The 55,249-nt window shown below is 69.1% G+C and carries 60 protein-coding genes and 1 pseudogene (1 of these 61 cut by a window edge); 38 read left to right on the plus strand and 23 right to left on the minus strand.

Annotated features, from left to right (window positions below; genetic code table 11):
- Positions 1–38: 38 nt before the first annotated feature.
- Positions 39–728: a hypothetical protein gene (locus LCL61_RS14565; RefSeq protein ID WP_340687316.1), complete on the minus strand. Its 690-nt coding sequence runs from the start codon at positions 726–728 to the stop codon at positions 39–41.
- Between the two features lie 102 nt (positions 729–830).
- On the minus strand, positions 831–1,382 hold the full coding sequence (locus tag LCL61_RS14570; protein WP_340688583.1) for a TetR/AcrR family transcriptional regulator: 552 nt from the start codon (positions 1,380–1,382) through the stop codon (positions 831–833).
- A 181-nt stretch (positions 1,383–1,563) separates the two neighbouring features.
- On the opposite strand from LCL61_RS14570, the gene LCL61_RS14575 reads away from it, so the two are divergent.
- On the plus strand, positions 1,564–3,087 hold the full coding sequence (locus LCL61_RS14575) for an alpha/beta hydrolase (RefSeq protein WP_340687317.1): 1,524 nt from the start codon (positions 1,564–1,566) through the stop codon (positions 3,085–3,087).
- On the opposite strand, the gene pucL is transcribed toward LCL61_RS14575, so the two are convergent.
- The 4 genes from pucL to LCL61_RS14595 are packed head-to-tail and all read right to left on the minus strand — an operon-like array spanning position 3,084 to position 5,309.
- Positions 3,084–3,962 carry a factor-independent urate hydroxylase gene (gene pucL / locus LCL61_RS14580; protein ID WP_340687318.1) on the minus strand — a complete coding sequence of 293 codons (879 nt, stop codon included), beginning with the start codon at positions 3,960–3,962 and terminating at the stop codon, positions 3,084–3,086. The genes LCL61_RS14575 and pucL overlap by 4 nt on opposite strands.
- Before the next feature lie 6 nt (positions 3,963–3,968).
- A complete protein-coding gene (uraH, locus tag LCL61_RS14585) occupies positions 3,969–4,286 on the minus strand; it encodes a hydroxyisourate hydrolase (RefSeq protein WP_340687319.1) in 318 nt (105 codons plus the stop codon).
- Complete coding sequence (gene uraD / locus LCL61_RS14590) at positions 4,283–4,774, minus strand: 2-oxo-4-hydroxy-4-carboxy-5-ureidoimidazoline decarboxylase (protein WP_340687320.1); 492 nt, start codon at positions 4,772–4,774, stop codon at positions 4,283–4,285. The genes uraH and uraD overlap by 4 nt, the downstream gene beginning before the upstream one ends.
- Positions 4,775–4,832: 58 nt before the next feature.
- The gene (locus tag LCL61_RS14595; protein ID WP_340687321.1) at positions 4,833–5,309 is read right to left on the minus strand and encodes a helix-turn-helix domain-containing protein; all 477 of its coding nucleotides are present in this window, start codon (positions 5,307–5,309) and stop codon (positions 4,833–4,835) included.
- A 105-nt stretch (positions 5,310–5,414) separates the two neighbouring features.
- Between LCL61_RS14595 and allB the strand changes: the two genes are divergently transcribed.
- Together allB and alc are read left to right on the plus strand one after the other, a co-directional pair.
- Positions 5,415–6,743: an allantoinase AllB gene (gene allB / locus LCL61_RS14600; RefSeq protein WP_340687322.1), complete on the plus strand. Its 1,329-nt coding sequence runs from the start codon at positions 5,415–5,417 to the stop codon at positions 6,741–6,743.
- Position 6,744: 1 nt separating this feature from the next.
- The gene (alc, locus tag LCL61_RS14605) at positions 6,745–7,761 is read left to right on the plus strand and encodes an allantoicase (protein WP_340687323.1); all 1,017 of its coding nucleotides are present in this window, start codon (positions 6,745–6,747) and stop codon (positions 7,759–7,761) included.
- Here the strand turns inward: alc and LCL61_RS14610 are convergent.
- From LCL61_RS14610 to LCL61_RS14645, 8 genes are read right to left on the minus strand one after another with little or no spacing between them, the layout of a single operon-like run.
- On the minus strand, positions 7,752–7,928 hold the full coding sequence (locus tag LCL61_RS14610) for a hypothetical protein (protein WP_340687324.1): 177 nt from the start codon (positions 7,926–7,928) through the stop codon (positions 7,752–7,754). The genes alc and LCL61_RS14610 overlap by 10 nt on opposite strands.
- A gap of 34 nt (positions 7,929–7,962) precedes the next feature.
- Entirely contained in the window at positions 7,963–8,439 is a 477-nt protein-coding gene (locus tag LCL61_RS14615; protein ID WP_340687325.1) for a CoA-binding protein, read from the minus strand.
- On the minus strand, positions 8,436–9,725 hold the full coding sequence (locus LCL61_RS14620) for an O-acetylhomoserine aminocarboxypropyltransferase/cysteine synthase family protein (RefSeq protein ID WP_340687326.1): 1,290 nt from the start codon (positions 9,723–9,725) through the stop codon (positions 8,436–8,438). Before LCL61_RS14620 ends, LCL61_RS14615 begins: the two co-directional genes overlap by 4 nt.
- 54 nt (positions 9,726–9,779) lie before the next feature.
- Positions 9,780–10,961, minus strand: coding sequence for a hypothetical protein (locus LCL61_RS14625; protein ID WP_340687327.1), 1,182 nt, complete (start codon positions 10,959–10,961; stop codon positions 9,780–9,782).
- Positions 10,962–10,985: 24 nt separating this feature from the next.
- Complete coding sequence (locus tag LCL61_RS14630; protein WP_340687328.1) at positions 10,986–12,356, minus strand: hypothetical protein; 1,371 nt, start codon at positions 12,354–12,356, stop codon at positions 10,986–10,988.
- Positions 12,353–12,817: a hypothetical protein gene (locus tag LCL61_RS14635; protein WP_340687329.1), complete on the minus strand. Its 465-nt coding sequence runs from the start codon at positions 12,815–12,817 to the stop codon at positions 12,353–12,355. Before LCL61_RS14635 ends, LCL61_RS14630 begins: the two co-directional genes overlap by 4 nt.
- Complete coding sequence (locus LCL61_RS14640) at positions 12,814–14,157, minus strand: hypothetical protein (RefSeq protein WP_340687330.1); 1,344 nt, start codon at positions 14,155–14,157, stop codon at positions 12,814–12,816. The genes LCL61_RS14635 and LCL61_RS14640 overlap by 4 nt, the downstream gene beginning before the upstream one ends.
- Positions 14,141–14,950, minus strand: coding sequence for a hypothetical protein (locus LCL61_RS14645; RefSeq protein WP_340687331.1), 810 nt, complete (start codon positions 14,948–14,950; stop codon positions 14,141–14,143). Before LCL61_RS14645 ends, LCL61_RS14640 begins: the two co-directional genes overlap by 17 nt.
- Before the next feature lie 347 nt (positions 14,951–15,297).
- Here LCL61_RS14645 and LCL61_RS14650 point away from each other — a divergent pair, with 347 nt between their 5' ends.
- Positions 15,298–15,597, plus strand: coding sequence for a helix-turn-helix transcriptional regulator (locus tag LCL61_RS14650; protein ID WP_340687332.1), 300 nt, complete (start codon positions 15,298–15,300; stop codon positions 15,595–15,597).
- 69 nt (positions 15,598–15,666) lie between these two features.
- Here the strand turns inward: LCL61_RS14650 and LCL61_RS14655 are convergent, their stop codons facing one another.
- A complete protein-coding gene (locus LCL61_RS14655) occupies positions 15,667–16,281 on the minus strand; it encodes a (2Fe-2S)-binding protein (protein ID WP_340687333.1) in 615 nt (204 codons plus the stop codon).
- Positions 16,281–17,141, minus strand: coding sequence for a putative RNA methyltransferase (locus LCL61_RS14660; RefSeq protein WP_340687334.1), 861 nt, complete (start codon positions 17,139–17,141; stop codon positions 16,281–16,283). Before LCL61_RS14660 ends, LCL61_RS14655 begins: the two co-directional genes overlap by 1 nt.
- A gap of 175 nt (positions 17,142–17,316) precedes the next feature.
- Here LCL61_RS14660 and LCL61_RS14665 point away from each other — a divergent pair, with 175 nt between their 5' ends.
- From LCL61_RS14665 to LCL61_RS14780, 24 genes are all read left to right on the plus strand, one after another.
- The gene (locus LCL61_RS14665) at positions 17,317–18,711 is read left to right on the plus strand and encodes an ammonium transporter (RefSeq protein ID WP_340687335.1); all 1,395 of its coding nucleotides are present in this window, start codon (positions 17,317–17,319) and stop codon (positions 18,709–18,711) included.
- A complete protein-coding gene (locus tag LCL61_RS14670) occupies positions 18,708–19,046 on the plus strand; it encodes a P-II family nitrogen regulator (protein ID WP_020630602.1) in 339 nt (112 codons plus the stop codon). The genes LCL61_RS14665 and LCL61_RS14670 overlap by 4 nt, the downstream gene beginning before the upstream one ends.
- 9 nt (positions 19,047–19,055) lie before the next feature.
- A complete protein-coding gene (locus LCL61_RS14675; RefSeq protein WP_340687336.1) occupies positions 19,056–21,371 on the plus strand; it encodes a [protein-PII] uridylyltransferase in 2,316 nt (771 codons plus the stop codon).
- A 51-nt stretch (positions 21,372–21,422) separates the two neighbouring features.
- Positions 21,423–22,265, plus strand: a complete 843-nt coding sequence (locus LCL61_RS14680; protein ID WP_340687337.1) for a DMT family transporter — start codon at positions 21,423–21,425, stop codon at positions 22,263–22,265.
- A 91-nt stretch (positions 22,266–22,356) separates the two neighbouring features.
- On the plus strand, positions 22,357–22,749 hold the full coding sequence (locus LCL61_RS14685; RefSeq protein ID WP_340687338.1) for a hypothetical protein: 393 nt from the start codon (positions 22,357–22,359) through the stop codon (positions 22,747–22,749).
- Between the two features lie 49 nt (positions 22,750–22,798).
- On the plus strand, positions 22,799–23,638 hold the full coding sequence (locus LCL61_RS14690; protein WP_340687339.1) for a Ku protein: 840 nt from the start codon (positions 22,799–22,801) through the stop codon (positions 23,636–23,638).
- A gap of 260 nt (positions 23,639–23,898) precedes the next feature.
- Positions 23,899–25,500, plus strand: coding sequence for a pentapeptide repeat-containing protein (locus LCL61_RS14695; protein WP_340687340.1), 1,602 nt, complete (start codon positions 23,899–23,901; stop codon positions 25,498–25,500).
- Between the two features lie 78 nt (positions 25,501–25,578).
- Complete coding sequence (gene ffh, locus LCL61_RS14700) at positions 25,579–27,114, plus strand: signal recognition particle protein (protein WP_007032900.1); 1,536 nt, start codon at positions 25,579–25,581, stop codon at positions 27,112–27,114.
- Positions 27,115–27,117: 3 nt separating this feature from the next.
- A complete protein-coding gene (locus tag LCL61_RS14705; RefSeq protein WP_340687341.1) occupies positions 27,118–28,191 on the plus strand; it encodes an amidohydrolase family protein in 1,074 nt (357 codons plus the stop codon).
- A 129-nt stretch (positions 28,192–28,320) separates the two neighbouring features.
- Complete coding sequence (locus LCL61_RS14710) at positions 28,321–29,070, plus strand: CPBP family intramembrane glutamic endopeptidase (protein WP_340688584.1); 750 nt, start codon at positions 28,321–28,323, stop codon at positions 29,068–29,070.
- A gap of 57 nt (positions 29,071–29,127) precedes the next feature.
- Entirely contained in the window at positions 29,128–29,931 is an 804-nt protein-coding gene (locus tag LCL61_RS14715; protein WP_340687342.1) for a type II CAAX endopeptidase family protein, read from the plus strand.
- Between the two features lie 157 nt (positions 29,932–30,088).
- Positions 30,089–30,535, plus strand: a complete 447-nt coding sequence (gene rpsP / locus LCL61_RS14720; protein ID WP_005154724.1) for a 30S ribosomal protein S16 — start codon at positions 30,089–30,091, stop codon at positions 30,533–30,535.
- The gene (locus tag LCL61_RS14725) at positions 30,532–30,771 is read left to right on the plus strand and encodes an RNA-binding protein (RefSeq protein WP_003103110.1); all 240 of its coding nucleotides are present in this window, start codon (positions 30,532–30,534) and stop codon (positions 30,769–30,771) included. The genes rpsP and LCL61_RS14725 overlap by 4 nt, the downstream gene beginning before the upstream one ends.
- Positions 30,772–30,787: 16 nt before the next feature.
- Positions 30,788–31,300 (plus strand): ribosome maturation factor RimM, encoded by a 513-nt coding sequence (rimM, locus tag LCL61_RS14730; protein WP_340687343.1) that lies wholly within the window; start codon positions 30,788–30,790, stop codon positions 31,298–31,300.
- On the plus strand, positions 31,300–32,064 hold the full coding sequence (gene trmD / locus LCL61_RS14735; RefSeq protein ID WP_340687344.1) for a tRNA (guanosine(37)-N1)-methyltransferase TrmD: 765 nt from the start codon (positions 31,300–31,302) through the stop codon (positions 32,062–32,064). The genes rimM and trmD overlap by 1 nt, the downstream gene beginning before the upstream one ends.
- A 183-nt stretch (positions 32,065–32,247) precedes the next feature.
- Positions 32,248–32,616: a 50S ribosomal protein L19 gene (gene rplS, locus LCL61_RS14740; RefSeq protein WP_005154717.1), complete on the plus strand. Its 369-nt coding sequence runs from the start codon at positions 32,248–32,250 to the stop codon at positions 32,614–32,616.
- A 31-nt stretch (positions 32,617–32,647) separates the two neighbouring features.
- Positions 32,648–33,580 carry a signal peptidase I gene (lepB, locus tag LCL61_RS14745; protein WP_340687345.1) on the plus strand — a complete coding sequence of 311 codons (933 nt, stop codon included), beginning with the start codon at positions 32,648–32,650 and terminating at the stop codon, positions 33,578–33,580.
- Positions 33,581–33,638: 58 nt separating this feature from the next.
- On the plus strand, positions 33,639–34,418 hold the full coding sequence (locus LCL61_RS14750) for a ribonuclease HII (protein ID WP_340688585.1): 780 nt from the start codon (positions 33,639–33,641) through the stop codon (positions 34,416–34,418).
- The gene (locus LCL61_RS14755) at positions 34,415–34,738 is read left to right on the plus strand and encodes a DUF2469 domain-containing protein (RefSeq protein ID WP_003096226.1); all 324 of its coding nucleotides are present in this window, start codon (positions 34,415–34,417) and stop codon (positions 34,736–34,738) included. The genes LCL61_RS14750 and LCL61_RS14755 overlap by 4 nt, the downstream gene beginning before the upstream one ends.
- Before the next feature lie 232 nt (positions 34,739–34,970).
- Positions 34,971–35,357: a YraN family protein gene (locus LCL61_RS14760; RefSeq protein WP_340687346.1), complete on the plus strand. Its 387-nt coding sequence runs from the start codon at positions 34,971–34,973 to the stop codon at positions 35,355–35,357.
- Positions 35,358–36,869 carry a YifB family Mg chelatase-like AAA ATPase gene (locus LCL61_RS14765; RefSeq protein WP_340687347.1) on the plus strand — a complete coding sequence of 504 codons (1,512 nt, stop codon included), beginning with the start codon at positions 35,358–35,360 and terminating at the stop codon, positions 36,867–36,869.
- Complete coding sequence (gene dprA / locus LCL61_RS14770) at positions 36,866–38,005, plus strand: DNA-processing protein DprA (protein ID WP_340687348.1); 1,140 nt, start codon at positions 36,866–36,868, stop codon at positions 38,003–38,005. Before LCL61_RS14765 ends, dprA begins: the two co-directional genes overlap by 4 nt.
- Before the next feature lie 105 nt (positions 38,006–38,110).
- Positions 38,111–39,106 (plus strand): tyrosine recombinase XerC, encoded by a 996-nt coding sequence (locus LCL61_RS14775; RefSeq protein WP_340687349.1) that lies wholly within the window; start codon positions 38,111–38,113, stop codon positions 39,104–39,106.
- Between the two features lie 107 nt (positions 39,107–39,213).
- Positions 39,214–40,062 (plus strand): FliA/WhiG family RNA polymerase sigma factor, encoded by an 849-nt coding sequence (locus LCL61_RS14780; protein WP_126733408.1) that lies wholly within the window; start codon positions 39,214–39,216, stop codon positions 40,060–40,062.
- 412 nt (positions 40,063–40,474) lie between these two features.
- Here the strand turns inward: LCL61_RS14780 and LCL61_RS14785 are convergent, their stop codons facing one another.
- Complete coding sequence (locus tag LCL61_RS14785) at positions 40,475–41,080, minus strand: M23 family metallopeptidase (protein WP_340687350.1); 606 nt, start codon at positions 41,078–41,080, stop codon at positions 40,475–40,477.
- A 381-nt stretch (positions 41,081–41,461) separates the two neighbouring features.
- Here LCL61_RS14785 and rpsB point away from each other — a divergent pair, with 381 nt between their 5' ends.
- From rpsB to LCL61_RS14815, 6 genes are all read left to right on the plus strand, one after another.
- Positions 41,462–42,334, plus strand: coding sequence for a 30S ribosomal protein S2 (rpsB, locus tag LCL61_RS14790; protein ID WP_034310929.1), 873 nt, complete (start codon positions 41,462–41,464; stop codon positions 42,332–42,334).
- A gap of 93 nt (positions 42,335–42,427) precedes the next feature.
- Positions 42,428–43,252 carry a translation elongation factor Ts gene (tsf, locus tag LCL61_RS14795; RefSeq protein ID WP_340687351.1) on the plus strand — a complete coding sequence of 275 codons (825 nt, stop codon included), beginning with the start codon at positions 42,428–42,430 and terminating at the stop codon, positions 43,250–43,252.
- A gap of 92 nt (positions 43,253–43,344) precedes the next feature.
- The gene (gene pyrH, locus LCL61_RS14800; RefSeq protein WP_005154669.1) at positions 43,345–44,088 is read left to right on the plus strand and encodes a UMP kinase; all 744 of its coding nucleotides are present in this window, start codon (positions 43,345–43,347) and stop codon (positions 44,086–44,088) included.
- A gap of 51 nt (positions 44,089–44,139) precedes the next feature.
- Positions 44,140–44,697 (plus strand): ribosome recycling factor, encoded by a 558-nt coding sequence (gene frr / locus LCL61_RS14805; protein ID WP_034310934.1) that lies wholly within the window; start codon positions 44,140–44,142, stop codon positions 44,695–44,697.
- A complete protein-coding gene (locus LCL61_RS14810) occupies positions 44,697–45,593 on the plus strand; it encodes a phosphatidate cytidylyltransferase (protein ID WP_340687352.1) in 897 nt (298 codons plus the stop codon). The genes frr and LCL61_RS14810 overlap by 1 nt, the downstream gene beginning before the upstream one ends.
- Positions 45,594–45,675: 82 nt before the next feature.
- Positions 45,676–47,187: a carboxylesterase/lipase family protein gene (locus LCL61_RS14815; RefSeq protein WP_425342043.1), complete on the plus strand. Its 1,512-nt coding sequence runs from the start codon at positions 45,676–45,678 to the stop codon at positions 47,185–47,187.
- Between the two features lie 32 nt (positions 47,188–47,219).
- Here LCL61_RS14815 and LCL61_RS14820 read toward each other — a convergent pair whose 3' ends face one another.
- Positions 47,220–48,065: a VOC family protein gene (locus tag LCL61_RS14820; protein WP_340687354.1), complete on the minus strand. Its 846-nt coding sequence runs from the start codon at positions 48,063–48,065 to the stop codon at positions 47,220–47,222.
- 115 nt (positions 48,066–48,180) lie between these two features.
- On the opposite strand from LCL61_RS14820, the gene LCL61_RS14825 reads away from it, so the two are divergent.
- Entirely contained in the window at positions 48,181–49,020 is an 840-nt protein-coding gene (locus LCL61_RS14825; RefSeq protein ID WP_340687355.1) for a class I SAM-dependent methyltransferase, read from the plus strand.
- Here the strand turns inward: LCL61_RS14825 and LCL61_RS14830 are convergent.
- The 4 genes from LCL61_RS14830 to LCL61_RS14845 all read right to left on the minus strand — a co-directional run bounded on the left by LCL61_RS14830 (position 48,966) and on the right by LCL61_RS14845 (position 52,621).
- Positions 48,966–49,574 (minus strand): PadR family transcriptional regulator, encoded by a 609-nt coding sequence (locus LCL61_RS14830; RefSeq protein ID WP_340687356.1) that lies wholly within the window; start codon positions 49,572–49,574, stop codon positions 48,966–48,968. The genes LCL61_RS14825 and LCL61_RS14830 overlap by 55 nt on opposite strands.
- A gap of 88 nt (positions 49,575–49,662) precedes the next feature.
- Positions 49,663–50,043 (minus strand): GNAT family N-acetyltransferase, encoded by a 381-nt coding sequence (locus LCL61_RS14835; protein WP_340687357.1) that lies wholly within the window; start codon positions 50,041–50,043, stop codon positions 49,663–49,665.
- A 77-nt stretch (positions 50,044–50,120) separates the two neighbouring features.
- Entirely contained in the window at positions 50,121–50,453 is a 333-nt protein-coding gene (locus LCL61_RS14840) for a hypothetical protein (RefSeq protein ID WP_340687358.1), read from the minus strand.
- Positions 50,453–52,621 carry a YcaO-like family protein gene (locus LCL61_RS14845; protein ID WP_340687359.1) on the minus strand — a complete coding sequence of 723 codons (2,169 nt, stop codon included), beginning with the start codon at positions 52,619–52,621 and terminating at the stop codon, positions 50,453–50,455. The genes LCL61_RS14840 and LCL61_RS14845 overlap by 1 nt, the downstream gene beginning before the upstream one ends.
- Positions 52,622–52,981: 360 nt before the next feature.
- Here LCL61_RS14845 and rlmN point away from each other — a divergent pair, with 360 nt between their 5' ends.
- Positions 52,982–54,088, plus strand: coding sequence for a 23S rRNA (adenine(2503)-C(2))-methyltransferase RlmN (rlmN, locus tag LCL61_RS14850; protein ID WP_340687360.1), 1,107 nt, complete (start codon positions 52,982–52,984; stop codon positions 54,086–54,088).
- 33 nt (positions 54,089–54,121) lie between these two features.
- Complete coding sequence (locus tag LCL61_RS14855; RefSeq protein ID WP_340687361.1) at positions 54,122–54,427, plus strand: hypothetical protein; 306 nt, start codon at positions 54,122–54,124, stop codon at positions 54,425–54,427.
- Positions 54,428–54,527: 100 nt separating this feature from the next.
- Here LCL61_RS14855 and LCL61_RS42600 read toward each other — a convergent pair.
- Positions 54,528–54,719: pseudogene (locus LCL61_RS42600) on the minus strand (hypothetical protein); the annotation flags it as partial.
- A gap of 180 nt (positions 54,720–54,899) precedes the next feature.
- Between LCL61_RS42600 and LCL61_RS14865 the strand changes: the two are divergent.
- Positions 54,900–55,249 carry the 5' portion of a hypothetical protein gene (locus LCL61_RS14865; protein WP_340687362.1) on the plus strand. The gene runs 73 nt beyond the window's last position, so 350 of the gene's 423 nt are visible here — the first part of the coding sequence; it begins with the start codon at positions 54,900–54,902; the stop codon falls past the right edge of the window.

Genomic DNA, 55,249 nt, shown 5'->3' on the forward strand with positions numbered 1-55,249 from the left:
CCTACCCTGAGAGTAGGGAAGGAGGCCTTCACGGAACGTCAGAGCACGAAGACGAGGTCGCTCGCCGCCGCGTGGAACATCTCGGGCGCGCCGGCGTAGAAGACCCGCCAGGCGCCGGGCTTACGGTGCTCGGCCGAAGCCGCGAAGGCCCAGGTGGTGCCGTTCCAGGTGGCGGTGACCGTCGCCGCCGTGGTCCAGCGGTAGGTGCTGAACGAGAAGTACTGGAGCTCGACCGGGATCGGGTTCGCGGTGTACCGGCCGGGGAACTCGATCGTGCCGGAGCCGGTCACCGCCCTGGCCGCGTCCCGGCCCGCCGCGAACGACGTGATCTTCGCCGGGTGGAGCACGACGATCTTCGCGGTGTCGGCGCCCGAGTTCGCGATCGACGGGTCGGTGGAGAAGAAGTCGGCGCGGTAGTTGCCGGTGCGGATCGGGGTCAGCGTCGCGCTGTACGCACCGGCGGCGTCGGTGACCGGCTTGGCCTGCGCTTCACCGCAGAAGCCGTTGAAGCAGAACGAGATGCCCACCTCGGCGCCCGCGATCGGGGTGGCGTCGGCCTTGGTGAGCTTCCCGGAGATCGTGACGGTCTGCCCGGCGTCGATCTTGGTGCTGCTGGTCGTCGTGGTGAGGGTGGACGGCTGGGCCTCGGCGGCGGTCGCGGGTACCGCGCCCGCGGTGAGCAGCGCGGCCGCGGCGATGGTGCCGATCACGAGCTTCCTGATGATCATGGGCTCCCCAAAAGGATTTCGGTGTTGGCGACCGCTAGGTCGGCCGGAAGCCGTTGTCCGTTGCGGGGAAATCCCGGTGTTCAGAAGCCTGCCGTCGGTGCTTCACGCAGCAGGGAGCAATGTGCGCGCGAAAGCCACCGACGAGGCCCCCGCGACCTCGAGCGCTTCGGTGTTACGCAGCGAACGGCTCAACACGAACGCTCCTTCGAGACTGTTCACCAAAGCGATCGTGAGACGCCGCGCGGCCTCGGGGGCGAGGCCGTACTTGCCCAGCTTCTCGGAGCCGGTCTCGATCCACGCCGTGAACACGTCGGCGGTCGCGATCCGCAGCTTCTCATTGGTGCTGGCGACCTCCAGCGCGACCGTGGCGATGGGGCACGCGTCGGCGTAGTCGGTCGCCTTCAGCGTCTCGGCGGCGCTGGCGAAGCACGCCTCGATACCGTGGAGCAGGTCCGGCTCGTCGGCGAAGAAGATCTCGAACAACGCGAGGTACATCATCCCCGAGGTGCGGATGACCTCCTCGCCGAGCTGTTCCTTGCCGCCGGGGAAGAAGTGGTACAGCGAGCCGAACGGCGCGTTCGCCGCCTCGACGATCTGCTTCACCCCGGTGCCGGTGTACCCGTTGCGCCGGAGCAGCTCGGCGCCGGCGTTCACGATGCGTTCCCGCGTTCCAGTCACTCCTCCATGATAGAGCGTTCTATCAAACGCGTCCGTGGATCTAGCCGCTCCTTGAACCTTGGTTCACCCTCCGGCGCTACCTGCGGTCGATGTCCGCGTGGTGTACCCGGCCCTAGCGTCGGCAGCCGTTGGGAAACCGAGGAAAAGGGGGCAGCAGATGAAGCGGCTACTGACCGCCGGGATCATCCCGGTGGTCCTGGGCGGGCTGCTCGCCGGAGCCGGGCAGGCTTCGGCGAGCACGCTGAACACCACGAACATCCCCGGCCACTACGCCGGTCAGACCCTGGATTGGCATCCTTGCGCGGCGGAGGAGCTGGTCACGTTGCCGCCGGGCACCGACATCAATGGCCTCGAATGCGCGACGTTCCGCACGCCTCGCGACTGGGACAGGGCGGGGGAGCGACAGGACCTGACCATCGCGATCAGCAGGCTGAAGTCCACCGGGACATCGACGGCCTCGCTGCTCACCAACCCGGGTGGGCCGGGCGGCCCCGGCCGCTGGTTCCCGGTGACGTTCCGCGGGCAGGAGAAGCTGCGCGAGCATCAGGACATCATCGGCATCGACGTGCGCGGGACCGGCAAGAGCACGAACGTCACCTGCCGGGGCACGGCCGACCTCATCCGGCAGCTGGATCCGCGCGACCGGGATCCGCGCAATCTGGACCAGATCCTGGCCAACGCCGAGCACGTGGCCAGGTCCTGCCAGAGCGCCGGCGGCGAACTCGGGCCGCTGATCACCACCCACCAGACGATCAGGGACTTCGACCTGCTCCGTGTCCTGCTCGGCCGGGAGAAGATCAACTGGGTCGGGTATTCGGGCGGCACGTGGCTGGGCGCGCATTACGCGCAGCAGTTCCCGCAGCGGACGGGACGGTTCGTGCTGGACTCCTCGACGGAATTCACCACGGACTGGCAGAAGACGTTCGACCGGCAGCCGGTCGGCTTCGAACGGCGCTGGCGGCAGGACTTCCTGCCGTGGATGGCGCGCTACGACGCGAAGTACCACTTCGGCACGAACGGTGAAGAGGTCCGGCAGACCTACGAGCGGGTCCGCTACGCCTTGTCCCGCAACCCGATGGACGGGAACGGGCCGATGGAGCTCGATACCGCCATCATCTACATGCTCTACAAGAAGGCGACCTTCCCGGCGCTGGCCGAACTGCTGGTCAAGGTCCGGGGCGCCATGGAGAATCCGGAGGCGAAGGCCGAGGCCAAGGCCGCCGTCGAGGCGGCGGGTGATCACTCCGACGCGGCGGATGCCACGTTCTGGAACACCGTCTGTGGCGAAGGGCGTTTCATCGGCACCCGCGAGTCGCTGATCCGCGCCTCACAGCGGAACCTGGACCGCGGTCTGCTCCTGGCGGGCGGCGGCACGCTGAACGCCTCGGTCTGCCTGTTCTGGGACAAGGAACCGCGCCCGCTGCCGAAGCTGGACGGCAAGGGCGTCCCGCCGGTGCTGATCGTCCACTCCGAGCACGACCCGGCCACGGCGATCGAGGGTGCCAGGCGGGCACACGCGGGGTTCGCGAACTCGCGCATGCTGACCGTGACCGGTGAGGGCGACCACGGGCTCTACGCGGACGGGAACCCCAAGGTGGACGAGATCGTGAACGCCTACCTGGTCGACGGGGTCGTTCCCGCCGACCAGAGCGTCCCGGGCATGCCGCTGCCTGTGCCCTAGAAGGCGGCGAGGGTGTGCCAGGCGAGACCGGCGTCCTCGGCGTCGTCTCGGAGGACGACACCCTCGAGCAGGCCGTACGGGCGGTCGGCGGCGTAGAAGACCTCGTTGTCGTTCTTCAGCCCGAACGGTGACAGGTCCACCAGGAAGTGGTGCTTGTTCGGCAGTGAGAGCCGGACTTCGGCGACCTCTTCGCGTTCGTTGAGCACAGCCTCTCCCATGGCGTACAGCGTCTGCTGCAGGGAGAGGCTGTGCTTGTCCGCGAAGGTCTCCAGCATGATCCGCCGGATCTCGGCGTGGCTCGCGGTCCAGTCGATCCCATCGCCCTGGTAGCGCCAGCGCGCGGTCACGGCGGTCGCGAGGATCCGGTCGTTCGTCTCGGCCAGTGTCGTGTACTTGTCGCGAGGGAAGCCGTGGAACTCCGAGCCGGTCGACTTGAGCACCACGAGATCGTCCAAACCGGACACCACCCAGGCCTGGTCGCCCTGCACGGTCACGGCGGTCGTCCGCTTCTCGCTGCCCGCCTGCGAGAACGCGTGGTCGTGGCCCGAGATGCGGTTCCAGCCGTGTTCGTCGATCAGGATCCGGGCGCCGGTGATGTGCTCGAACGAGCCGACGAAATGGCGCCCGAGCCGCAGCGCGAAGTCCTCGATCTCGCCGACCGGGGCTTCCTTGGCGAAGGCGTAGACGGTGTTCTTCTGGGTGTCGGTCGCGACGACGTCGGCGTTGTCACCGGTGAGGTGCGTCGCCGCGAGGTCGCCACGAAGCGACGTCGAAACGGTGAGGTCCTTGAGGTGATGAACGGTGCCTTCGCGCTGGACGGTGACGAGCCGGACTTCGGCCTTGCCGTACTGGTTGGGGCCCAGGGTGATGGCCACGGGCGATCAGCTCCCTCGATAGGTGGAATAGGCGAACGGGCTCAGCAGCAACGGCACGTGGTGGTGCTCGGTCCCGTCGGCGATGCGGAAGGTCAAGGTGACTTCGGGGAAGAAGGAGTCGGGGCCGAGGTAGGCGCCGGTGTCGAAGACCAGCCGGTAGACCCCGGGTTCCAAGGTGTCCGGGCCGAGGTCGCGGATCCGGCCGTCGGTGTCGGTCCGCCCGTCGGCGACGGGTTCGCCCGCGCCGGTTTCGAGCCGGACCCCGACGCCGGCCGCCGGCCGTCCCGCGGCGGTGTCGAGGATGTGCGTGGTCACGAGGCTCATGCCGTCACCGCCTTCTCCAGCCGCAACGCGGCGATCCTGGCCAGCTCTTGACCGGCCACTTCGAGTTCCTTCTCGGGGTCGTTCGAGAGCCTCGAACGCAGGTTTTCCAGCAGTTCGGCGCCGCTCCGGCCGCTCGCGCAGACCAGGAAGACGTGCCCGAACGTCGCTTCGTACTCGGCGTTGGCCGCGGCGAACTCGCGTGCCGCGTCACCGTCCACACCGGACTGTTCCGAGCGCGACCAGCTCGCTTCGGTGCTCTTCCCGCCCGCTTTCTCCCCGATCCGGGGATGGGCGGCCATGGCGCGCCGGACCTCTTCGGGACGCAACGGGGTGAGCGCCTCGGAAGCGGCGAGCAGTGCGGCGAGATCGGCGTACGGGCGCCTGGCCAGCAGGGTCTCCACCCAGCGCGGGACGTCGAGGCAGGCGGTCAGCGCCGGCCGGATGTCCTGTGCGGGGGCCTCGTTGAACTCTCGGATGGTGAGCGGCACGGGAACTGACGGTACGGCGGCGATTCCGCCGTCGTCAACATTTTGTTGAAACGGCTCTTCAGTCTTGGTCGCGGTTGAGGTAGTTGTAGACCGTGAACCTCGTGACCCCCAGCGCCTCGGCGACGGTCGACACTGACTTGCGGAGGCCGAACGCGCCGCGTTCCTTGAGTAGTCGCACCGCGCGCTGCTTGGCGGCGCGGTCGAGGGTGTCGAGTTTGCCGCCGAGTTCGCGTTCGACGTCGCCGATGAGCCGGGCCAGCGCGCTGTGCAGTTCGACTGCGGGTTCGCCCGCGTCGTCACCGACCTGCCGGAGCTGGAGGGTCACGCGCGTGGCGCCGCCGTGCAGTGCCGCCCTGGCGATGGCGGGAAGCGCGTCGAGGAGGGTGTCGGCGTCGCCGCGGACGAGGGTGCCGAGCGGGCCGAAGTCGGCGGACAGGCCCGCGCCTTCCGCGGTGTCGCGGGCTTTGACGGCGTGTTCGGGTGGCGGACCCTCGCCGTGGAACGGTTCGCTGGTGAACTCGGCTTCTAACTGCACGAAGCGAAGGTAGCGCCGCCTGGGCTCGTTGACGAGCAGGGTGGCCGGAGTTAATGTCGGAGTGCGAAACCTCGATTCCACTCAGTGGAAGTTGGAGGCTTGTAGATGGACTTGGTGATCAAAGCCGCCCGAGCCGTGACGGCCGCCGGAGAGGTACCCGCGACCATCGGTGTCGACGGCGGCCGCATCGTCGCGGTGGAGCCCGCCGAAGCCGATCTGGACGGCGATCGGGTACTCGGACTCGGCGAGGACGTCGTCCTGCTGCCGGGTCTGGTGGACACGCACGTGCACGTCAACGATCCGGGCCGCACCGAATGGGAGGGTTTCGCCTCGGCGACCCGCGCGGCCGCGGCCGGCGGGGTCACCACGATCGTGGACATGCCGCTGAACAGTCTGCCGCCGACGGTCGACGTCGCGTCGCTGGAAGTGAAGCGCAAGACCGCCGAAGGGCGGGTGCACGTCGACGTCGGGTTCTGGGGCGGGGCGATTCCCGGCAACCTCGCGGACCTGCGCGGCCTTCACGAGGCCGGCGTGTTCGGCTTCAAATCGTTCCTGCTGCATTCCGGTGTCGACGAGTTCCCGCCGCTGGACGCGCGCGGGCTCGAAGAGGCGATGGCCGAACTGCGGACCTTCGACGGCATGATCATCGTGCACGCGGAGGACTCCGACGCGATCGACCACGCGCCCGACCCGCACGGCGAGAAGTACGAAGACTTCCTGCACTCGCGGCCGCGCGGCGCGGAGAACGTGGCGATCGCGCAGGTCATCGAGCTGGCCAGGAAGACCGGCGTCCGCGCGCACATCCTGCACCTGTCCTCCTCGGACGCGCTGCCGATGGTCGAGAGCGCGCGGCGCGACGGCGTCCGGCTGACCGCCGAGACCTGCCCGCATTATCTGAGCTTCACCGCCGAGGAGATCGGCGACGGCGCCACGCAGTTCAAATGCTGCCCGCCGATCCGCGAGGCCGGGAACCGCGAGCTGCTGTGGAAGGGCCTCGCGGACGGCGTCATCGACTGTGTGGTGACCGACCATTCGCCGTGCACCCCCGAGCTGAAACGCTTCGACAGCGGCGATTTCGGGCTCGCCTGGGGCGGGATCGCCGGCCTGCAACTAGGCCTGCCCGCCGTCTGGACCCAGGCGCGGCAGCGCGGGTTCGCCCTCACCGACGTCGTCCGCTGGATGGCCGAACATCCGGCCGCGCAGGCGGGGATGCGGCGCAAGGGGCATCTCGCGCCGGGCTACGACGCCGACTTCAGCGTGTTCGCGCCCGACGAGGCCTTCGTCGTCGACGTCGCGAAATTGAAGCACCGCAACCCGGTCAGCGCCTACCACGGACGGCCGCTCGCCGGTGTCGTCCGGAGCACGTGGTTGCGCGGCGAGGAGATCACCGGCGAAGACCCGGCAGGCGTTCTGCTGACCCGGGGTGACTGCTGAGATGGAGGATGCCGTGAACGACCGTCCTGAGTGGACAGCCCTGCCCGATCTGGCCTCGCGCAAGTTCGGCGGGACCGTGATGTGGGCGACGGACGAGTTGTTCGCCGAGAAGGAGAACCTGGTCAACCCCTGGGTGCCCGCGCATCAGACGGAGACCTTCGGCCCCAAGGGTCAGGTCTACGACGGCTGGGAGACCCGGCGGCACCGCGAACCCGGCGACGACCAGGCGGTGATCCGGCTCGGCCTGGCGGGCGCGATCACCGGTGTCATCGTGGACACCGCCTTCTTCAAGGGCAATTACCCGCCGTTCGTCTCGGTCGAGGCGTGTGCCGTCGACGGCTATCCCAACGCCGCCGAACTGGCCGAAGCGGACTGGGACGTGCTGGTGAAACGCGGCGCGGCGGCGGGGCACACGGAGAACTCCTTCGAGGTCGGCGGGAGCAAGCGCTACACGCACGTCCGGCTGACCATGCACCCGGACGGCGGCGTGGCCCGGCTGCGGGTGCACGGCACGCCGATCCCGGATCCGCGGCTGCTCGACCTCGGCGCGCTCGATCTCGCCGCGCTGGAGAACGGCGCGGTGGTCACCGGGTGCAGCGACATGTTCTATTCCTCGCCCAACAACCTCTTCTCGCCAGGGCTCGCCGCGCATCAGGCCGAGGGCTGGGAGACCGCGCGGCGCCGGGACGGCGGGAACGACTGGGTCACGGTGCGCCTCGCCGGCGCGGGCGTCGTCCGGTTCGCCGAACTGGACAACAGCAACCTCAAGGGCAACGCGCCGGGCTGGGCGTCGCTGAGCGGCCGGGACGGCGACGGCGAATGGATCGAACTGCTGCCGAAGACCCGCTTGCAGCCCGATACACGGCACCGCTTCGCCCTCGCCGAGGGACCTGAGGTGACCGAGGTCCGTCTCGACATCTATCCCGACGGCGGGATGGCGCGCCTACGGCTCTTCGGGGCGCTTTCGGAGCGCGGCCGCGCCGATCTCGCGTCGCGTTTCGAGGCCGCTCAGGGCTGAGCGCCGGGCCGGTTCAGATACGCGGAGAACAACGAGAGGACGGTGCCGATCGAGAAGATCGCGGTGAGCCACCAAGCGCCGCCGATGGACAGGTTCCACACCAGGGCACCCACCATCAGCACCGCCATGACGATGTTCCTGATCTGCAGCGGCGTCGGTTTGGCCATGCCGTCACCCTCTCACGGGCGGCGGTCGCGCTGGTCAGGGGGCGGACTGGCGACGGGAGCTGATCACTCCGGTGTCGAATCCGGCGAGGTGGAGCCCGCCCGCGAACCGGGCGTGCTCGATCTTGACGCAGCGGTTCATCACCACGTCCAGGCCGGCCTCCTTCGCGCGGTCGGCGACGGGCTCGTGCCACAGGCCCAATTGCAGCCAGAGCGTGCGCGCTCCTGCCTTGACGACCTCCTCGGCGACGCCGGGGAGGTCGTCGTGCTTGCGGAAGACGCTGACCAGGTCGACCTCGCCGGGCACATCGGCCAGTGACGGGTACACCGGCCGCCCGAGGAGCTCGTCCAGCCGCGGGTTCACGAAGTTGACCTCGTACTTGCTGGAGGAGAGCAGGTACGTCGCGACGAAGAAGCTCGGCCGCGCCGGGTTGTTCGAGGCGCCGACGATGGTCACCGACCTCGTCCGCGAAAGGATGCGGCGCCGCTCGACCGCGCCGACGTCGTAGGTCATCCCGCCACCGCCTTGCCGAGTGCCTGATCGAGATCCCACAGGATGTCGTCGACGTCCTCCAGCCCGACCGACAGGCGGATCAGATCCGCTCCCACGCCCGCCGCGCGCAACTGGTCTTCGGAGAGCTGCTGGTGGGTGGTGGACGCCGGATGGATGACGAGCGTGCGCGCGTCCCCGACGTTGGCCAGATGCGACAGCAGCTCGACCGAGTTCACGAACGTCTCCCCGGCCGCGCGGCCGCCGTCGACGCCGAAGGAGAACACGGCACCCGGCCCGGCGGGCAGGTACTTCTTCGCGCGGTCGTGGTGCGGGTGATCCGGCAGGCCCGCGTAGTTCACCCAAGCCACCCGGCTGTCGTTCGCGAGGTACTCCGCGACGGCTCGCGCGTTGGCGACGTGGGCGTCCATCCGCTGCGGCAGCGTCTCGACCCCTTGCAGCAGCAGGAAGGCCGAGTGCGGCGAGAGGACGGCACCGATGTCGCGCAACTGCTCGGCGCGAAGCCGGGTGCAGAAGGCGTACTCGCCGAAGTTCTCCCAGTACTTCAGGCCGCCGTAGCTCTCGACGGTCTCGGTCATCCGCGGGAACTTCCCGTTGCCCCAGTCGAACTTCCCGGACTCGACGACCACCCCGCCCAGCGTGGTCCCGTGCCCGCCGAGGAACTTCGTCGCCGAATGCAGCACGATGTCCGCGCCGTGCTCGATCGGGCGGCACAGGTACGGCGTCGCCAAGGTGGCGTCGACGACCAGCGGGATGTCGTGCGCGTGCGCGAGTTCCGCCAGCCCGGCGATGTCGGCGATCCCGCCGCCGGGATTGCCGATGACCTCGGTGAAGATCAGCTTCGTCCGGTCGGTGATCGCGGCCGCGTAGTCCTCGACGCGGTCTCCGCTGACGAAGGTGGTCTCGATACCGAAGCGGCGCAGCGTCCCGGTGAGTTGCGTGACCGTGCCGCCGTAGAGCCCGCCCGCCGAGACGACGTGGTCGCCCGCCTCGGCGAGGGCGGAGAACGTCAGGAACTCCGCCGCCTGACCACTGCCGGTCGCGACTCCGCCGATCGCGCCTTCGAGGCTGGCCAAGCGCTCCTCGAAGGCCGCGACCGTCGGGTTGCCGATGCGGCTGTAGATGTTGCCGTACTTCTGCAGCGCGAACAGGTTCGCCGCGTCGGCCGCGTCCTCGAAAACGAAGCTCGTGGTCTGGTAGATGGGCACGGCGCGGGCGCCGGTCGCCGGGTCGGGCGTCCCGCCCGCGTGCAGGGCGCGGGTGCGGAAGCCCCAGGTGCGTTCACTCATCGCGCCCGACGCTACCTCGCGTCCCACCCCGTGGCCATCGTTCCCAGTCCGTGGCTACTTGCGGTCCAAAGTGATCACGGTGCCGGGACGGTGGCCGTTACGGCGCGGGGTGACCGGACGCGGCTCACGCGAGACCGCGACCCCGGCCGGACGCTGCCGATCGACCGGCAGGACCTCTCGCGAGTTCGTCCGGTCGGCCAGCCGCAGGGACTGCGCCGAGGTCAGCCACTCTTCGGCGGGCTCCGCGATTTCGAGCAGCAGGGCCTCGAACTCCGATCGGGTGGTCTCGAGGATGTGCGGCGCCGCGAGCCAGCGCAGCACCTGACGTCCGGTGACCGCCATCCGCTGGCGCGGCGAGGACACCAGCCGCTGATCGAAGTAGCGGATCAGCACCTCGTCCACGGTGTCCCACGCGTTGGCCGCGCCGAACAGGTCCAGTACGTCCTCCGAACCGAGGATCTTGAACGCCTCGGTCAGCAGCTGCATGACCTCCACCCGCAGCACGTTCAGATGGCCGTACGACGTGAACTTCAGGTTGTTCCGCAGGTCCAGACCGCTGCGCCGGACGACCGCGACACTGCCGAAGCTCGGGTCGTACGCGCGTTCGCGGACGACGTCCGAGATCCGCTTGTCCCGCCAGAACAACGCGACCTGGTTGCTGAACTGCGTGAACAGTTGGTGGAAATCGGTGTTCGGCCGCGAGTTGGCCGAGCCGAGCCCCTTGCCGTAGCCGAGCACTCGCCGGTACGCGCTGACGCGGTCCCGCCGGGTGTAGCGCAGGACGTCCCGCCGGTCGAACCGGTACAGGCCGAACGCGCCGGGACCGTCCGAGAGCCGGATGGCGCCACCCTGGAACAGCTCCTGCAGCTTCTGCACCACGCGGAAGACGCCGATCCGCTCGTGCTGGTACAGGTAGTACAGGTCGCCGACCGCGATGACCCGCTCCGAAGCGACCGTCTCGTCGTAGGCGTCGACACCCGGCGGCATCGCCGTCGCGCCGAGATCCGCGGCCGAACCGTCGCCGAGACCGACGAGCTGCGCGATCCCGCCGTCCGCGGGCCCCGGTTTGCCCCGCTGTTCGGCCTCGACCGCGGTGAGCATGTCGTCCAGCTGCTTGAGGACCGCGTCGCCGAGTTTCGGATCGCTGCCCAGTTCGTTCGCGAGCTTCCCGGCGACCTGGCCGCGCAGAGCCGCGACCCGGTCGAAGAGTTCCCGGTATTCCTTTTCCGTGCCCATCGTCTTCCTCCCGTACGGGTCCGGCTACTGCCCGGTCCGCTTGCGCGTGGTCCGGGGTTTCGGCGGTTCCTCCGCCTCGGGTGGTGTCCGTACTTCTCCGGCGCCGTGCCCCTCGCGGAGTTCGGCGACCGAAGGCACCGCCGGCGTCCGGCCGGGCGGTGGCGTGAGCTGCGGCGTGGGCGGCGCGGGCGGGTTCGGCTCGGCCGACGACGGCGAGCCGTCCCGCCCGATCGGCTCGGCGATCCGGACGACCTCCTGGAGGTGGTCGTCGAGTTCGTCGATGGCCCGCTGCACACGGGAGCTGAAGAACCCCGGGGGAAGCGACGCGCGGAAGTTGCCCGGCACGTCCCCGTTGGAACCGCCGGTGCTCTGCCGGGGAAGGTTCGTCACGATCCGCTGCAGCCGCTTCGCGATCTGCAGGAACGATGTCCCGACGCCTTCCTTGCCCGCCGACTCGATCAGCTTGCCGCCCTCGAAGGTGGCGAACTCGCGGATCCAGCGCAGCAGCCCGCCGAGCGACATCGTCCCGCCCTGCGGATCGGGGACACGGAGCACTTCGAGGTCCTCCTGCTGGACGAACACCGACCGCAGCATCGCGACGACCTCGTCGACCTGCGACGCCGTCGCGGACAGCAGCCGCGAGAGAGCGACCACGGCGGGACCGAAGAACGGCTGACCGCCGACCGGCTGCGAGAACGGGTCGATCTTGTCGCGTGCGTCCTGCCAGCCCCTGAACAACGAGACGACCCAATCCGTCAGCGTGATGAAGGAGGTCTGGATCCGTTCCTCCTCGATCGTGTTGACCTTGCCCGAGACCAGGCCGAACTCGTCCCGCAGCTGGCCGAGGTGCCCTTGCGTACGGTCTCCGGCGCCGACCGCGAGGCCGCCGTTCCCGAGCAGCAGCAGGAAGAGCTGATCGACCCGCGCCACACGGATCAGCGGGCTCTCCAGCTCCTGCCGGATCTGTTCGAGATCGTGCCGGACGAGCGCGCGGAAACCCTCCGCGTTCTCGGGATCCGCGTCCGTCCTCAGTGGACGGAGCGAATCGAGCAGCGCCAGCGAGTCCTTGACCGCGCTCCTGGCCCTCGCCGCGAGCGAGGCCTGGCCGCCGGTGACGGCGCCGAGGTCGGCCTGAATGGCATATCCGCGCGGAGTCCACTTCGCCTCGGTGCGTCCCTGGACCTCTTTCAGCTCGAAACTGCCGGTCAGCGCGGCCACGAACCCCTTGGTGTCGCCTTCACGCCATTTCCAGCCGAGCATGTCGCTGATCGTCTGTTCGGCGAGTTTGCCGGGTGGCGCCGCCTGCGGTGGGTACTGCCCGGTCGACAGCGGATACGCGCTGTCGATGTCCTGTGCGCGCGGCAAGGTCGCGCCGCGGTCGTCGTTGATCGTCATCGGGTCGCCCCATATCCCTTGAATTCGGCCAGTTCCACTGCTTCACGCCAGCACCGCACCATCACGTCCTCCGCCGAGGACAGGGCGGCGGCGCAGTGGTCCACCCCGGCGTGGAAGCTTTTCGCCCAGCCCCGCCATTCCTGTTCCCGTCCGTGCACCGCGCGCACCAGCCCGGAGACCGCGTGGTGCGAACGGCACTGCCCGTCCACGCGCCGCCGCAGCTTCAGCAGCGACGACGCCGTGGTGTGCAACGATTCGGCGCTCACCGGGCCCTGTGTCGCCCGCGTGGCCGCCTCGACCTCTCCTGTGCCGTCCAGGACGACCTCGGCGAGGTGATCCGCCGCGGCGAGCCCGACACCGGCGGGCCGGTCTTCGGCGACGCTGATCTCCAAGGCCCGCCAGCACGCGGCCACCTGGTTCACTTCCTTGCCCAGCCGGGAGAATTCGGTGTGGAGCGTCATCTCGCCCTCCTGCCGAGCTCTTCCATGAAGAAACCGAAAAGCCGTTTCGGTGGCGCCATCCGTTCGTCGAGCGCGAACCGGACCGCCCCGATGAGGAACCGTTCCGGGACCACACCCGGGGACACCCCGTCGGCCAGTCTTCTCGCGGCTTCTTCGATCATCGCCTGTTCCTTGGCTTCGAACCGCAGCACCTTCGCCAGGGGACGGTGCCCCAGCGAGGGGAACGAGGTGAAGCACATCGCGTCCACCACCTCGGGGATCGCCTTGTCCGCCGTCCTCAGCAGCGCCGGCGGTGCGTTGATCAGCTTCGCCCTCGGGTACAGCTTGTGCCACATCGCCGCGTACGACTCCGCGTGCCGGGTGAAACCCATGCGGCGCAACAGCTCCACCGAGATCTTCGCGCGGAGGTACGGCACCGGGTGCACCGCGCGCGGGGTGAATCCCGTCGTTTCGAGTTCGGTGCGCCCGATGACGTCGAACAGCGAACCGACGACCGCCGGGCCGCCCAGCAGCAGCGCGGACAGGTCGGCGAACGTCTCCCGGTTCCACCTGACCCAGACGCCGGTCACCTCCCGCGGCACCCCCGCTTCGACGAGCCTCGCCGCCACCTGCAACGGGATCGCCCTGGCGAGACCCAGATCGTTCTGCAGGTTGTGACTCACCTCGTGCAGGACCGCGCCGAGCGTCCACGGGTTCACCAGCCGGTGGTACGGAAGCTGGATCAGCGGAAAGGGATTGAGCCGGTTCCCCAGCCGCCGCAAGGGGATCCCACGGCGCGAGGTAGCCGGGCCGGATCCGGTGCGCAGGTAGCAGAACGGTGGCGGGGTCGGGATCGACCGCCAGCGCCCGATCCCGAGGTAGGCGTACTGATAGCAGTCGAGTGCCACCCGGTCGCACGCCACCAGCCACGGGGCGAACGCGCCTTGCCGCTGGTTGAACAGATCGAGGTAGAAGTCCCAGACCCCTTCGGTGGTCTTGACCCAGCGCTGTGCCCGGGACTTCGCCCGCAGCAGACGCGCGAGCTCGGCCTGCCCTGGCCGCGCCACCGCCTCGTCCGCGGCGCGGCGAGCCGAACGGGTCGCAGAGTACAACGGCTTCCGCAAGGTCGCCATCGTCCGGTTGACCGCCGCGAGATGTGCCCGGCTCGGACCGGTGGCCGGGTCACCGAACTCCGACCAGCGGAACGGCCGCAGCGCCTCCAGATGCCGTTCCACGTTGGTGGCCTGGGACAGCAGCCAAGCGGTCAGCTCGTCTTCCCCGGACGGCCTCGCCCGCCGGAACCCGGTGGACGAGGCCGATTCACCGGATGCCGCGGGCAGCGCCTCAACGGCGGCGCGCACGGCCGCGCGCCTTGCCACGACGGGCGGCGCCCGCCCGGGCCCGGGGCTGCGTCCTGCGCCCGCCGCGGGCGGCGGGGCGACGGCGGCGCTGCTGGGGACGGCCGCGACGGCGCGGCTGGCTCCGGCGGTTCGCGGGCGCGTTCTGCGCGCTGTTCACGGTGTGGCCGACCAGCCTGCGCGTGATGTACCTGGCGTTGATCGGGCGGCCGTCGGCGTACCGGCGCCCCACGTCGCGAGCGGTGCGCCCGATGATCTTCGGGATGTGCCGGACGGCGCGACGTGTCGCCGGGTTCCGCCACAGCTTGCGCCCGAGGTTGATCGCGCCGCGGATCAGCTGCGGACCGTGTTTGACGATCTTCGGCGCCGCCCATTTCGCCGCCTGGAACGCCAGCGGAGCGAGCGCGCCGAGGAAGGCCTCCGCCTCGTCCTCGGTCTCGGCGTTCTCCGCCTGGAAAGCCAGTTGCGCCATCATTTCGGCGTCGGGGTAGACGCGCCGCGCCGGATGCGTGAAGTCCTCGTCCTCGGACTCCAGCTCGAACTCGTCCTCGAGTTCGCGGACGACGGCCTCGAACTCGGACTCGAATTCGTCTTCGTCCTCGTACTCGCCGTAGACCTCGTCCTCCAGCTCGTCTTCGAGCTCCCGGACCAGGCCGCCGAGCTCGTCTTCGAACTCGTCCTCGTCCTCGAATTCGCCTTCCAGTTCGTCCTCGAGTTCGTTTTCGAACTCGGCCTCGAGTTCACGGCTCAGCTCGTCTTCCAGCTCGCCGTCCACTGCCGCATAGCCACGGCTCATAACCGTTCTCCTCTGCTCCGGTGAAAATCCGCGATCGCCGGCGCGGTGCGTCGGTGAGCACGGATCCGACACTGCCCGTGCACCGTGAGCACCGGTAGTCACACGTTCCTGCGTGACATGAATCGACTAGTTCGTACTTGTCACACAAATCGACGATGCGCTTTTCCTGTCGGAGGGGTTTGCTAGAGAGGGAGGGAGACCTAGAGGGGGGAGGCCGGTCTGTGTCCACGAGCCCGGTGATGGGATTTCCTGCTTCATCGATACACGACCTCGCGCGGCAGAAGGCGATGGTCGTCACGGAGGACGAAGCCGTACGAAACTTGGCGAGATCACTCGTCAGACGTGTCATGGAACTGAACGACGGTGCCACCGTGCAGCGGAAGCCACTGCTCGACGTCACCGAGTACGGCGTCCGATGCCTGCTCGTGCCGGTGGCGCCGGAGCCGCACGACCTGCTCAGCCCGCGCGAGCACGAAGTGGCGCGCATGGTCGGCAGGGGCTATACGAACAAGCAGATCGCCGGTGTCCTGGAAATCAGCCTGAACACCGTTTCCGCGCATATGCGCCGGATCTTCACCAAACTGGGGGTCGGTTCCCGTGCGGCGATGGTGGCCGCGCTGACCGGTGAGAATCTCGCCGCCGGATGAGGCGACCACTCACGACCAACCCGACCGATCGCCAGGCCCGCTCGCCTTGTCGCGCAAGGAAATCGCGCACTAGCCGAGCGCGGCGCGCAGCCGCCGGTCCCGTTCCTCCGGGGTCTGCCGGGGGCAACTGGTGCACTTCGGGTTGCCCGCTTCGTAGATCAGGCAACAGGAAGCACGGCGCACCACGGTGTTCCGCCCGATCCGGGAGAACCGCGGCTCCGGCATCCCGAGCCCGATCGCGGCCACGAGCGGTGCCGCCAGCTCGATCGCTCGCGCGGTGTCGCCGGTCCACAGCAGGCGGTTGCCGATCGAATCCGTCGCGATCGCGCCCAGCGCGCGCGGATTCGCCCCCGTGACGGCCGAAATGGTGCCGATCGCCGTGCTCAGCGTCCCGGCGAACGCGGCGCCGAGTTCGGCCAGCCCACCGTCGAGGAGCCGTGCCGACCGGGCGCCGGCGAAACGGCCGTCCGGGACGAGGTCGATCGTGACGGCGTCGAGTGACGGGTCCAGCGGCTCACCACGTACGAGCGACTCGACAGAGGGCGCGACGAGGACGGAGGACAGCGAGTACCACCAGATCGTGCCGAGCACTTCGGGTCGCGAGCAGCCGTAGAGTTTCGCGGCCCCGCCGATGCGGGCGCTGACCCAGGTCGCGTCGGCGAGCAGCGTCGCGGATACGTCCATCAGGGCACCGGCCGGTACAGCGTGACGCTGAACGAGGTGGTGACGTCCACCGGCGCGGTGATCGCGTCGAGGCGTTCACGGCGGCCGTCGCGGTGCAGGTGGTGTGCGCTCGGCCCCATCTCGATCACCTGGCGGATCCGGGCGGGCGCCAGCGTCACCCGCTGGGTGACCTCGTGCCGGTCCACCCGGGTGAAGCGTTCACCGAGGGTGTCCTCCAGTCGCGCGTCCTTGCCGCCGTCGACGGAGATCACCAGGTCGCCCAGTTCCCGGAGGTGTCCCGGGTTCGGTGTCGCGACGACCAGCAGCCCGTCCGCGCTCAGGACGCGGTGGAACTGCGGGGCGTTGCGGGGCGCGAAGACGTTGAGGATGAGTGACGCGCTCGAGTCGGCCACCGGCCAGGGTTCCCACAGATTCCACACGGCCGCGCCCGCGCGCGCGTGTGCGCGAGCGGCCCGGCGCAGGGCGACGGCGGAGACGTCGAGCGCCAGTCCGTACGCGGCGGGGACGGCGTCGAGCACGTGCGCGAGGTAGTACCCCGTGCCCGCGCCGGCGTCGATGACCATCCCGTCCTCGACGTGGTCCGCGGCCACCTTCGCGAGGGCGTGGGCGAGAGGCAGATAAGCACCGGAAGAAAGGAGGTCGACGCGGGCCGCGACCATCGGCGCGGTGTCCGCCGTGCCCGCCGGGATGCGCGCGTGCAGAAGATTGACGTAACCCTGCTTCGCTACGTCGAACGAGTGGCCTCTCCCGCAACGCACCGTGCGATCGGTTACCCCGACCGGGTCACCGCAGACCGAACACCGCAGCGACCGGACGATCTCCGGTGGCAGTGGGTCATGGCCGGATACACGTGCGTTCATGGACCTATTCGACCATGAGGTTTCGCAACCGGACAGAACGCACCAGGTCTCCGGAAACCTGGCCGTAACAACGCCGCACCGACAGTTCACGTGGGTGAAACCTGAATCGCCGCCCGAGGAAACACCGCGGTCCAAAGATTCCTGCGCAGTACACCCCAGGCACGGGAGGAAGATTGTGCTGAACGCAGGAGACACCGCATGGGTGTTGATCAGCGCCGCGCTGGTCATGCTCATGACACCGGGATTGGCGTTCTTCTACGGCGGCATGGTCCGCGCGAAGAGCGTCCTGAACATGTTGATGATGAACTTCATCGCGCTCGCCGTAGTCGGTGTCCTCTGGACGCTGTACGGCTTCACGATGGCGTTCGGCAACGATATCGGCGGAGGATTGCTCGGTAACTTCGACTTCGCCGGGCTCTCGAACATCTCCGGCAAACTCGCCGGGTTCGCGACCGCCGCCACCGACACCGCGCCCGAGGTCGCCTGGCCCGGTGCGGACGCGCTGCCGTTGTTCGCCTTCGTGATGTTCCAGCTGATGTTCGCGATCATCACGCCCGCGCTGATCTCCGGTGCCATCGCCGACCGCGCCAAGTTCTGGGGCTGGACGCTGTTCGTCGCGGTGTGGGTGACCGTCGTGTACTTCCCGGTCGCGCACTGGGTGTTCTCGTTCAACGGCTTCATCAGCGCCGATTCGGTCGGCGGCTGGATCGCCAACCAGCTCAAGGCGCTCGACTTCGCGGGCGGTACCGCGGTCCACATCAACGCCGGTGCGGCGGGCCTGGCGCTCGCGATCGTGCTCGGCAAGCGCAAGGGCTGGCCGAAGGGCACCGGACGCCCGCACAACGTTCCGTTCGTGCTGCTGGGTGCCGCGCTCCTGTGGTTCGGCTGGTACGGCTTCAACGCCGGTTCGTCGCTGGCCGCCAACGACCTCGCCGCCGTCGCGTTCACCAACACCACCGTCGCGACCGCCGCCGCCATCCTCGGCTGGCTGATCATCGAGCAGATCAAGGTCGGCAAGCCGACCACCCTCGGCGCCGCCTCCGGTGCCGTCGCGGGTCTCGTCGCGATCACCCCGGCGGCCGGTTTCGTCAGCCCGCTGGGTGCCATCGCCATCGGCCTCATCGCCGGTGCCCTGTGCGCGCTGGCGATCAGCCTCAAGTTCCGCTTCGGATTCGACGACTCCCTCGACGTCGTCGGTGTCCACCTCGTGGGTGGTCTCGTCGGCACACTGCTCATCGGTTTCTTCGGCACCACCAGCGTCAACTCGCTCGGCGTCGACGGCCTGTTCTACGGCGGCGGCCTCGGCCAGCTGGGCAAGCAGGCGCTCGCGGCGGCCGTCGTCCTCGGCTACTCGTTCGTGCTCACCTTCGTCATCGGCTGGGTGATCAAGAAGCTCGGCGGGTTCCGCGTCAGCGCGGAGGACGAGGTCAGTGGTATCGATGAGGCCCAGCACGCGGAGAGCGCGTACGACTTCACCGGATCGGGCGGCGGCCTCGGCCAGCCGAGCTCCATCCCGGTCAAGTCGTCCACCGGAAGCGCGGCCACGAAACTCGAGGAGAGCAAGGCATGAAGCTGATCACCGCGATCGTGAAGCCGTTCACGCTCGACGACGTCCGCTCCGCGCTGGAGCAGCTGGGCGTGCTCGGCATGACGGTCAGCGAGGTGCAGGGCTACGGCAGGCAGAAGGGCCACACCGAGGTCTACCGGGGTGCCGAGTACTCCGTGGACTTCGTGGCGAAGCTGCGGGTCGAGGTCGTCACCGACGATTCCAACGTCGAGAAGGTGCTCGACGCGATCACCACGGCCGCCCACACCGGCAAGATCGGTGACGGCAAGATCTGGGTGACGCCGGTGGAGACGGTCATCCGGGTACGCACCGGCGAGCGCGGCTCGGACGCTCTATAGGCGTCACGGATGGCCGACGGGGGTGAACTGGTCAAGGCCACCGAGCGGTTGCTCGAGGGCAGGCACGGGAGGCTGGGGGCGACCGCGTTGCGGGCGGCCCTGGTCGACCTCTACGAATTCTGGTTGGGCAAGGGCGCTTCGGCGGCCGGCGTCGACACCGCTGAACCCGGTGTCGCGCTGGCCGCCGTCGGCGGCCTGGGGCGCAGCGAGCTGGTGCCCTTCTCCGATCTCGATCTCTTGTTGCTGCACAACGGGAACTCGCGGGTCGGCGAGATCGCCGACGCGATCTGGTACCCGTTGTGGGACGCCAAGATCGGTCTCGATCACTCGGTGCGCACTCCGGGTGAGGCGCTGAAGGTGGCGTCCGAGGACCTGCGGACCGCGATGGGGCTGCTCGACATCCGCCACCTCTCCGGGGACGCCGAGATCACCGCCAGGCTGGCGGCCGCGGCACGGGACCAGTGGCGGCGGACCGCGAGGAGACGGATGGGCGAGCTGGCTGACGCGGTGCGTCAGCGCTGGGCCCGCAGTGGCGAGATCGCGCAGTCCGCCGAGCCGGATCTCAAGCACGGCAGGGGTGGGCTTCGCGACTTCGCCGTCTTGGAAGCGCTGGCGGCGGCACAGCTGACGGCGAGACCCGGCGAGGAACTCTTGGCCGCGAAGAGCCTGCTGCTCGACGTCCGGACGGAACTGCGCCGGGAGCTGCGCCGTGAGCGGGACATCCTCAGCGCGCCGGAGGCCGAGACGGTCGCGGGCGAGCTCGGGTTCGGCGACCGGTTCACCTTGGCGCGCAAGCTTTCCGGTGTCGGCAGGACGATCGCGTACGCGGTGGACGTCGCGCTCCGGTCCACTGTGGAACCGCCAAAGGCGCGGTTCGGGCGGCGGCCGGTGCGGACGCCGCTCGACGAGGGTGTCGTCCTGCACGGGAACGAAGTCGCGCTGGCGCGGGACGCGGTGCCCGCCAAGGATCCGGCCCTGCTGCTGCGGGTCGCCGCGGCGTCGGCCCGGATCCGGAAGCCCATCGCGCACGGGACCCTGCGGGCCCTCGCCGAAACCGCGCCGGAACTGCGCGCACCGTGGCCCGCCGACGCCCTCAAAGCGCTGGTGGAATTGCTCGGCGCGGGCGAGGGACTCGTCGACGCCGTGGAGGCGCTGGACCGCACCGGCCTGTGGGCGCGCCTGTTCCCCGAATGGGGGGCGGTGCGGGATCTCCCGCCGAGATCGCCGGTGCACTCCTGGACCGTCGACAGGCATCTCGTGCGTGCCGCGGTCGAGGCGTCGAAACTGACGACCACCGTTTCGCGGCCGGATCTGCTGCTGATCGGCGCGCTGCTGCACGACATCGGCAAGGGCCGCGACGCGGACCACTCCGAACTCGGCGCGAAGATCAGCGCCCAGGTCGCGGCCCGGCTCGGGCTGACGGACGCCGATTCGGCGCTGGTCGCGGCGATGGTCCGGCATCACCTGCTGCTGCCGCACACCGCGACGCGGCGGGACATCAGCGATCCCGCGACGATCCAGCGGGTGACGAAGACGCTCGACGAGAACCTCGTCCTGCTGGAACTGCTGCACGCCCTGACGACGGCCGATTCGCTGGCCACCGGGCCTGGCGTATGGACCGACTGGAAGGCACGCCTGCTCGCCGAACTCGTCTCCGGTTGCGAAGAAGCCTTGCACGGCAAGGGTTTCGTGCCGCCGGAGCCGATGGGTGCCGAACAGCGGGAGCTCGTCGCCGAAGCCGTCGCGTCCGGCCGTGGCGAGGTGCGCATCACCGCCGCCGGCAAGGTCGTGACCGTGGTGCTGGCGGTCCCGGCCCGCGCGGAACTGCTGGCTCCCGCGGCCGGGGTGCTCGCGCTGAACTCGCTCGAGGTCCACGCGGCGGTGCTGCGCGGGCACGACGGGGGACGGGCCGGCGTGTTCACGGCGTCGCCGAAGTTCGGCTCGCTGCCCGACGTCACCCTGCTGCGTGAGCAGTTCGCGCGGGCGGTGGCCGGGACGCTGCCGCTCACCCAGCGGCTCGCGGCCAAGGAACGGGACTACGGCGGAGGGGAGACGCCGTCGGCCGGAGCGAAGGTGATCTGGTTCGACGACGAGACCAGCGGGCACGACACGGTCGTGGTCGAACTACGGGCCGCGAACCGGATCGGGCTGCTGTACCGGGTCGCGGGCGCGCTGCGCCGGTGCGAGGCCGAGGTGCGCTGGGCGAAGGTGGCCACGCTCGGTGGCGCCGTCGTCGACTCGTTCGCCGTCGCGCCGCGGGCGGGCCGCGTCGACCAGGAGTGGCGGTCGAAGATCGAAGCCGCGCTGCTGGCCGCCGCTTCCTGACGCCGGTGCCTTGATCGTTTGGGGACGCCGTCCACCGGGTAGGCGAGCGCCATGCCCGATCCCACTCTGCTCGCGCTGGGATCCGCCCTCTGTTACGGATTCGTCGACTTCGCGGGCGGGCTCCTGGCCAGGCGGGCCGACTTCGCCGCCGTCGCGTTCGCCGGCCAGGCGGGCGGTTTCGTGTTCATGCTCGGTGCCGTACCGCTGCTCACGCCGGCGGATCCGTCGATGCCGGACCTCGTATGGGGCGCGGCCTCCGGCTTCGGCACGGCCGTCGGCATGGTCTTCCTCTATCGCGGTCTGATCGGCGGGGCGATGAGCATCGTGGTGCCGATCAGCGCGGTGGGCAGCGTGACGCTGCCCGTGCTCGTCGGCGTGACCCTGCTGGGCGAGCGGCCCTCGGTGCCGGGGTTCGCCGGGATCGGGCTGGCGGTCATCGCGCTGGGGGCCGTTTCGCGTTCCGGCGCGGGCGACTCGGAAGGCGCGAAGTCCGCGGCCCGGGACGCGCTGATCGCCAGCGCCGGATTCGCCGTCCAGTATCTCGCGCTGGCGCAGTCGGCACCGGAAGGCGGTCTCTGGCCGGTCGTGGCGAGCAGGCTGGCGGCGACTTCGGCGATCCTCCCGATCGTCATCCGACGAGGGAACGGTGTGCGGTTGCCGTGGCGCTTCGCCGTCGGCTCGGCGGCGAATGGCTGCTTCGCCGCGTTGTCTCTGGTGCTGTATCTCCTCGCCACCCGTCAGGGACTGACCACGATCGCGGTGGTGCTGGCGTCGTTCTATCCGGTCGTGCCGGTCGTCCTCGGCATCGTGGCACTCCGTGAGCGGCCGGGACCTGTGCGATCCGCGGGGTTGGTCCTGGCGGCGGCCGCGGTGGTCCTGCTCGGTCACGGCTGACCCGGACCGGGGTGTCGCGCGAATCGCGGAGGGTAGCGGTGGCAGGATGTGCGCGGTCGAGACCCGAAGGAGCCGGAGGGGCGGTGAGCACGTGCTCGACCACGAGAGGGACTCGCCCGGACCGCGGCGGATCACGCTTCCGCCGACGGTCGTGGCCTCCCACCTCCGCGCGTGCGCGGACGACCTCGCCGTCTCCCTCACCGCGTCCGGTACCGCCGCGACCGTGCCCGAACTGCTCAAGGTGGTCCGGCACCTCGTCGCGGGGCAGCAGGCCCTCGCCATCGCGCTCGAAGGCATGGCGGGCCGGGTCGAAGGGGGAGGCGAAGGCGCGCTGGCCACCGCCCCGATGGTCGACGTCGAGGTCGTCGCCGAAGTGCTCCGTGCGGCGGCCACCGCTGTCGACTGTTCGGCCGAGGCACTCGCCGAATCCCGTCCCTCGTTCGAATGTGTGAGCGAATCGGTCGCCCCTGACACCCGTTTGTAGCTGTCCCGCCCCTTCGGCGCGTCGATACGCTGACCAGGCGGAGGTGGGCATGCGAGCGGTGTGGAAAGGCACGATCGGATTCGGGACCTACGCCATTCCGGTGAAGGCGTACAGCGCGACCGAAGAGCACAACGTCCCCCTCCACCAGGTGCACGAGCCCGACGGCGGCCGGGTGCGGGTGAAGTGGGTCTGCGAGGTCGACGGCGCCGAGGTGCCCGCGGCCGAGATCGGCAAGGGGTATCCCGTCCCCAACGGCGACGTCGTCCTGCTGACCGCCGGGGATTTCGCGTCCCTGCTCCCGCCCACCACCCAGTCGATGGACGTCGTCGGCTTCACCCCCGCCGAGCAGGTCGACCCGATGTACTTCGCGCGCAGCTACTACCTCGAGCCGGAGCCGGCCGGTACGAAGCCGTACGTGCTGTTGAGCGAGGCGCTGCAGCAGTCCGGGCGGATCGCGATCGTGAAGGTGACCTTGCGGCAGCGCGAAACGCTGGGTGCGCTGCGCGTGCGGGACCAGGTGATCCTGCTCGAGACGATGCTGTGGCCCGACGAGATCCGGCGGCCCGCCTTCCCGTTCCTGCACGAGGACGTCGACCTGCGGCGCGGGGAACTGCGGAACGCGGTTTCGCTGATCGAGGACCTCACGCGGGATTTCGACCCCGGCCGGTACACCGATCACTACCGTGAAGCGCTCGAAGCGCTCATCCAGGCCAAGCTGGACGGCGACGACGTCCTCCAGCCGACCGCCGCCGAACAGGCCGAAGGCGTGACGCGGCTGCTGGCGGCCTTGCAGCAGGGGCCGGTCGAGAAAGCCAAGGAAGCGGCGGACAAGGCGCGCCAGGCGCGGACGCGGGCGGAGCGGGCTTCGTCGTCGGCCAAGACCAGTTGAGTAGATCTACTCAGGGGGAGTTGGGGGTCTTCACGCTGCCGTGACCCCAGGGTGACCAGGCATGGTTATGTCATCGCGCGGAGAGAGCGCGGGCAGCGAATCGCCTGGTACTGGGGGTCCGGCGATACCGAGTCCCGCGAAGCTCGCCGAGTGTGCTTACGGTCGGCTCGCGGGGAGGCGAGCCTTCCGTAGGGGCTCCGGTACCGATCTGCGAGGGGCGATCGGTCCCGGAGCCCTGTTTTGTGCGCTAGTAATGACGCATGGGCGAGGCCTGGCCGGTATGCGGACTCGAACACTGCTGCGGCGTCCGCATTCCCGACTTCGATCATTGTCTCCGGCACCTCGAACCCGGGCAGCGGGACGAATACTTCGACGGTCTCTCGCTCGGCGCTGAGGTCGACCTGCGGGGAACCGAGCTTTCCGGCGAACTGATCGAGAAGCTCGTCGACGCCGTCGGGAGTATCGACGGCCGTCGCGCGGAGTTCGGCCGAGCGGAGTTCGCCGGAGCGCGCTTTCCCGGGCCCGTGGCTTTCGAAGACGTGACGTTCTTCGACGCGGACTTCACGAATGCCAGGTTCGAGGGCGGCGCGCGATTCGACAAAGCCGGGTTCCGGGACAGCACCACTTTTCACCGGGCCTGGTTCGGTGGCCCGGTCTCGTTCCGGGACTGTGCCTTCGAGGAGGTCGGGTTCACTACCGCGACCTTCTCCGGCGACACCGCGTTCGACCGGGCGAAGTTCACGAGCGACGTGTCGTTCTCCCGCCAGACTTTCGGCGCTGTTTCCTTCGGCGAAACGGAATTCGCGGGCGAGGCGGGATTCGGGTCGTCGCGGTTCACCGGCCGTGCCACGTTCACCGGGGCGAAGTTCGCCGCGGCCGCGATGTTCGACGGTGCCGTGTTCGATGACGACGCGCGGTTCGACGATGCCGCCTTCGACGGGGAAGCGACCTTCGATGGCGTGAGATTCCATGCGGAAGCCCGTTTTCAGGGAGCCGTCTTCACCGCCGCCGAGCGCTTCGGGCCGGTCAGCGCCGAGCGGCTGGACTTCGGCCGCGCGACCTTCCGAAGACGGATCACCCTCTTCGCCGCGTCGCCGTCGATGGACTGTTTCGAGACCAGGTTCGAGGAAGGGGTCACGCTCAGGCTGGTCCGTCAGTCGATGCTCGGCTTGGAAAGGTCGGTGTTCGGCAAGGCTTCGACGGTCACGGGAGCCGCGTCCGTGACGTCTGTCGAGGGAGTGGATGTCGCCGACCTCGTGTTCACCGACGTCGACTTGGCGGACTGCTGCTTCGCCGGTGCGCATCACCTGGACAAACTGAGGTTGGAAGGCGACTGCACCTTCGGCTCGTACGGCAATCGCCAGGTCCTCGCCGAGGAACGCGCCTGGCGAAGTCGCAGAGACGCACCGGTCGGCCCGCGCCGCATCGCCGACCTCTACCGCCAGCTCCGCAAGGCGCAGGAAGACAGCAAGAACGAACCCGGTGCCGCCGACTTCTACTACGGCGAGATGGAGATGCGCCGCCACAGCCCGGCCACCCCTTGGTCCGAGCGCGTCATTCTCCATCTCTACTGGCTCGTCTCCGGCTACGGACTCCGTGCCCTCAGAGCCCTCGCGACCCTGGCGGTCCTCATAGCCGTCGTGAGCACGAGCATCTGGCTGGGCGGCTTCAAGACCACGCCCGCCTTCGGTGACACGTTGGTCTACGTCGCCCAAAGCACCGTTTCGCTGGAAACGAAACTGGCGTCGCTGCCGAAGGACCTGACGCCGCTCGGAGAGGTCTTGCGGCTGGTCACGCGCGTCTTCGGGCCGCTGCTGCTCGGCCTGACCCTCCTGGCCGTGCGCAACCGCGTCAAACGCTGACCTCGGACACCGACTACCCTGGGAAGCCGCCGGTTGGTACCGGCGAGCCACAACGACCCAGCTGGAGCGTGCACACCCGTGTTCGACACCCTCTCCGATCGGCTCACGTCCGCCCTGCAGACGCTGTCTCGCAAGGGCAGGCTCTCCGACGCCGACATCGACGCCACCGCGCGCGAGATCCGTATCGCGCTGCTCGAGGCGGATGTCGCGCTGTCTGTGGTCAAGGACTTCATCGCCCGGATCAAGGAGCGCGCCAAGGGCGCCGAGGTGCACGGCGCGCTGAACCCGGCGCAGCAGGTCATCAAGATCGTCAACGAGGAACTCGTCACCATCCTCGGCGGCGAGACCAGGCGGCTCACGTTCGCGAAGAACCCGCCGACGGTCATCATGCTCGCGGGTCTGCAGGGTGCCGGTAAGACGACGCTCGCGGGCAAGCTCGCGATGTGGCTGAAGAAGCAGGGTCACGCGCCGATGCTGGTCGCGTGTGACCTCCAGCGTCCCAACGCGGTCACGCAGCTGCAGGTCGTCGGCGAGCGGGCCGGGGTCGCGGTCTTCGCGCCCGAGCCCGGGAACGGCGTCGGCGACCCGGTCGACGTCGCCCGCCGCGCCATCGACGAGGCCAAGCGCGCCCAGCACGACATCGTCCTGGTCGACACCGCCGGCCGTCTCGGCGTCGACGAAGAGCTGATGAAGCAGGCCGCGGACATCCGCGACGCCGTTTCGCCGGACGAGACGCTGTTCGTCGTCGACGCGATGATCGGTCAGGACGCGGTCACCACGGCCGAGGCGTTCCGCGACGGCGTCGGCTTCACCGGTGTCGTGCTCACCAAGCTCGACGGTGACGCCCGCGGTGGTGCCGCGCTGTCCGTCCGCCAGGTCACCGGCCAGCCGATCCTGTTCGCCTCCAACGGTGAGAAGCTCGAGGACTTCGACCTCTTCCACCCGGACCGGATGGCCAGCCGCATCCTCGGCATGGGCGACGTGCTCAGCCTCATCGAACAGGCCGAGCAGCACTTCGACCAGGAGAAGGCCGAGCAGACGGCGGCCAAACTCGGCAGCGGCCAGCTCACCCTCGAAGACTTCCTCGAGCAGATGCTCGCGGTCCGCAAGATGGGCCCGATCGGCAACCTGCTCGGCATGCTGCCCGGCGCCGGACAGATGAAGGACCAGCTCGCGCAGGTCGACGACAAGCAGCTCGACAAGCTGCAGGCGATCATCCGCGGCATGACCCCCGCCGAGCGGGCCGACCCGAAGATCATCAACGCCTCGCGCCGCGTCCGGATCTCGAAGGGCTCCGGTGTCGCCGTCCGCGACGTCAACGACCTGGTCAACCGGTTCTTCGAAGCGCGCAAGATGATGGCGCAGATGGCGGGCCGGTTCGGCTTCGGCGGCGGAGGCGGCGGCAGCAAGAACCGCAAGGGCAAGAAGGGGAAGAAGGGCAAGGGGCGCGGCCCGACGCAGCCCAAGGTCCGCGGCGGCTTCCCCGGCGGCATGCCGATGCTGCCCCCGGGCGGCGGTATGCCCGGTGGAATGCCCGATCTCTCGCAGCTCGGCGGCATGAACGACGTACCAGGGTTCGACCCGAAGAAGTTCAAGCTGCCGAAGGACAAGTAGCCCGTGGAAGCGCTGCACCTGGCCGGCGTCGTCCTGCCGGACGGCGAGCACCGCGAGCTGTGGGTCACCGGCGGCCGGATCACCACCGAACCGGTCGCCGGAGCGGAAACCGTGGTCCGGGAAGGCTTTCTGGTTCCCGGGCTGGTCGACGCGCACTGTCACCCCGGGATCGGCGTCGGCGGCGCGACCACGCTGGAAGAGGCCGCCGGACAGGCGATCACCGATCGCGACGCCGGGACGCTGCTGATCCGCGACTGCGGGCTGCCGATCGACGTCCGGTCGTTGCAGGAGCGGGCCGATCTGCCGCGGATCATCCGCGCCGGACGGCATCTCGCCCTGCGCAAGCGCTACATCCCCGGCCTGGGCATCGAACTCGAAGACCCTTCCGAACTGCCGAAGGCGGTCGCCGAACAAGCGCGTGACGGTGACGGCTGGGTCAAACTCGTCGGCGACTGGATCGACCGCGGTGCCGGCGATCTCGCGCCGCTCTGGCCCGACGACGTCCTCGCCGAAGCCATCGCCGCCGCGCACGCCGAGGGCGCCAAGGTGACGGCGCACGTGTTCGGCCAGGCCGCGTTGCCGGGCCTGATCGACGCGGGGATCGACTGCCTCGAACACGGCACGGAGCTTTCGGCGGACCAGCTGGGCGTCCTCGCCGAACGCGGGATCGCGCTCGTGCCGACCCTGATCAACATCGAGAACTTCCCGGGTATCGCGGACAAGGCCGGCAAATACCCGGTGTACGCCGACCACATGCGGGCACTGCACGCCGGCGTGGGGGAGATGGTCTCGACGGCGATCGAGGCGGGCGTCGCGGTGTACGCCGGAAGCGACGCGGGCGGCATGGTCGAGCACGGCAGGCTCGTCGACGAGATCGAGGCGCTGCACAAGGCGGGCATGTCCGAGGAGCAGGCGCTGGCTTCGGCTTCGTGGGCGGCCCGCGAATGGCTCGGCGTACCGGGAATCGTCGACGGCGCGTCGGCCGATCTGCTCGTCTACCCGTCCGATCCGCGCGAGGATCTCGCGGTGCTGCGGCATCCGAGCCATATCGTCCTGCGTGGCAAGATCTACGCCTAGCCGAAGGGGACTTTCCCCTCATTTCATGAGGTGAAGGACGCTTTCGTCGCGTCGCACGCGGGTAAAGCGTCCTTCAGCTCCTGACCCGACTCCACCGGTGACCGGAGCGGCACTTAGCGTGGAGGCGTGGTGGACGACGGGCAGGCTCGCGAGCGTTTGGTGCTCGGAGCGCACTGGGGCTTCGTAGCTTTCTTCGCGGGCATCGCCGGATACCACCTCGTCACGCTCGTCATGAGCTTCCTGATGTCAGGCCGCTTCGGCGGCTACGACCCGCTCGAACTCCGTGACGTCGGCCCGCTGCTGATCCTCGCGTTCCTGCCGACCCTCGTGCTCGGTCTCGGCCCGGCGGTCGGCTCACGCGTTTGGGGGCAGGGGCTCCGCGCGGACTTCGGGCTCAAACCCACCTGGCGCGACGTCCGGATCGGGCTCGCTTGCGGGGCCGCCGCGCTCGCCGCCGGCTACCTCCTCAACCTGCTCCTGCTCGCCGTGTACGGGACCGACAGCGACGACAGGACCTTCTCCGACGTCTCGCCCGGCCCGATCACCGAGCTGTCGGGCACCACCGACGGCGACACGATCTGGCTGGTGCTGGCCGCGGTCATCGTCGTCCTCGCCGCTCCGGTCACCGAAGAACTGCTGTTCCGCGGCACGCTGTGGAACGCCATGGGCTTCCACCGCCTGCCCTCGTGGGTGATCCTGCTGGTCACCGCACTGGTGTTCGCCCAGCTGCACGGCGAGGCCGCGCGCACGATCGCGTTGTTCGGCCAGGGCATCGCCATCGGTCTCGCCCGCTACCTCTCCGGCAGGGTGAGCGCGTCCGTCATCGCGCACGCCGCCAACAACCTCCCGCCGGCTGTATTGCTCTTCGCGGCGAGGTGATCGCCGGTCCAGGCGGTTAGAGTCTTTGAGTAACCGAACGATCACCGGAGGATCGGCGTGACCGTATCTCAGCCCAGGGAGCCGATCCCCGAGGCCGCGCCGGACGAGCTCATTGCCGGAGGTGAGGTGGCCGCGCCCGACACGCCACCGCCGCATCGCTGGGGATTCGGGGCCTTCCTCCTGGTGGAAGCCGTCCTGCTGGCGTCGGCGGCGTTCATCAGCGTCCTGCTCGGCGACGTCCAGCCCGGTCAGCCCCTGCCGATGCGCATGGTGCTGCTGGGCACCATGCTGCCGACGATGATCGCCGCCGGGGTCGCGCTGCTGATCACCCGCCTGCGTGGCAACGGTCCGTTCACCGACCTGCGGATCGGCTGGAGCTGGGCCGACGTCAAGGTCGGGCTCAAGCTCGGTGTGCTCGGGCTCGGGTTCACCTCGCTCGCCGCCTACATCTGGACGCAGGTCGTCGGCAACGAGAACGCGACCTCGGCGATCAGCGCGCTCGTGGAGGACCGGCGGATGTCGGTCTCGGCGGCCGTGGTCATGTTCATCTACCTGTGGCTGGTCGGGCCGATCTGCGAGGAGATCATCTACCGCGGCCTCTTGTGGGGCGCGGTGGAACGGTTGACCTGGCGCACCGAACGCTGGGGGAGGATCGTGGCGTTCCTGGTCTCCACGGCCGTTTTCGCGGCGAGCCACCTCGAACCGCTGCGCACCACGTTGCTGCTGGTGATCGCGATCCCGATCGGGCTGGCCAGGGTGTTCACCGGGCGGCTGCTCGGCAGCGTGGTCGCCCATCAGGTGAACAACTTCCTCCCGGCCGTGACGATCCTGCTCGCCTCGCTCGGGATAGCCGCGTTCTGACAGTCAGTTGGCGTCTGGCAGAATGTACGCTTGCCTGCTTTGGCCGGACCCTCTCACCGCGCCCGAGCTCACCCTTCGGGTGTGCGCAGCCGTGTCCCCACTCGGCTGGCGTGCGCCTTCCACATGCATCAGAGAGAACTGAGGAGTACCCACACCCGTGGCCGTCAAGATCAAGCTGCAGCGTCTCGGCAAGATCCGTGCGCCGTACTACCGCATCATCGTCGCCGACGCGCGCACCCGCCGTGATGGCAAGGCCATCGAGACGATCGGCAAGTACCACCCCAAGGAAGAGCCGAGCTTCATCGAGGTCGACACCGAGCGGGCCCAGCACTGGCTGTCCGTCGGTGCCCAGCCGACCGAGCCGGTCCAGCGCATCCTCGAGATCACCGGTGACTGGCAGAAGTTCAAGGGCCTGCCGGGCGCCGAGGGCACCCTGAAGGTCGCCGAGCCGAAGCCGTCGAAGCAGGACCTGTTCAACGCCGCGCTCGCCGCCGCCGGTGACTCGGCCTCCGCCGAGGCCACCACGCCGAAGAAGAAGTCCGCTCCGAAGAAGGCCGAAGCCGACAAGGCCGAAGCCGCCGAGGGTGACAAGGCCGAGGCGTGAGCTTCCTCGCTGACTCCCTCGAGCACCTGGTGCGCGGGATCGTCGACAACCCGGACGAGGTCCGGGTCGAGCTGCTGACCACGCGTCGTGGCCGCACGCTCGAGGTGCACGTGCACCCCGACGATCTCGGCAAGGTGATCGGCCGGGGCGGTCGTACCGCGACCGCCCTGCGCACCGTCATGGGCGGCATCGGTGGCCGCGGCGTCCGCGTGGACGTCGTCGACACCGATCGCTGACCAAGGACACAACGGGATGGACGTCGTAGTCGGCCGGATCGCCAAGGCGCACGGAATCCGCGGGGAGCTCGCGGTGGACGTGCGCACGGACTCGCCGGAACAGCGGTTCGCGGTCGGTTCGGCCGTCACGACGAAGCTGCGTGACGGCAGCAGCAGAGACCTCACCATCGCAGCCGCCCGCGAGCACAGCGGGCGGCTGCTGGTGCGTTTCGAAGAGGTGCTGACCAGGGACGTCGCGGAGACCCTCCGCGGCGCGCTGCTGATCGCCGACACCTCGACGCTGCCGCCGACCGAAGACCCCGACGAGTTCTACGACCACGAACTCGAAGGCCTGCGGGCCGAACTCGCCGACGGCACGGTCGTCGGCAAGGTGCTCGAAATCGTGCACTCGCCCGCCGGCGAGCTGCTGTCGATCGAGCACGACGGACGCGAGGTGCTGGTGCCGTTCGTGAAGGCGATCGTCCCGGCGGTCGACGTCCCGGGCGGCCGCGTGGTCATCGACCCGCCGGAAGGCCTGCTGGACGCCTGATGCGCCTCGACGTAGTCACGATCTTCCCCGAATACCTCGATCCGCTCCGCGCCGCGCTGCTCGGGCGTGCGATCGACCGCGGCCTCATCGAGGTCGGCGTGCACGACCTGCGGGACTGGACGCACGACGTCCACCGCGCCGTCGACGACGCGCCGTACGGCGGCGGGCCCGGCATGGTGATGAAACCCCAGATCTGGGGCCCCGCCCTGGACGACGTCTGCGGCGAGAACACCCGCCTCGTGGTCCCGACCCCCGCCGGGCGGCCGTTCACCCAGGCCATGGCCCACCAGTACGCCACCGAGGAGCACCTGGTGTTCGCGTGCGGCCGCTACGAGGGCATCGACCAGCGGGTGATCGACGACGCCGCGAGGCGGATGCCCGTCGATGAGGTCTCCATCGGCGACTACGTGCTGGTCGGCGGCGAGGCCGCGGTACTGGTGATGGTCGAGGCCGTCGTCCGGCTGCTGCCCGGAGTCCTCGGCAACGCCCGCTCCGCCGAGGAGGACTCGTTCTCCGACGGGCTGCTCGAAGGCCCCAGCTACACCCGGCCGGAGGTCTGGCGCGACCTGGCCGTACCGGACGTCCTGCGTTCGGGAAACCACGCGCTGATCGACCGCTGGCGCCGCGACCAGGCGCTGGAACGCACCGTGCGGCGCAGGCCCGAACTGATCGGGCAACTGCCGGAAGGTAGTCTCGACAAGCACGATCTCGCCGTCCTCGAGCGGTTGGACGAGGACAGCGACCAGGCCGGGTCGAACACCTGATTCCTGGTCTGCAATACTTGACAGGTTGGCGTGAGCGGACGCGCGAGTTTTGACTTCTGCCATTGGTTGAAGTCGGAGGCGCGAGGTCGGCCGGAACGCCATCAGCCCCCGGGTAGGTCGCAGTGCCCGACACTGCGCGCCCAAGCTGCACGTAAGCCATACGAAGACGAGGACGGACCACCGATGAACACCCTGGACGCGCTGGACGCGCAGTCACTGCGTTCCGACATCCCGGACTTCCGACCGGGCGACACGCTCAAGGTTCACGTCCGCGTCATCGAGGGCAACCGCGAGCGCAACCAGATCTTCCAGGGCGTCGTGCTGCGTCGCCAGGGCGGCGGCATCCGCGAGACCTTCACGGTCCGCAAGGTGTCGTTCGGCATCGGCGTGGAGCGCACCTTCCCGGTGCACTCGCCGAACATCGCCGAGGTCGAGGTCTTCAAGCGCGGTGACGTCCGCCGGGCGAAGCTCTACTACCTCCGCGAGCTGCGCGGCAAGGCCGCCAAGATCAAGGAACGCCGCGAAAACCGCGAGACGACCTCCGCCAAGTAGGTAGCCGCACGGTTACAGGTAACCTGGCGTCGTGGTCGAACCCGTGTCCCAGAACACTTCCGAAGACGAGCCCGATCGCCCCGAAGAGGAGCGCCCCACCAGGGCCTCCCGACGGGGCCGATCCGACTCCAAGAAATTCGGCAAGGTCAACAAGAAGCGGTCGTTCTGGAAGGAACTGCCGATCCTGATCGTCGTGGCACTCGTGCTGACGATCTTGATCCAGCAGTTCCTCGCCAAGGTCTACATGATCCCCTCGGGGTCGATGGAGACCACGCTGCACGGCTGCGCGGGGTGCAGGGGCGACCGAATCCTGGTCGACCGGATCACGTACGACTTCACCGATCCCGGCCCGGGCGACGTGGTGGTCTTCAAGGGACCGCCCACCTGGGTCGGTGAGATCGACACGCCGGAGTCCAGCAACATCTTCGTCACCGCTTTCTACGGACTGGGTTCCCTGATCGGCTTCGCGCCGCCGGACGAGCGTGACTTCGTCAAGCGGATCATCGCGACCGCCGGGCAGACGGTGCAGTGCTGCGATCCGCAGAACCGGGTGATCGTGGACGGCAAGGCGCTCGACGAGCCGTACATCCACTGGGAACCGGGTTCCAACGTGGACGAGAGCGGCAAGCCCGTCCAGGACACGTTCGAACCGGTCAAGGTGCCTGCCGGCTATGTCTGGGTGATGGGCGACAACCGCAACAATTCGAGCGACTCACGGCGCCAGGGCCCGATTCCGGTCGACAACATCATCGGTAAGGCGCGGGTCATCGTGCTTCCGCCCGGCCGCTGGGGTGGCGTTTCGGACCACAACCCGCAGGCGAACGCCCAGCCGCTGGCGCTCAGTGCGCCCGCCTGGCAGCAGGGGCTTCCCCTCGGCGTCGGTGTCGCCGCGGCGTGGCCCGTGCTCTTCCTCGGCAGGCGGATGTCGGCCGGAGTGCGCAAGGCGGTCGACCGGAGGCGGTAAGGCCTTGAGATTTCCTGTACCGCTCACACCGGCCGAGCCGCTTCGGCCGCCGCGGGCAGTGGTGCGTGGTGACCTCTTCTGGGGGTTGCAGGGTGCGCTGGACCGGCGGGGCCTCGGGCCCGTCGCCGGAGTCGACGAGGCAGGGCGCGGCGCTTGCGCCGGCCCGCTCGTCGTGGCCGCCTGTGTCCTGCGCCCAGGGGACGCCGCCCGCCTGCCCGAGCTCACCGACTCGAAGGTGCTCACGGCCAAGGCGCGCGACCGGGTGTACGACCGGGTCGTCCAGCGTGCCGTCGACTACTCGGTCATCGTCATCCCGGCCGCCGAGATCGACCTGTTCGGCATCCATGTCATGAACCTCGAAGGCATGCGGCGCGCCGTCTCGGCGCTGCGGAACACGCCTGGCTACGTCCTGACCGACGGATTCCGCGTGTCCGGGCTGCCCGCCCCGAGCATCCCGGTGCTCAAAGGGGACAAGGCCGTCGCGTGCGTGGCGGCGGCGTCCGTGCTGGCCAAGGTCACCCGGGACCGCATCATGGGCGACCTGCACGACGTCCACCCGCATTACGGTTTCGACGTGCACAAGGGGTACAGCACCACCGACCACGGCGCGGCGCTGGACACTCACGGTCCGAGCCCGGTCCATCGCTGGTCGTACACGAACGTGGCCACCGCGGCCGCCGCGCACCGCATGCCACCACCTCACCCGGTGGTGCTGACCGTCGCGGCACTGGAAAACCCGAGCGTGCCGATACGTGCCCTCGGCCCGTACGTGGGTAACAATGAACGCTCCGCCGCTGGAACAGCAGCAAAATCGCGAGGAGGGGCGCGGATTTCATGAGCGCAGAGGATCTCGAGAAGTACGAGACCGAGATGGAGCTCTCGCTTTACCGCGAGTATCGCGACATAGTCGGCCAGTTCTCGTACGTGGTGGAGACCGAGCGGCGGTTCTATCTGGCCAACGCCGTCGACGTGCAGGTGCGCGACGGCGGCGGTGAGGTGTACTTCGAGGTCCGCATGTCCGACGCGTGGGTCTGGGACATGTACCGGCCGGCACGGTTCGTCAAGCACGTCCGGGTCATCACGTTCAAGGACGTCAACGTCGAGGAACTCGATAAACCGGATCTCCGGTTGCCGGAGGACGGGCCGTTCTCCGGCTGATCTTTCGGAACGTCCGTGAAGGCCCCCTTCATCGTGTGAAGGGGGCCTTCACGTATCTCCGGGGCGCCTAGCACAGCCCACCGACGATTCCGCCCGGTGAGCTTCCGCGGCGGCCGAACCATCCACAACACCCCGGTTGTCCACAGGCGACGAAATCAGACCTGTCCGCCGCCCCTTCACCCTGGCAGCGTTGATCACATACGCACCGTGACGATCGCTGAGGGGGATCGAGATGACGAGCACGGCCGAACAGCCGTCCGCCGGGGCACCACATATCGAACTGGGCCGATGGGGCGAGGAGCTCGCGGTCCGGCATCTGGAAAAGACGGGCTATGTCGTCTTGTGCCGCAATTGGCGTTGCCGTGACGGCGAACTGGACCTCATAGCGACCGACACCAAACGCCTCGTCTTCTGCGAAGTGAAGACGAGGACCGGGGTGGGTTTCGGCACGCCCGCCGAGGCGGTGACCCCGGACAAGGCGGACCGCATCCGCCGTCTCGCGTACCAGTGGCAGCGCCAGTTCATGCTCCGCTGGTGCCCCGTCCGCTACGACATCATCGCGATCGTCGCCCGGCCAGACGCCCAGCCCAAGGTGCGGCATATCAAGGCGGCGTTCTGAATGGCACTGGCGAGAGCCTGGTCCGTCGCGTTGCTCGGTGTCGAAGGCAGGATGATCGAGATCGAGGCCGATATCGGTGGTGGCTCGCCGAAGGTCACGATGGTCGGGCTGCCCGACACCGGTCTGAAGGAGGCCAAGGACAGGGTCCGCTCCGCCGTCCGCAATTCGGGGCGGACCTGGCCGGACGAGCGGGTGATCCTCGGCCTCTCACCGGCGAATCTGCCGAAGGTGGGGTCCGGCTACGACCTGGGGATCGCGGCGGCGGTCATGGCCGCGACCGGGTCGGTTCCCGCCACGAAACTGCTGAACACCGTGCTACTCGGCGAACTCGCTCTGGACGGCCGGGTGCGGACGGTCCGCGGGGTCCTGCCGGGACTGCTGGCGGCACGCAACGCGGGGTACCGGAGGGCCGTCGTACCCGCCGAGTCGCTGTTCGAAGCCGCACTAGTGGACGGCTTGGAGGTCGGCGGGGTAGCGCGGCTGAGCGAATTCGTGGACTGGCTCAAGGGCGAAGGGGAACTCACCCGTCCCGGGCCGTCCGTCGTCCAGGAGCCGCCGCGGGTACCCGACCTCGCCGACGTCGTGGGACAGCCGGAAGCGCGGTGGGCACTGGAGGTGGCCGCGGCGGGCGGGCATCACCTGCTCATGACCGGACCGCCCGGGGTCGGGAAGACAATGCTCGCTCGGCGTCTCCCAGGCCTTCTCCCGCGACTGACCGCTGAAGAGTCGTTGCAGGTGACAGCGGTCCATTCGATCGACGGTTCGCTTTCGCGGTCCGCGCCGCTCGTCACCGTGCCGCCGTTCGTCGCGCCTCATCACTCGATCAGCGTGCCCGCCCTGATCGGCGGTGGAAGCGGCCTTGCCGTGCCCGGCGCGATCAGCCGGGCGCACCGGGGAATCCTGTTCCTCGACGAGGTGTGCGAATTCGGCCCGGAGCGGCTGGAGTCGCTGCGCACGGTGCTCGAAGAGGGCGAAGTGCGGATCGCGAGGGTCAAGGGTGCCGTGCGGTACCCGGCACGGTTCCAACTGGTACTGGCGACCAATCCCTGCCCTTGCGCTCCGGCGAAGGACGCCGACTGCACGTGCTCCGCGACCGTGCGGAGGCGCTACTTGAGCCGACTCTCCGGGCCATTACTCGATCGGGTGGATTTGCGGGTTCGGCTGCGCCCGCTTTCCGCGCTCAGCGCGCACCTGAGTGAGCCGCCCGAAGCGTCGGCGGCCGTCCGGGAGCGAGTGCTGGAGGCGCGCGAACGGGCCGGAAAACGCTGGGCGGAGCAGGGCTGGCTCACGAACGCGGAGGTGCCCGGCCCGGCGCTGCGCCGTGAGTTCGCGCTGCCGCCGCAGGTCACGGCCTTGCTGGACCGAGCGTTGGAGCGGGGCGCGATCACCGCGCGCGGCGCCGACCGCTGCCTTCGCATCGCTTGGACGCTCGCCGATTTGAAGGGCGCCGACAAGCCGGAGGCGGACGAGGTCGCGGCTGCCCTGAACTTCCGAGAGAGGTCATCCGGATGAGTGAACTCGACGCCGAGCGCATCGCCCGGTCGTATCTCCTGCGCGTGGCCGAGCCGCCGGCACCGGCCTTGGCCGATTTCGTCGGTGAGTTCGGCCCCGTCGCCGCCGCGGAACGAGTGCGAAGTGCCGAATGCCCGCCGAAGGTGCGCGACGAGACCGCCGCGCGGCGAGCACACGACTACGCCGAGCGGGATCTGGAGCGAGCCGAGGCGGGCGAGGCCCGTCTCGTCATCCCGGAAGACGACGAATGGCCGGCCTGGCCGTTGCTTTCGCTGGCCGTGGCCCAAAGCAGGGGCGTTTCCGGCGTGGCGCCACCGCTGGCGCTGTGGGTACGCGGCCCCGCGAGGCTCGACGAGGCCGTGGACCAGGCGATCGCGATCGTCGGTGCCCGCGCGGCGACCGGGTACGGCGAGCACAACGCGGCCGAGGTGGGCTACCACCTCGCGAGCCGTGGCATTCCGGTGTTCTCCGGGGCGGCGTACGGCATCGACGGCGCGGCCCACCGCGGGGCGTTGAGCGCGGACGGTACGACGGTCGCCTTGCTCGGCTGCGGTGTCGACGTCGGCTATCCGGCCCAGCACGCGACCTTGTTGCGCTCCATCGGTAAGACCGGCGCGGTGGTCAGCGAGTACCCGCCGGGCACCACACCCGCGAGGCATCGCTTCCTCGTCCGGAACAGGCTCATCGCGGCGCTCACGGGAGGGACCGTCGTGGTCGAGGCGGGCAGGCGAAGCGGCGCGCGGAACACCGCGGGGACGGCCGGAGCGCTCGGCAAGGTCGTGATGGCCATGCCAGGACCGGTGTCTTCGGCGATGTCCGCCGGCTGTCACGCGCTGATCCGCGAAGGCGAGGCCACGCTGGTGACTTCGGTCGACGAGATCCTCGAAACGGCGGGACGGTTCGGGGCGACGGGAGCGGATCCGTCGAAACCGCGCCGTCGCACCGATCGGCTCGGTCCGGAGGCGCTGCGAGTGCACGACGCGCTCTCCGATCGGTCGGCGAGGCAGGTGGAACGGATCGCCGCCGAGTCCGGCATCCCGGTCGAACGTGTCCGTTCGCTGCTTCCGGCGCTCGAACTCGACGGCTTCGCGGAAAGGGGTGACGCAGGGTGGCGAAGACGGACCGCCAAGACCTGACCGGCCTACACGCGAGGCGCCATCCCGGCACGATCCGACCACGGACACCGCAACAGGGTGCGGCGATACTTGACCATCCGCCGTACATCGCGCAGCGTGATCGGCATGCCGTCGACCGAAGGTCCCCACGGCACGGGGAAACGCGCCCGCAGACCCGATCTGCGCGCCGCCCGTGCCGCGCTGCCGGAGCCTGTCCGGAAGCTGATCGACGACTACGAGCGGCACCTTTCCCTCGAACGCGGGCTGTCCGCGCATACGGTACGTGCCTACCTCGGCGACGTGGTGTCGCTGATGGGTTTCGTGGACGGGAACGGTGGCCGGTTCTCCGACCTCGACATCGGGACGCTGCGCGGCTGGCTCGCCCGGCAACGCGAGGAAGGGGCGAGCCGGACGACGTTGGCCAGGCGAGCCGCGGCAGCCCGCACCTTCACCGCGTGGGCCCACCGAGTCGGGGCGCTCGCGTCGGATCCGGGTGGGCGGCTGGTGGCGCCGCGCGCGCATCGCAAGCTTCCCGGGGTTCTCCGCGCGGAGCAGGCCAGTGACGTCATGCGCTTCTCAGCCGCCGGTGCCGAACAGCGCGACCCGGTGGCTTTGAGGGACAGTGCCATCGTGGAACTGCTCTACGCGACCGGTGTGCGGGTCTCGGAACTGTGCGGGCTGGATGTGGGCGACGTCGATTTCTCCCGCCGGGTCGTGCTCGTGCTGGGCAAGGGCGGCAAGGAACGTGTCGTGCCGTTCGGCGTCCCCGCCGAAGCGGCCTTGCGGGCGTGGCTGGACGAGGGCAGGGGAAGGCTCGCCGTCGAAGCGAAGGGGCCCGCGGAGGCGGCGCTCTTTTTGGGAGCGCGGGGAGGCAGGCTCGATCCGCGGGCGGCCCGCCGGGTCGTCCACGAAGCCGTCGGTTCGGTGCCGGGCGCGAACGACATGGGACCGCACGGCCTGAGGCATTCCGCGGCCACCCATCTGCTCGAAGGGGGTGCTGATCTTCGAAGCGTTCAGGAACTGCTTGGTCACGCTACGCTGGCCACAACGCAGCTCTACACTCATGTGACCGTCGATCGGCTGAAGGCGATCCACGACCGCGCGCACCCCCGGGCCCGATGATGCCGGGGAGGACTCGGCAGGTGACCCGGCGGCCCGAACCGGCGGCGCACGCGCATCCGCACGAGCACGGAGAACACGCTGAGTCGCATGCTGAGAACGGCGGTCCGATGACCGCCGACCCACATGTCACCGAAGCCGCCGGGAAACACCGCCCCGGCGGGGACGGTCCTGCCGTCGCGCCCGAAGCGCGGACCGGCTACGAAGTGGACGCCGGGATCCAGGCGCTGTGGCGTGAGTTCACCGAGTCTCCCGACCAGATCGTGCGCGACCGGCTCGTGCTGCACTACGCCCCGCTCGTCAAGTACGTCGCCGGCCGGGTCGGCACCGGGCTGCCGACCCATGTCGACGTCGGAGACCTGATCCAATCCGGGATCTTCGGCCTGGTCGACGCGATCGAGAAGTTCGAACCCGCCAGGGGCCTGCGCTTCGAGACCTACGCCATGCAGCGCATCCGGGGCGCGATCCTCGACGACCTCCGCTCCCAGGACTGGGTCCCCAGAGCGGTACGCAGCAAGGCCCGCGAAGCCGAGCGCGCCCTGGAACGCCTTGGCGCCCGGCTGAACCGCACCCCGACCGACGCCGAGCTCGCGGCCGAGCTCGAAATCAGCGTCGACGACCTTCGTGAGTTCTACGGCCAGATGCAGCTGACCAGCGTCATCGCGCTGGAAGACCTGGTCGCCGCGGGCAAGGACAGCGGCTCGCTGGTCGACACCCTGCCCGACGACGGCGCCGTCGACCCGGTGGCCGTCCTGGTCGACCAGGACAACCGCCGTCAGCTCGCGCAGGCGATCGCCCAGCTCACCGAACGCGACCGGATCGTGGTCGGTCTGTACTACTTCGAAAGCCTGACGCTCGCCGAGATCGGCAAGGTCCTCGGCGTCACCGAGTCTCGGGTCAGCCAGCTGCACACCCGCGCCGTCATGCGGTTGCGCGCCAAACTGGTCGAGCAGGCCTAGCCACCGTCCTGTTCCGCGACGATCAGCCGAGTTGCTTCGGGTGGGCCACGAAACCTTGAGGTCTGCGTCGGAACCTCGCTGCGCTACCGGAGCCCCTTTCCCTGCGTGTGTGCGTCGCATGCTCCGGGGGCGGCGGTGACGACGCGTGTGCTTGGACGGACGACACGTGTCTCCCGCCGGATCACCTGGTGCGGAGTCCGGTCCCGGCGTGTTCGCTCCCCATCACGCGCGTCCCGTGCCTGGACACGCGAATCGCGCCATCCACCGAAACAGCAGCAAGGGCGAGCAGGACCACGCCAGGAACCAAAGCCAGGACCACGCGACCCACCCTGCCGCTCCGCGGGCAACGCCTGCGCCCCATCCGTCCTCGAGACCCGCAGGCCATGGGCACCGGCCTTTCCGAAGCGCTCACTCAGTCTCCTTCCCAGGGTTTGAGGCGGATCACGGACAGCTCACCGATCACCGCGAGCGGATCGACGTACTCCTCGCCCCGCCGCACGCCGAAATGCAGGCATGCCGGCTCCGGGCAGCCCGGGTGGCCCGCCGCGAGCGTTCCGAGCACCTGGCCGCGGTAGACCTGATCACCTGCGGTGACCGTCGGGGCGAGCGGTTGGTAGGTGGTGCGCAGGCCTCCGTCGTGATCGATCGACACCACTCCGCGGCCCGCCACCTGCCCGGCGAACATCACCACTCCCTCGGCGGCCGCGAGCACGTTCGCACCCGGTGGCGCGGCGAGGTCGACGCCCCGATGACCGGGGCCGTACGGCGTCGAGGGCGGCTCGAAGTACCTGGTGACGCTCGGTGCCGGCGAGAGCGGCCAGGAGAGGCGCCCCTGGGGGGAGGGCGTCCCTCTCGCCGTCCCGGGCATCGCCGCGGACGTGAGGATCGCGAGCACGGTCGCGAGGATCGCGAGGCGGGGAAGGCGCCGGGCGTGCCCTGGGCGGCGGTGCCTGCCGCCGGTGCGGTCGATCGCGAAGGAATGCCTGGTGACAGGGCGGGAAGAGGTCGTCGAGGTCATGTGTTCAAGGTTGGGGGTACGGCGTGGCGTGCGGGGCGCGCCGGGGGAATCTGTGGATAACCGAGGCGGTTGTGGACAACCCCTCTCATCCGGGGCTGCCGGTGCGGTACCCGGTGGCGACAGGGAGTAGACTCTTTTGCGCGGTCCGCGGCAGCGGACTGACTTCGCGTGCACGTGCGCGCTCCCGATGGCCGATCTCCTCACGGAGGGTCAGGACAGCCGGGGGCACACGGCCCGGCGGTCCCTGGGGTACTTCGCTCCCGGGTCCGGGCCCGAGCATCGGCACCAGGGCGATCGGCCACCCGGCCGAGAGCGACGAACCGAGCAAGCGCGTTCCGGCGGAGCCGGGCGCGCACGACACAGAAGAGGTTGATTCCGGCAATGGCCGTCGTCACCATGAAGCAGCTGCTCGACAGCGGCGTGCACTTCGGGCACCAGACCCGTCGGTGGAACCCGAAGATGAAGCGCTACATCTTCACCGAGCGCAACGGCATCTACATCATCGACCTGCAGCAGACGCTGACCTACATCGACCGTGCGTACGAGTTCATCAAGGAAACCGTCGCGCACGGCGGCACCATCATGTTCGTCGGCACGAAGAAGCAGGCTCAGGAAGCGATCGCCGCCGAGGCTTCGCGCGTGGGCATGCCCTACGTGAACCAGCGCTGGCTCGGTGGCATGCTGACCAACTTCCAGACGGTGCACAAGCGTCTCCTCCGCCTGAAGGAGCTCGAGTCGCAGGAGCAGACCGGTGGTTTCGCCGGCCTGACCAAGCGCGAAATCCTCACGCTCACCCGTGAGAAGGACAAGCTCGAGAAGACCCTCGGCGGTATCCGCGACATGGCCAAGGTGCCGAGCATCGTGTGGATCGTCGACACGAAGAAGGAGCACATCGCCGTCGGCGAGGCTCGCAAGCTGAACATCCCGGTCGTCGCGATCCTGGACACCAACTGCGACCCGGACGAGGTCGACTACCCGATTCCGGGTAACGACGACGCCATCCGTTCGGCCGCGCTGCTGACCAAGGTCGTGGCCGAGGCCGCCGCCGCCGGTCTGATGGCCCGCTCCAGCCGCAACGGTTCCTCCGCCGACGCCAAGCCCGAGGCGGGCGTCGCCACGGACGAGCCGCTGGCCGAGTGGGAGAAGGAGCTGCTCGCCGGCTCCGAGACCGCCGCCGCGGACGCCAAGGAAGCCGCCGCCGCGACCGAGGCCGCCACCGAGGCGCCGGCCGAGCAGGCCACCGCCTCCTCCTGATCCACCCCGCTCGTGGGGCCGCTTCCGGGCGGCCCCACGGGTGACTTCCCCAAAAGACTTTCTCGTACCTGAAAAAGGACGGACACACCCACGATGGCGAACTACACCGCCGCAGACGTGAAGCGTCTCCGGGAGCTGACCGGCTCCGGAATGATGAACTGCAAGAAAGCGCTGGAGGAGAACGACGGCGACTTCGACAAGGCCGTCGAGTTCCTGCGCATCAAGGGCGCCAAGGACGTTGGCAAGCGCGCCGAGCGCGCCACCGCCGAGGGCCTCGTCGCCGGTGACGGCGGCGTGCTGATCGAGCTCGACTCCGAGACCGACTTCGTCGCGAAGAACGAGGACTTCCAGGCCCTCGCCGCGAAGATCGTCGAGGTCGCGAAGGCCGAGAAGACCAGCGACGTCGAGAAGCTGAAGGCCGCCTCGCTCGACGGCAAGACCGTCGAGGAGCAGGTCCAGGAGCTCGCCGCCCGCATCGGTGAGAAGCTCGAGCTGCGCCGTGTCGCCGCTTACGAGGGCACCACCACCACGTACCTGCACCGTCGCGGTGCGGACCTTCCGCCCGCCGTCGGCGTGCTCATCGAGTACACCGGTGAGGGCGAGGCCGCCGCGGAGGCCGCCCGTGGCGCCGCCATGCAGGTCGCCGCGCTCAAGGCCAAGTACCTCACCCGCGAAGAGGTCCCGGCCGAGATCGTCGAGAACGAGCGTCGCGTCGCCGAGGCCACCGCCCGCGAAGAGGGCAAGCCGGAGCAGGCCATGCCCAAGATCATCGAGGGCAAGGTCAACGCGTACTACAAGGACAACGTCCTGCTCGAGCAGCCGTCGGTCAAGGACAACAAGAAGACCGTCAAGGCCCTGCTCGACGAGGCCGGCGTGTCCGTGAGCCGGTTCGCCCGGTTCGAGGTCGGCCAGGCCTGATCCAGGCGCGGAACACAAGAATCCCCACTGTGCCCCGTCTCCGTCCATCGGGGACGGGGCACAGTCGGGTTCAGAGCACTAGGGAGGGCGACATGGGTGTCCGGGTCGAAGGCGGATACCGGCGGGTGCTGCTGAAGCTGGGCGGCGAGATGTTCGGCGGCGGTTCCATCGGGGTTGATCCGGATGTGGTGCACTCGGTCGCTCAGCAGATCGCCGACGTCGCGCGGACGGGCGTGCAGATCGCCGTCGTGATCGGCGGTGGCAACTACTTCCGCGGCGCGGAACTGTCGCAGCGCGGCATGGACCGCGACCGCGCGGACTACATGGCGATGCTCGGCACCGTCATGAACTGCCTGGCGTTGCAGGACTTCCTGGAGAAGGAGGGCCTGCCGACCCGCGTGCAGACCGCCATCACCATGGGGCAGGTCGCCGAGCCGTACATCCCGCGCCGCGCCGAGCGTCACCTGGAGAAGGGTCGCGTCGTCATCTTCGGCGCCGGGGTCGGCATGCCGTACTTCTCGACCGACACCGCCGCCGCGCAGCGCGCGCTCGAACTCGGTTGCGAGGCCGTCTTGATGGCGAAGGCCGTCGACGGCGTCTACACCGCGGACCCGAAGAGCGACCCGACCGCCGAGATGTTCCACGAGATCAGCCACCGCGAGGTGCTGGAACGGGATCTCAAGGTCGCCGACGCCACCGCGTTCAGCCTGTGCATGGACAACAACATGCCGATCATCGTGTTCAATCTGCTCACCGAGGGGAACATCGCCCGCGCGGTCAGTGGTGAGAGGATCGGCACCCTGGTCGACACCCCCGCCGACGGGGTGCCCGCGTAGGCCTGCTCTGATCTTCGCAATCGGTACGCATACACAACTACGGGAGTTGCCGTGATCGACGAGACCCTCCTCGACGCCGAGGAGAAGATGGAAAAAGCGGTGTCCGTCGCCAAGGAGGACCTGTCGTCGGTACGCACCGGCCGGGCCCACCCCGGGATGTTCTCGCGCATTGTCGTCGAGTACTACGGCGCGCCGACCCCGCTGAACCAGATGGCGAGCGTCAACATCCCCGAAGCCCGGATGGCGTTGATCAAGCCTTACGACCAGACCTCGCTCAACGCCATCGAGAAGGCGATCCGCGAGTCGGACCTCGGTGTGAACCCGAGCAACGACGGCAACGTGATCCGCATCGTCATTCCGCAGCTCACCGAAGAGCGCCGCAAGGAGATGGTCAAGGTCGCCAAGGCCAAGGGCGAGGACGCCCGCGTTTCGATCCGCAGCGTCCGCCGCAAGGCCAAGGAAGAGCTCGACCGGATCAAGAAGGACGGCGAGGCGGGCGAGGACGAGGTCGTCCACGCCGAGAAGGAACTCCAGAACCTCACCGACACCTACAGTCACAAGGTCGACGAGCTGGTGAAACACAAGGAAGCCGAGCTACTCGAGGTCTGATGAGCCAGGTGAGCGAGGAACGCGAGGACCGGGTGGAGAACCCGGAACCGGTTCCGGCCAAGAAGCCGGAACCGGCGAAGAAGGTTTCCCGCGCCGGCCGCAACCTGCCCGCCGCGATCGGGGTCGGGCTGCTGCTGGGGGCGGCGATCGTCACGTCCCTGCTCACCGTCCGCTTTCTGTTCATCGGCATCATCGCGATCGCCATCGCGGTCGGCACGATCGAGCTGGCTGGGGCACTGAAGCGCGCGGCGGGCATCCGGGTCGCGCTGGTCCCGGTGCTCGTCGGCGGTCAGGCGATGATCTGGCTGGCGTGGCCGTACGGCCGTGAAGGCGCGCTGACGGCGTTCGTGCTGACGGTGCTCGTCTGCCTGCTGTGGCGGTTGCCCGGCGGCGCGGACGGTTACCTGCGCGACATCAGCGCGTCGGTCTTCGCCGCCGCGTACATCCCGCTTTTCGGCGCCTTCGCCGCCATGCTTGTCCCGCCGGAGGACGGCGTCGGCCGGGTGCTGGCGTTCATGATCGGCGTCGTCGCTTCGGACACGGGCGGCTACATCGCCGGTGTCCTGGGCGGCAAACACCCGATGGCGCCCAGTATCAGCCCGAAGAAGACCTGGGAAGGGTTCGCCGGTTCGCTCGTGGCCGGTGTGGTCGCCGGCGCGCTGACCCTGAGCCTTCTCCTCGACGGCCACGCCTGGCAGGGCGTGCTGTTCGGCGCGGCGATCGTCTGCACGGCGACACTGGGCGATCTCGTCGAGTCGCTGATCAAGCGCGACCTCGGCGTCAAGGACATGGGGAACATGCTGCCGGGCCACGGCGGGCTGATGGACCGGCTCGACTCGTTGCTCCCTTCGGCCGTCGTCTCCTGGCTGCTGCTCTCCGCATTCGTCCCCGTTTAACCCGAACCCAGGTGACAAGTCCGGGGCGCCGGGCCAAGGTCGGGGTATGCGAACTCGACGGATGAGTAAGCGATTTCTGGCCATGGCACTGGGCGTGGTGACGCTCGGCGCCCTGACGACGACCGTGGCGGAGGCGGGCGGAAGCCCCGTAGTCCGCACGGATTCCGGCCCCGTTCGCGGGGTGAGTACTGCCGAATACCGGAGTTTCCAAGGCATTCCGTTCGCCGCGCCACCGGTCGGCGACCTGCGCTGGGCCCCGCCGCGGAGACCCGAGCCGTGGACCGCGGTGCGGGACGCGAGCAAACCGGGACCTCGATGCGCGCAAAGAGCCGGCCTCGGTTCGGCAGCGAGCGAGGCCGAGGATTGCCTGTACCTCAACGTGATCAGCCCGGCCAAGCCCGCGCGTAAGCCGCGTCCGGTGATGGTCTGGGTGCACGGTGGCGGCTTCACCTCCGGCGCGGGCAGCGACTACGACTTCGAGCGCATGGCCCTCGGCGGGGACGTCGTCGTGGTGACCGTGAACTACCGGCTGGGTGTGTTCGGCTTCTTCGGGCATCCGGAACTCGGCCGCGACTCCGGTTCTTTCGGCTTCCAGGACCAGCAGGCCGCCCTGCGCTGGGTGCAGCGCAACGCGCATGCCTTCGGCGGGGATCCCCGGAACGTCACGTTGTTCGGCGAATCCGCCGGAGCGATGAGCACTTGTGTCCAGTTGGTCTCCCCTTCGGCCGCAAAGCTGTTCCACCGCGCGATCCTCCAGAGCGGGCCTTGCACGCTGACCTGGCCCGACGGCGGGTTCTTCCCCGGCGTCCCCGCGGGTTCGCCGTATCTGCCCCGCGCCGACGTCGAAGCGATGGGTGCCGCAGGGGCCGAGAAACTCGGCTGCGCCGACATCGCCTGCATGCGGCGGCTTCCGGCCAAGGATTTGGTGAACCAGCCGCTCGGGACGCCCGCGTTCGGCACCGGCCTGCTGCCCGAGCATCCGGCAGACGCGCTGAAAGCGGGGCGCTTCGCCCGCGTCCCGGTGCTGACGGGGGTCACCAGGGACGAGGCGAGGCTGTTCGTGGCCCTGTTCCCCGGGCATCCGTTCACCGAGGAGCACTACCAGGGACTGTTGCGGACCGCGTTCGGGGAGAAGGCTCCGCTCGTCGCCGCCCGATACCCGTCGGCGAAGCACGGCGGCCCGGCGATGGCGTTCGCGGACGCGATGACCGACCGGATCTGGGGCTGCCCGCAGGTGGGGACCGAGCGATTGCTGCGTGAGCGCACGCGGACCTTCGGTTACGAGTTCGCCGATCGGGCGGCTCCGCCGCTTGTTCCCGCGCCACCAGGCATGAATCTCGGCGCCGCCCATGGAACCGAATTGGCTTATTTGTCTGATTTAACCGGGTTCCCGGCGAAATTGACGCCCGCTCAGCAGGAACTGGCGGGGCAAATGATTCGGTACTGGACCGCGTTCGCGCGCACCGGCGATCCCAATGGCGGCGAACTGCCGAAATGGCGTCCTTCGCCGCGGACGCAATCGCTGGCGCCGGGCGTGATCGGCCCGGTCGACCTCGCGGCAGTGCACGACTGCCGGTTCTGGGCGGGTATCTGACCGAAGAGCCGGGGCGGCCTCGTCGCCCCGACTCAGTCGTCGTAGGGGTCGTCGACTTCGGCGGTGCCCCAGCCCTCGACGGCCCGCGAGTGGTCGATCACGGCGAACACCGAACCGTCCGGGTCGGCGAGGATCGCCATCCGGCCGTACGGGGTGTCGTAGGGCTGGACCACGACGGTGCCGCCGAGCATCAGGGCCTGTCCCGCCGCGGCATCGGCGCCGCGGGCAGGGTCGAGTTCGAAGTAGACCATCCAGTGCGGGGGAGTGTCCGGCCGGTACTCCGAACCCATCACGTACCGGTACAGCACGGGTTCGTGCTCGATGAGCCATTCGGCGTAGTCGAGCGAGGCGCCGTCGCCGATCTGGTGGCTGGTGTAGTTGAAGAGGCGGCAGTAGAAGTGATCCGCCGCCGCGCCGTCGTGGGTGTTGAGATCCGCGCCGCTGAAGGTGTTCGGCACCCCTGTCGCGAACTCCCAGGTGGCGGGCGGCTCCCAGAAGACGACGTGCGCGCCGCACGCGTCGACGGCGTGGATGATGGTGCCGCGATGGGGGATCGCCACCGGCCCGAGCGTGACCTGGCCACCGAGACTGTCCACCCACTCGGCGGCCGCTGCCGCCTGGGGCACCGAGATGTGGACGCTCCAGCCGGACGGCCCGCCCGAACCCGCGCGGTACAGACCACCGGCCGGGACGCCGTTCAGCGTCGCTATCGAGTAGCGGCCGGTCGGCGTCGCCGGGTCACGCTGGACGACGTACTCCCAGTCGAAAAGCCCGCTGTAGAAGGTTTGCGTGGCCGTTTCGTCTCTGCACGCGAGCTCGATCCAGCACGGGATTCCCGAAGGTATGACGGAAGTGTGGGCGGCCGAGCCGAGCGACATGCGGTTCTCCCTTACCGGTGGGAGTAAAGTCTAGTCGCTGACCGCATTGTTTCCGTCAAAGATTTCGACCGGATGACCCCGGAACCCGGCCCGGTGTCCCTTCGTTGGAGCTTCCGTGCGCTGGTTTCCCCGAGCCCTCGCCTCCTTCCGCCGCGGCGGTGAGGAGGTGCTGCCGAGCCCGAACATCTGGTACTACCAAAAGGCCTACGAGGTCGAGAACCGCGCGCAGGACGTCGACGACGAGATCTGGCGCGCGCTCGCCGGGTATCGCGATTGGTCCGGTGCGGACGTGCTCGACATCGGCTGCGGTGACGGTTTCCATCTGCCGCGGTTCGCCGAGACGGCGCGGTCGGTGGTCGGGATCGAACCCCATGAGCCGCTCGTCCGCGACGCGCGGAAACGGGTGGGGCGGCTGGAGAACGTCGAGGTGCGGCAAGGGCGTGCGCAGCGGCTTCCCTTACCGGACGCGGCTTTCGACGTCGTCCACGCGCGCACCGCGTACTTCTTCGGCCCCGGTTGTGAACCCGGCCTTCGCGAAGCGGAGCGGGTGCTGCGTCCGGGTGGGCTGATGATGATCGTGGATCTCGATGTGGCGAGTGAGCCCTACGGACGATGGATGCGGCTGGATCTTCCGCACTACGATCCGCCCGGGGTGGAGAAGTTCTTCGCCCGTCAGGGATTCGGCTGCCGCAAGGTGATGACGCGGTGGCTGTTCGAGGACGCCGCCGCGATGGAAGCCGTGCTGAAGATCGAGTTCAGCGCTCCGGTCGCGGCGAAGGCGATCGCGGAGGTCCGGCGCCTGAACGAGGTTTCGTCAGGCTCCGGGGAGAAACGGATGACGCTGCCGGTGGGCTATCGCGTGCATACGCGCGTCAAGCCCACCGGCCTCGTCGTGCCAGGTCACTCCGTGTCCTCGTCCGGAGTCGAGTCCTCGGCCTCACCGAGGATGCCGTAGATCGTCCGGCGTGCCTCGTTGAGCACGTCGACGGTGCGGGCCTGCTGGCTTTCGGTGCCGGCGTGCATCACCTGCGCGACCGCGGCGGCCAGGGTCGCGCCCGCTTTGCGCAGGTTGACCTCGACCGGGTCGACGTCGTGGGCGATCTGCTCCCACGGCGGGACGGCGTCCTGCTGCTCGGCCGCGGCGCGGCCGGATTCGGTGAGTTCGAACAGCTTCTTGCCGTTCTCGTCCTTGCTGATCACCAGGCCTTCGTCGGCCAGCAACTGCAAGGTCGGGTAGACCGAGCCGGGGCTCGGCTTCCAGAAGCCGCCGCTGCGCTCGCCGATCTCCCGGATGATCTCGTAGCCGTGCCTCGGCTGCTCGGAAAGCAGCGCCAGGATCGCGGCGCGGACGTCACCGCGTTTGCCGCGCCGCCCGGGGCCACCGCGGCGGCCGTGCCGGTGCCGATGGCCCGGTCCGCCCGGACCCGGCGGGAAATCGCCGAAGCCGCCGCGGGCCCAAGGGCCGAAGGCCGGTCGGCCGTGTTCTGGAGGGAAGGGTCGTCGTCGCATGATGTGAATCCTCTCTACGTACTGTCCCGACATGTTCACGATATATCGGAAACAGTCGTACGACAACCCGTCTTCGGTGATCTGGGTCTCAGGAGAGGTCGAGCGCGAGCAAATCGATGCCACCGGAGTCGAACTCGCCGACCTTCCGCCAGCCCCAGCGGCGGTACAGCCGCCGAGCGGGCGCCTCGACGCGAGACGCGAGTACGGCGAACCGCTCGGGGCGCTTTTTCAGCAGGTCATCGAGCAGAGCGCGACCAAGCCCGCGACCGCGGAGTTCGGGGAGGAGCGCCAGCTCGTACACGTAGAACAGCTCTTCGCCGTCGAGCCACGAGGGCGCCGGAGCCGTCGCGCGTTCGGGCCACCAGCCGGCTTCTTGCTTGACCCCGTAGGCGAAGCCGCCGAGTGCTCCGCCTTCGCACACTGTCGTCATGGCGAACCCCGGGAGCGCGGCGTGTTCGTCGAACAGCACGCCGAACCGGGCGACGTCGTCCTCGCCTTTCGAGGTACGGCGGTTCGCGGTAGACGCGGCGGTAGACGTCGTCCAGTTCAGCGCGCACGGTTCAGTCTGCCCAGTACCAGGATCGCCACGCCACAACAGCCGATCAGCACCAGCCACGGCAAAGCCGCGCCGTGCGACAGCAACCAGGTGAACGTCGCCGGGGCGCTCACCCGCGCCGCGCTCCACACGAGTTCTTCGAGGCCGAGATAGCGGCCGCGCAGCCGCGTCGGGGCGATCGCGACGGTCAGCGCGCTGCTGGTCGGCGCCTGGAGCAGTTCAGCGCCGGTGAAGACGATCATCGCGAGGGTGAGCACGTTGCGCCGCGATGAGCGGGAACCGGCCGCGCCTGCTCGGCAGACGAGCAGGTCGGCGGCGGCCATCATGCGTGGGGGAGCGGGAAGACGTTGAGTTCGTGCTCGGCGAGCGGTCCGTCCCGCCAGCCGAGCCTCACCGCCGCGTCGGCGATCCTTCCGTTGCCCCACAACGGCGAACCGGCGGGGAAGTTCGAGACGAGCCCTGGGACCAGCGTATGCGCGGCGTGGAATCCGGCGGCCGCGACGTCGCAGGTCGTCAGGTCGACGCTGATCACCTCGAATCCCCGGGCTTCGACGCGGGCTTGGTAGGCCTTGAGCCGCCGTTCCCCGAGGGCGGGAAGGTCATCCCAGCCGCGGCTGGGCAGGTCCATGACCCAGGGGGCCACTCGCTTCACGGCCCGGGGATCGAGGTAGATCTGTTGCTGGCAAAGGAGATCCGCGACATCGGCGAAGTCTTCGCGGTACGAGTCCAGGTAGCGCCGATCGGCCCGGTGCGGCTTGAGGTTGCCCAGATGCGGCAGGTCCCGGCGCATGCCGGACAGCTCGCGTTCGTCGTCGAGGGCGCGGCAGGTGTGCTGGAGCGTGAATCCTTCGGCGAGCGCCTTCTTCGCGGCCTCCAGCGCGTCCGGCCGGGTGGCGAAGCCGATCGACAACCAGCGTCTCACACGGTCGAGTACCACCGCGGCGACCACTGGGACGTCGAACTCGTTGTCCAGGTGGATGAGCGTGACTTCGTAGTCGTCGGTGGCGTCGGCGATGAGTGACCGGATCTCGTCCGGGATCGTGAGCCTGCCGAGGCGTGGCGTGTTCGCCCACCAGAGCATGGTCGTGTCGCGCTCGAGTACCTCTTCGAGGCCGGAGGTGACGGCGTGCTCCTCGGTGGTCCCGCTCGCGAGGCCGGCGATCAGCGGATCGGCGAAATGCGCTTCCCCCGGTCGGCGTTCGTTCGAGAACAGGAACGCCGGAACCCAGACGGGCTCGTCGGTGGTGTGGGAGAAGCCTTCCACCCACGAGCATTCCGTGTCCCGGGTCAGTGGCGCGAACGGGAAACCCGGGGATCGGTACTGCGTGGCCGAGTAGAGGTTCAGCCGTTGCGGGTCGAGTGCGGGGATTCCGTAGCGGGCGAATTGCTTGTAGCTGCCGAAGCACACTTCGCGCTCCGGAGCGAGCCAGCTTCCGCAGTAGCGCTCCACCGCTTCGCCGATGGCCGACTGACGCGCGAGGTCGAAATCGTGCCACGACGTGCCGAAGGCCTGACGGTCGTTGGGCCAGTTCGTCACCCGGCGCATGTCCGCGACATCGACCGCGCAGACCCGCAGCCGGGCGGGCATCCCCGGTGCGGGCGGGATTTCGCCGACGCCGGTCACGATCCCGGTCTGGTCGTCCACCAGCAGTCCGGGATCGGTCGTGGCGGGAACGGGCCGGGCCCGGTCGGGTATGGGGAGGATCGGGCGGCGGATCTCGGTGAGGTCCGCCGGGTTCAGTTCGATCTCGCCGGTGGTCATGGCGGATCGTCCGCCGGAGAGCCAGCGTTCGAGATGGACGGCGAGAGTGGTCAGCGCCCAGCGGGCGTCGCCCGGCCGAAGCGGGGTGGAGTCCGAGGGGGCCGAAAGGAACGCCTCGACGACACGCGGGTCCTGCGCGGCGGAGCGGCGCCGCGCGACGACGTCGGCGAAATCGATGCCGTCGGGCGCGATCGCGGGTCCGGCGATCACCCGGCCGCGTTCCCGGCGCAACGGCAGCCAGCGCACCCCGCTGCCGGCGCACAACGCGTCAAGCGCGATCAATTCGGTATAGGCGGGGTGATCGAAGGCCGCGACCACGACCGCGTTCTCTATGTCCATTCCGGACAGATCGTGGAAGTAGGGAACCGTCTCGACGCTCGCGTACCCGCTGCCGTCGAGGATCTCCGCCAAGGGCTCGACGAGCGCGGGCGAGCCGGTGAGAAGGATCGAGGTGGCGGCGACGTCGTCCGCCCCGGTGTCCCGATCGTGGCGGAGGCAGCCGTCCGCTTCGAGGATCTCCATCATTTCCTCGTAGTCCGGGGTCATGCCGGCCAGCAGCTCGGCGCGGGTCCGGGTGCCGTCGCAGCGGCTCGCCCAGGCGCGGAACTCCCGGGTGGGCGCGGCGATGTAGAACTGCCCCCCACTGGGTGTGACGAGAAAGCAGAGCTCCGGTTCGAGATCGGTGATCTCGATTCCGTCGAGCCGCGGTCTGAACTCTTCGTACCCCATGGCAACCCCATCGTTTCCAGGACGCCCGCCTCGCCGCCGCGGACCAGGCGCGGGACCGCGGCGGCGGGGGCGGCTTTGTCGGCCGGTTACTTGGCGGCGGAACGGTTGTGGACGACCGCGCGGTTGTGGACCACGGCACGGTTGTGGACGACGACGGCGGCGGGGCGCTCGTAGGTCCGTGGCGCGACATGACCAAGCCTCGGTCCGGACGTGACCTCCCGACGTCTCCTGAAATGCGATCCGCACGACTCCGCGGGAAGAACACACGGTCCGGCCCGGGTGTGGTTCACGTGACCTGGGAAACAGCGATCCGGGGCGGCTCAGGCGCGTCAAAGGTGGACATGGGACACTGAGTGAGCTATGACTGCCCTCCCTCTTGTCTTCGACGCGCCCAAGCGCGGCCTCCCGCCGCGCCACCTCGCCGACCTCTCCGCCGCCGAGCGGGCCGCTGCCGTCGCCGAGCTGGGGGAGAAGCCGTTCCGCGCGAAGCAGCTTTCGAACCATTACTTCTCGCGGCTCACGGTGAACCCGGAGGAGATGACCGACATCCCGGCGGCGTCGCGGGAGAAGCTCGTCGGCGATCTGATGCCGACGCTGCTCACCGAAATCAAGGCGCTCGCGTGCGACGACGGCACCACGCGCAAGACGCTGTGGCGCGCGCACGACGGGACGCTGCTGGAGAGCGTGCTGATGCGCTACCCGGACCGCGCGACCCTGTGCATTTCGAGCCAGGCGGGCTGCGGCATGGCGTGCCCGTTCTGCGCGACCGGTCAGGGTGGTCTCGACCGGAACCTGTCGACCGCGGAGATCGTCGACCAGGTCCGCGCGGCCGCCGCGGTGATGCGCGACGGAGCGATGCCCGGCGGCCCCGGCCGTCTGTCGAACATCGTCTTCATGGGCATGGGCGAGCCGCTGGCGAACTACAAGCGCGTCGTGGCGGCGGTCCGGCGGATCACGGATCCCTCGCCCGACGGGCTCGGCATCGGTCAGCGTTCGGTGACGGTGTCGACGGTGGGTCTCGCGCCGGCGATCCGCAAGCTGGCGGACGAGAAGATGCAGGTGCGGCTGGCGGTTTCGCTGCACACGCCGGACGACGAGCTGCGCGACACGCTGGTGCCGGTGAACGAGCGCTGGTCGGTGGACGAGGTCCTGTCCGCGGCCCGGTACTACGCGGACACTTCCGGCCGCCGGGTGTCGATCGAGTACGCCCTGATCCGGGACGTCAACGATCAGCCTTGGCGTGCCGAGCTGCTGGCGAAGCGGCTTCGGCAGCACCTTGGCCAGCTGGTGCACGTGAACGTGATCCCGCTGAACCCGACGCCGGGCAGCAAGTGGGACGCCTCGCCGAAGCCGGTGGAGCGGGAGTTCGTCCGGCTGGTGAACGCGGGCGGAGTGGCGTGCACGGTCCGTGACACGCGTGGTCAGGAGATCGCGGCGGCGTGCGGTCAGCTCGCCGCCGAGAACTGAGTTCTTCCTTTCAGTGATGGAGATTTTGTCGTGATGTATGCCCCCAGCCTGCTGGACCCGGCTGCGGAGGAGCTGAAGCTCACGGACGTGATGGGCCACGGCGCGACAGGTGTCGCGCGCGAGGCCAGGACGCTGCTCGGTGACCGGTTCAGCTCGGTGACCTTCATGTACGTCCTGATGCGGGCGTTCGAGGTGGAGTACATGGCGGCGCGGGACGCTTCGCGGTGGCACGAGTTCCACGGCGGGCCGTACGCGTTGTCGGACGCCGACCTCGAAGCCCTGCTGGCGCCCTGGCTCGGTTCTCACCGCCGTCCGGCGGTCGCGTCGAGCACCGTCTAGGCAGGCTCGGCGCGACCGTTCTTTGTGGATGGTCGGCTCGATTCGTGCCGGCTCCGGTTTTCCCGGTGATCACCGGGAAAACCGTCACCTGAACGCGGTCCACGAGGCCGGCGGCCATCAGCGCCCGGTCCATCGCCAGGCTGCCGTGCGAGCGCAGCGGCACGTCGGACTCCTCCTTGAGCCGGGCAGGTGCTTCAGCCGGGACACCCACGGGTCCAGAGCCTCGCGCTCCACGATCTCCGCGTTCAGCATCTCCGTGTTTCGCGCGGAACGTGGTGGCGCCGAAGACCATCCGCTGTTCCTCGGAGTGCAGGGCGAGGCGGTGCCGGAGGAGTTCGGGGCCCTGCTTGTCCCAGTAGCCGCCCCAATGGAGGGCACTCCTCGTCCCTCACCCTGGCTACGAAAGGGCCCGGCGCCGATCGACACCGGTCCGGAAAATCCGCCACTGGGCCACGAGTGACAGGATGTGGGCGTGTATTGCCTGCAAGCTGCCCTCGTCACCGAGTCCGCACGTGGTGAATTGCTCGATTCGGTCGATGGCGCGCGGTTCGTCTCGCTCGGACATCAGCTGTCACTGATGCCGCTGAGCGAGGCACTCCTCGAAGCCGGGGAATTCTGGACAGCGCTCGCCGAGTGCTCCGAGCACGGCGCCGTGGCGTACGTCGAGGCGGAGTACTTCGGCGGCGCCGGGACGCAATCCGCGCAGGTGTGGGACGGCGGCGAGAGGGTCCTCGGCCCGCTGCACCTGGCCGAGGGCGAGGCCGCCCCGGCCGGCGGCAGTCCGATTTCCCAGGCGCTTCGGCGGCTCGGCGTGGTCAAGGG

Source organism: Amycolatopsis coloradensis (genome assembly GCF_037997115.1).
GTDB classification, from domain to species: Bacteria; Actinomycetota; Actinomycetes; order Mycobacteriales; family Pseudonocardiaceae; genus Amycolatopsis; species Amycolatopsis coloradensis_A.

Excerpts from the sequence above, each read along its gene's own strand:
- LCL61_RS14565 (WP_340687316.1), bottom strand. The coding sequence starts at position 728 with ATGATCATCAGGAAGCTCGTGATCGGCACCATCGCCGCGGCCGCGCTG.
- LCL61_RS14575 (WP_340687317.1), top strand. The coding sequence starts at position 1,564 with ATGAAGCGGCTACTGACCGCCGGGATCATCCCGGTGGTCCTGGGCGGG.
- uraH (WP_340687319.1), bottom strand. The coding sequence starts at position 4,286 with ATGAGCCTCGTGACCACGCACATCCTCGACACCGCCGCGGGACGGCCG.
- allB (WP_340687322.1), top strand. The coding sequence starts at position 5,415 with ATGGACTTGGTGATCAAAGCCGCCCGAGCCGTGACGGCCGCCGGAGAG.
- alc (WP_340687323.1), top strand. The coding sequence starts at position 6,745 with ATGGAGGATGCCGTGAACGACCGTCCTGAGTGGACAGCCCTGCCCGAT.
- LCL61_RS14610 (WP_340687324.1), bottom strand. The coding sequence starts at position 7,928 with ATGGCCAAACCGACGCCGCTGCAGATCAGGAACATCGTCATGGCGGTG.
- LCL61_RS14615 (WP_340687325.1), bottom strand. The coding sequence starts at position 8,439 with ATGACCTACGACGTCGGCGCGGTCGAGCGGCGCCGCATCCTTTCGCGG.
- LCL61_RS14620 (WP_340687326.1), bottom strand. The coding sequence starts at position 9,725 with ATGAGTGAACGCACCTGGGGCTTCCGCACCCGCGCCCTGCACGCGGGC.
- LCL61_RS14625 (WP_340687327.1), bottom strand. The coding sequence starts at position 10,961 with ATGGGCACGGAAAAGGAATACCGGGAACTCTTCGACCGGGTCGCGGCT.
- LCL61_RS14630 (WP_340687328.1), bottom strand. The coding sequence starts at position 12,356 with ATGACGATCAACGACGACCGCGGCGCGACCTTGCCGCGCGCACAGGAC.
- LCL61_RS14635 (WP_340687329.1), bottom strand. The coding sequence starts at position 12,817 with ATGACGCTCCACACCGAATTCTCCCGGCTGGGCAAGGAAGTGAACCAG.
- LCL61_RS14645 (WP_340687331.1), bottom strand. The coding sequence starts at position 14,950 with ATGAGCCGTGGCTATGCGGCAGTGGACGGCGAGCTGGAAGACGAGCTG.
- LCL61_RS14650 (WP_340687332.1), top strand. The coding sequence starts at position 15,298 with ATGGAACTGAACGACGGTGCCACCGTGCAGCGGAAGCCACTGCTCGAC.
- LCL61_RS14655 (WP_340687333.1), bottom strand. The coding sequence starts at position 16,281 with ATGGACGTATCCGCGACGCTGCTCGCCGACGCGACCTGGGTCAGCGCC.
- LCL61_RS14660 (WP_340687334.1), bottom strand. The coding sequence starts at position 17,141 with ATGAACGCACGTGTATCCGGCCATGACCCACTGCCACCGGAGATCGTC.
- LCL61_RS14670 (WP_020630602.1), top strand. The coding sequence starts at position 18,708 with ATGAAGCTGATCACCGCGATCGTGAAGCCGTTCACGCTCGACGACGTC.
- LCL61_RS14675 (WP_340687336.1), top strand. The coding sequence starts at position 19,056 with ATGGCCGACGGGGGTGAACTGGTCAAGGCCACCGAGCGGTTGCTCGAG.
- LCL61_RS14680 (WP_340687337.1), top strand. The coding sequence starts at position 21,423 with ATGCCCGATCCCACTCTGCTCGCGCTGGGATCCGCCCTCTGTTACGGA.
- LCL61_RS14690 (WP_340687339.1), top strand. The coding sequence starts at position 22,799 with ATGCGAGCGGTGTGGAAAGGCACGATCGGATTCGGGACCTACGCCATT.
- LCL61_RS14695 (WP_340687340.1), top strand. The coding sequence starts at position 23,899 with ATGGGCGAGGCCTGGCCGGTATGCGGACTCGAACACTGCTGCGGCGTC.
- rimM (WP_340687343.1), top strand. The coding sequence starts at position 30,788 with ATGGACGTCGTAGTCGGCCGGATCGCCAAGGCGCACGGAATCCGCGGG.
- trmD (WP_340687344.1), top strand. The coding sequence starts at position 31,300 with ATGCGCCTCGACGTAGTCACGATCTTCCCCGAATACCTCGATCCGCTC.
- rplS (WP_005154717.1), top strand. The coding sequence starts at position 32,248 with ATGAACACCCTGGACGCGCTGGACGCGCAGTCACTGCGTTCCGACATC.
- LCL61_RS14755 (WP_003096226.1), top strand. The coding sequence starts at position 34,415 with ATGAGCGCAGAGGATCTCGAGAAGTACGAGACCGAGATGGAGCTCTCG.
- LCL61_RS14760 (WP_340687346.1), top strand. The coding sequence starts at position 34,971 with ATGACGAGCACGGCCGAACAGCCGTCCGCCGGGGCACCACATATCGAA.
- LCL61_RS14765 (WP_340687347.1), top strand. The coding sequence starts at position 35,358 with ATGGCACTGGCGAGAGCCTGGTCCGTCGCGTTGCTCGGTGTCGAAGGC.
- dprA (WP_340687348.1), top strand. The coding sequence starts at position 36,866 with ATGAGTGAACTCGACGCCGAGCGCATCGCCCGGTCGTATCTCCTGCGC.
- LCL61_RS14775 (WP_340687349.1), top strand. The coding sequence starts at position 38,111 with ATGCCGTCGACCGAAGGTCCCCACGGCACGGGGAAACGCGCCCGCAGA.
- LCL61_RS14780 (WP_126733408.1), top strand. The coding sequence starts at position 39,214 with ATGACCGCCGACCCACATGTCACCGAAGCCGCCGGGAAACACCGCCCC.
- LCL61_RS14785 (WP_340687350.1), bottom strand. The coding sequence starts at position 41,080 with ATGACCTCGACGACCTCTTCCCGCCCTGTCACCAGGCATTCCTTCGCG.
- rpsB (WP_034310929.1), top strand. The coding sequence starts at position 41,462 with ATGGCCGTCGTCACCATGAAGCAGCTGCTCGACAGCGGCGTGCACTTC.
- tsf (WP_340687351.1), top strand. The coding sequence starts at position 42,428 with ATGGCGAACTACACCGCCGCAGACGTGAAGCGTCTCCGGGAGCTGACC.
- pyrH (WP_005154669.1), top strand. The coding sequence starts at position 43,345 with ATGGGTGTCCGGGTCGAAGGCGGATACCGGCGGGTGCTGCTGAAGCTG.
- LCL61_RS14810 (WP_340687352.1), top strand. The coding sequence starts at position 44,697 with ATGAGCCAGGTGAGCGAGGAACGCGAGGACCGGGTGGAGAACCCGGAA.
- LCL61_RS14815 (WP_425342043.1), top strand. The coding sequence starts at position 45,676 with ATGGCACTGGGCGTGGTGACGCTCGGCGCCCTGACGACGACCGTGGCG.
- LCL61_RS14820 (WP_340687354.1), bottom strand. The coding sequence starts at position 48,065 with ATGTCGCTCGGCTCGGCCGCCCACACTTCCGTCATACCTTCGGGAATC.
- LCL61_RS14830 (WP_340687356.1), bottom strand. The coding sequence starts at position 49,574 with ATGCGACGACGACCCTTCCCTCCAGAACACGGCCGACCGGCCTTCGGC.
- LCL61_RS14840 (WP_340687358.1), bottom strand. The coding sequence starts at position 50,453 with ATGGCCGCCGCCGACCTGCTCGTCTGCCGAGCAGGCGCGGCCGGTTCC.
- LCL61_RS14845 (WP_340687359.1), bottom strand. The coding sequence starts at position 52,621 with ATGGGGTACGAAGAGTTCAGACCGCGGCTCGACGGAATCGAGATCACC.
- rlmN (WP_340687360.1), top strand. The coding sequence starts at position 52,982 with ATGACTGCCCTCCCTCTTGTCTTCGACGCGCCCAAGCGCGGCCTCCCG.
- LCL61_RS14855 (WP_340687361.1), top strand. The coding sequence starts at position 54,122 with ATGTATGCCCCCAGCCTGCTGGACCCGGCTGCGGAGGAGCTGAAGCTC.